This is a genomic window from Streptomyces phaeochromogenes (genome assembly GCF_001418655.1).
GTDB lineage: Bacteria > Actinomycetota > Actinomycetes > Streptomycetales > Streptomycetaceae > Streptomyces > Streptomyces phaeochromogenes.
In genome coordinates this window covers 1-56,326 of record NZ_LIQZ01000126.1, presented here as the reverse complement: position 1 = coordinate 56,326, position 56,326 = coordinate 1, and the positions used below count along the sequence as shown (strand labels likewise).

Sequence of the window (56,326 nt, the reverse complement as noted above, 5' to 3'; positions counted from 1 at the left end):
GTCCCAGCCCCGGCCCCATCCCCAGCCACCCGTGAACATCGAGACGACGATGTACTGCGGGATCGCCAGCAGCCACCACTTCACCAGGACCAGACCACGAGAGAGGCGCGCGGGGTAGGCGACGTCGAAACGCGCCGGGTAGTCCGGCACATCCGCGAGGGTGAACGGCGGGTACCGGTCCGTGCCGAGCGCGGTGTGGGCGTAGTAACTGACCCGCCAGTTCCATCGCAGTACACCGACACTGAAGTCGAAGAGCGGCCGGGGATACCGAGCGGTGAACAGGATGGCGAAGAACGCGATCACCGTGACGAGCACGACCCCGATCCACAGGAAGAACAGCACGATGTAGTGCGGGACGGCGAGGAGCCACTTCACCAGCCACAGCCATCTGGAGAGCCGGGCATCGACGGATGCCTCGATACGCACGGGCGACGCGGTGACAGGAACCATAGGAGGTAACTCCTTTCGCTTGCAGATTCGCAAGCGAGGTGGAGCACCGCGACCTGGGAGGGGCCGTTCGCGCGCCCGGCCACGGCCGACGGCCCGGCCGGCAGGTCACCCTTCGGGCACCGGCTCCTGTGGCGGCTCGCTGAGCTGCTCGCGCACGTAGTTCCACACCACCGCGATCAGCGCGGCGATCGGTACGGCGAGCAGACTGCCCACGATGCCGGCCAGACTGCCGCCCAATGTGACCGCCAGCAGGATCACGGCCGCGTGGAGGCCGAGCCCACGACTCTGGATCATCGGCTGGAACACGTTCCCTTCCAGCTGCTGCACCACGATGATGATGGCCAGCACGATCAGCGCGTCCGTCAGACCGTTGAAGACCAACGCGATGAGGACCGCGACGAAACCGGCGAACAGGGCGCCGATGATCGGCACGAACGCGGAGACGAACGTCAGCACCGCCAACGGGAGCACCAGCGGCACCCCCACGACCCACAGGCCCAGGCCGATCAGAACGGCGTCGAGCAGACCGACGGCCGCCTGGGAACGTACGAAGGAGCCCAGGGTCGCCCAGCCGCGAGCGGCCACGGTGGGGATGTCGGTGGCGAGCCGGCCGGGCAGCTGACGGGCGAGCCACGGCAGGAAGCGCGGGCCGTCCTTGAGGAAGAAGAACATCAGGAAGAGCGCCAGCACGGCGGTGACCACACCGTTGACGATGGTGCTCACGCCCGTGATCACAGTGGTGACCATGCTGCCGAGGCCGTCCTGAGCGCGGGCGACCGCGCTGTCCATGGCCTTGGTGATGTCGTCGTCGCCGATGTTCAACGGCGGCCCGGAGGCCCAGTCACGCAGCTTCTGGATGCCTTCGACCACGCCGTCGGTCAGCTCACCGGACTGGGAGGCCACCGGTACGGCGATCAGCGCCACGACGCCGCCTGCGACGAGGAGGGACAGCACGGTCACGGCCGACGCGGCGAGGGCGGGCTTCCACCCGTGACGGCGCAGAAAACGAGCCAGGGGCCAGGTCAGTGTGGTCAGCAACAGGCCGACGACGAGCGGCCACACCACCGACCACATCCGGCCCAGAAGCCACAGAGTGACTGCGAGCATCGCGAATATCAGCAGCAACTCCGCGGAAAAACGCGCCGATGTGCGTAGCGCGTCGCGGGCTTTCGTGGCACTCATGGTGGCAGTCACGCTGGAACCCTATTGGCACGGCTGCCGGCCGGAGGACCTGGGTGCCGTGGAACCCACCGGTCGGTGAGGCACCGGTACTTCGCTCTCTTGAGTGCTGGTGACGCGTGACACGTGACGCGGGCAGGGACCTGTTCTATTTTCCCGGCGGTATGAGGGAGCCGGGAGAGAGCGACAACGAGACCCTGGTGCGTGAGATCGAGGAGGAGCTCCAGGCGGTCATCGTCGCAGGCACGCTCGTGCACTTCGGCACGTTCGAGACCCGGAGTGATCACGGCGGCGGGAAGCTTCCCTGACCTGATCCGGCGGGGCGAGCGCCGACGATCACGCCGGGAATGCTGTCGCCACCCACACCACGGGAGCTGCCCGCGCCGGGCCGTGACAGGGAGGGATTCACTCCATCGTGTGGGAGATACCGCAGGTCGGCGTAGTGCCGAAATGTCGTGGGCAATTTCCGCAGCGGTGTGGGTTACACGCCATCAGCGGAAGCAAGGGAGGACCTTCATGCAGCACGACGAAGTGTACGAACCGCCGGCCATGGTGGAAGTCGGTGACTTCGCCGAGCTGACCCGCGGCGAGGCCCTGGGCGCGCACTACGAGGGCGGATTCCCGCCCTATGAGTGGTACCTCGGCCCCAACTGATCCCAGACCGACAGCACATGATGGGTGACGTGCCATGAGCGGTGACGTGTGGTTCACGATCCTTCCGGACGGCGAATCCGGTGTGGCCGCGGCGCGGCTCCTGCGTCCCTGGGTCACCGAGACCATCACCCACCACTCCGGTCGGCCGTGGCTGCTCGGCAGTTGGCCGGACGGACTGGTGACGGTGGGCGCGGCAGGGGCGCGGCGAGTCGCGGTGATCGGGCGCTGTCCGGTCACCGCCGAGGCGCTGTCCGCGCGGGCGAGACGGCTGCGGGACATCGGGGACGTGGAGGGGATCGCCCACGGCCTGGCGGGAAGCTTCCATCTCCTTGCCTCCGTGGACGGTTCGGTCCGGGCCCGGGGGAGTGCGTCCGGGGTGCGGCGGCTCTTTCACACGCGGGTGGGCGGAGTGTGCGTGGCCGCCGACAGGGCGGACCGGCTCGCCGCCGTGACCGGAGCGGCCCCTGACGAACGGCTCCTGGCCGCTCACCTGCTCGCCTCGCCGCTTCCGTATCCGCTGGACGACCGCTGTGTGTGGCAGGGCGTGGAAGCAGTGCCGTCCTTCGACTGTCTGCTGATGGACGCGGACGGGCGGACCCGGACCCAGCGGTGGTGGACTCCACCGGAGCCGCAGCGCGCGTGGCGGGAGGGAGTGCCCGCGGTGCGTGCGGCGCTGACCGCCGCAGTGGGCTCCTGCACGGCCGACGGGGGCACCGTGAGCGCGGATCTGTCGGGCGGCCTGGACTCCACCAGCCTGTGTTTCCTGACCGCCCACGAGCAGGAGCGGGCTCGGCCGGCCGGAGCCAAGCTGGTGACGCTGGGCTGGCGAAGTCTCGACCCGGAGAACGACGACGCGGTGTGGGCCGCCCGTGCCGCCGCCAGTCTTCCCGACAGCGAGCACGTCACTCCCACCCGCGACCAATGGCCCCTCTGGTACAGCGACTTGACGGCTCTCACCGGCGACGCCGGCCCCACCGACGAGCCAGGACCATGGGTGCGCGACGGCGCCAGGATGGCTGCGCTCTGCCGCCTGATGACCGGCCGAGGGTCGCGCCTGCACCTGATGGGCGGCGGCGGAGACGAGCTGTTCAGCACGTTTCCCCCACACCTGCACGACTACGTCCGACGACACCCGCTGGCGGCGTATGCCCGTATCCGTACGCAACGCGCCTCCCAGCACTGGCCGTTCGGGCAACTGCTGCGGCAGCTCGCGGACCGCAGGACGTTCGGCCAGTGGCTGGCCGCATGGGCACAGGGCCTCACCGCCGCCGAGCCTCCCTCGGCGGCCCTGGTCCGCGGGGCCCCCTCGACGGCGTGGGGGGTGGAGCTGCGCATGCCGCCGTGGGCGACCCGCGACGCGGCCTCGGCCGTGCAGAGCCTGCTCCGGGAAGCGGCCGAGGCCGCCGAGCCGCTCGCGCCCCAGCGCGGACAGCACACGGCCCTCGTCTGCGTACGGACCGGTGGGCGTGGCCTGCGGCTACTGGATCAGGTGACCTCCCGCAGTGGCCTGGGGCAGGCCGCGCCCTACCTCGACGACCAGGTGATAGAGGCGGCCCTGGCCATCCGCGTGGCCGAGCGGAGCACGCCCGGCCGGTACAAGCCGGTGCTCGCCGAGGCGGTGCGCGGCATCGTGCCCGACGACGTCCTGCGCCGGCAGACCAAGGGCGAGTACAGCACGGACTTCCACGTCAGTCTGCGCCACAACCGCGCCGCCCTGGTCGAGATCTTCGAAGGCTCGCGGCTCGCCCGGGCCGGACTGATCGACGACGCCGCCGTCCGGGCGTCCCTGCTCGGAGTGCACCCCACCCCGGAGGGGCTGCGCTCCCTCAGCTCCAGTCTGGGCAGCGAGATCTGGCTCCGTGCCCGCCCCGAGCGCACCCGCCCGCCGAGCACCGCGATCGCCGAAGGAGCGCCGTGAGCCTGAGCCTGCGACCCGATGTCTGCGCGACGGACACAGCGGACGGCATGGTGCTGCTCGATGAGGTCACCGGCCGGTACTGGCAGCTCAACCACACCGCGGCGCTCGTCCTGCGCGGCCTCATCGACGGCGCCGAACCACCGGACATGGCCCGCGCTTTGTGCGAGGCCTACCCCCGGCTCACCGCCGAGCGCGCCGACGCCGACACGGACTCGATCAGGCGCGCGCTGATCGAAGCCCGGCTGGTGGTGCCCGCATGAGCCAGCCCATGGTGCCCGCCACCCGCAGCCGCCTGCCCCTGCGCCACCGTCCCGCCGCCCTCCTCGCCACGGCCACCGCCCGGCTGATCGTTGCGCTCAAGCCGCGCCGCATCCGCCGCATCCTGTGCGTGGTCCGGCGCGGGGCCGCCCCCGCCACCACCCGGCAGGCGCTCGCCTCCCGCGAGGCCGTCGTCGCGGTCAGCGCGCGTTGCGCAGGGGAGGGCTGCCTCCAGCGTTCCGTGGCCACCGCGCTGCTGTGCCGTATGCGCGGGGTCTGGCCGGACTGGTGCACAGGCGTGCGCACGGCGCCGTTCCGCGCGCACGCCTGGGTGGAGGTCGACGGCCTCCCGGTGGGAGAACCGCACCGGCCGGGGGAGTACCGGCGCATGATGGTGGTGTCGGCCGCCCTGCCGGAGAGGCGGCTGCCGGAAACGCAGCCCTGAGGCCCGGCGGGCCACCGGCTGTAAAGGGATCCCCGGCTGTAAAGGGATCGTCAGCTGTAAAGGTGTAAAGGGCCGGGCGGTCACCGGTTCTGGGCGAGGCGGTAGAGCTCGGCGAAGAGGCCATCGCGGGCCATCAGCGTCCGGAAGTCGCCCTCTTCACGGACGCGACCCCGGTCGAGGACGACGATGTGGTCCGCGATCCGGGCGTTCTCCAGTCCAGCTCCAGGCCACCGCTGTCGGGGAGTCCGATGACGTCACGCTCGTCGGCCGCGTCCAAGTCCAGCAAGGCCTCGCAGAGTGCCGCGCCCTTTGAGGTCCCCAGCGGTAGATGGTCTGCTTGCCGACTCTTCCCCTGGTGGCGATGGCGGAGTGTATCCGGCAGGGGAGACGAGACGGATGGTTCCGCGCGGCGGCCACCTTTCCGCAACACCTCAGAGCGCGCGCAGCACCTCATGCAGGGCCGCGATCACCTTGTCCTGTACGTCGAGGGGAAGCGTCGGGTACATCGGCAGTGAGAAGATTTCGTCCGCCAGTTGCTCCGTCACGGGCAGTGATCCCTTGGTGTAGCCCAGGTGGGCAAAGCCGGTCATGGTGTGCACCGGCCACGGATAGCTGATGTTGAGTGAGATGCCGTACCCCTTCAGGGCCTCGATGATTTCATCGCGGCGGGGATGGCGGACGACATACACGTAATACACATGGTCGTTGCCGTGCGTGGTGGACGGGAGCACGAGCCCGTGTGAAGTCGTCAGGCCGGCCAGCCCTTCGGCGTAGCGCCGGGCGACCGCGCGCCGACCCTCGATGTAGCGGTCGAGCCGGGTGAGTTTGCGGCGCAGGATCTCGGCCTGCACCTCGTCGAGCCGGCTGTTGTGACCGGGTGTCTGGACGACGTAGTAGACGTCCTCCATGCCGTAGTAGCGCAGCCTGCGCAGCTCACCGACGACACTCTCGTCGTCGGTGAGTACGGCTCCGCCGTCGCCGTACGCGCCCAGCACCTTCGTGGGATAGAAGGAGAAGGCGGCGGCGTCGCCGAGAGTGCCGGCCAACTCGCCGTGGTGGCGCGCGCCATGGGCCTGGGCACAGTCCTCCAGTACCACCAGGCCGTGCTCCTCGGCCACTTTCCGCAGCGGGGCCATGTCGACACACTGCCCGTACAGATGCACGGGCAACAGTGCCTTGGTGCGGGGGGTGACGGCGTCCGCGACCTGCGTGGCGTCCATGAGGTAGTCGTCGGCGCGGACGTCGACGAAGACGGGGGTGGCACCGGTGCCGTCGATGGCCACCACTGTCGGCGCGGCCGTGTTGGCGACGGTGATGACCTCGTCACCGGGGCCGACGCCGAGTGCCTGCAGCCCCAGCTTGACGGCGTTGGTGCCGTTGTCGACACCGGCGCAGTGGCGAACACCGTGGTAGTCCGCGAAGTCCTTCTCGAAGCCTTCCACGCTGGGGCCGAGCACCAATTGCCCGGAGCCGAAGACGGTCTCGACGGCGTCGAGGAGGTCCGCGCGTTCGTTCTGGTATTCCGCCAGGTAGTCCCAGACGTAGGTGGTCACGGAGAGCTCAACCTCCAGAGCGATTCGATGGGGTGGTACGGAACCGGTGCGCGCGGGCCATTTCCTGCCAGCAGTCACGGACCGACTCCTTCAGTGAACGGCGCGGCTCCCAGCCCAGCAGGGTGCGCGCCGGGGCGATGTCGACCCGCAACCAGTCCTCCCGGCCACCGAACTCCCGGCCTGGCGCCGGGCGTTCCACCACCCGGGCCGGAATTCCGCTTGCCTCGATGAACAGGTCGACCAACTCGCGGACAGGGACTGCCTCGCCCCGCCCGATGCCGACGGGTTCCGCGGCGACCGGTGCGCCGGCGGCGGCGACGACGGCGGCTGCCACATCCCGCACATCGACGTAGTCCCTGTGCGCCCGCAGCCGGGAGAGCTCCACGACCGCCTCCGTACCGGTTCCGGCCGTCATCAGCAGGCGCTCGGCCACCTGGCCCAGCAGGCTGATCCGGGGTGTTCCGGGCCCCGACACGTTCGAGACCCTGAGCACCACACCCTCCACCAGGCCGTCGGAGGTGCTCCGCAGCACCGCCTCGCTGGCGGCGAGCTTGCTCCTGCCGTAGGCCGTGTCCGGGCGCGGGGTCGCGCCGCCGCCGACCGATGTGCCGGGTGGCACCGGACCGTATTCGAGGACCGAGCCGAGGTGTACGAGCCTCGGTGACGCGGACATCAGCGTCAGAGCGTCCAGCAGCCGCAGGGTGGGCACCGCGGTGGCGGACCACATCTGCGCGTCCGTCCGGCCCCAGATGCTGCCGATGGCGTTGACGACCGTGTCCGGACGCTCGGCGTCCAGCACACCGGCCAGCGTCCCTGTGTCGGTACCGGCCACGTCGAGGGTGACGACGCGGTACGGCGTCGGCTCCTCGGGCGGGCGGCGGCCCACGACCACCACTTCGCGGCCCCGGGCGGCGAAGGCGGCGCACACATGGCGCCCGACGTAGCCGGCGCCGCCGAGCACGAGGACACGGCCGTGCGCGTCGGGCCCCGCACCGGGCCTCGGCTCGCCGGGCCGTGGCCCGCGCATGGGCACCTGGCCGTTCACCATGTGACAGGCAGTCGTTCGGGTACCCGCAGCAACAGGCCCGGTTGCCAGCGGACGTCCGTCGCCGGGACGGCCAGGCGCAGTCCGGGCAGCCGCCGTGTGAGGACGTCCAGCACCACCTGGATCTCCAGCCGGGCAAGGGGGGCGCCCATGCAGTAGTGGATGCCGTGGCCGAAGCCGAGGTGCGGGTTGCGTTCCCTGGCGAAGTCGAGACGGTCGGGGCCGGGGAAGACCTCCGGATCCAGATTGGCGGCGGCCACTGAGGTGAACACGGCATCCCCCGAGCGGATGAGCGTGTCCCCGACCATGACGTCCTCGAGCGCGATCCGCGCGTAGCCGTCCACCGTCGTCAGCGGGGTGAAGCGGAGCAGTTCCTCCACCGCGTTGTGGATCAGACTCGGGTCGGCGACCAGCGACTCGTACAACCGGCGGTCGCGCAGCAGCAGATACGTGAAGTTCCCGATCTGGGCCGCCGTCGTCTCGTACCCGCCGACCAGCAGCCCGGCCCCGAGCATGTACAGCTCGTTCTCGGACAGGCTGTCCTCGTCGTCGCGGGCATGGACCATCGCCCCCAGCAGGTCGTCGGTCGGGGACTGGCGGCGTTCCTCGACCAACTGGGCCAGGTAGGCGACGAATTCCTCGCCCGACCGTCGGATCTCGTCGGGGGCCATCGACGTCGACAGCAGCGCGTCGGAGAACCGCTGGAAGATGTGGCGGTCCTCGTAGTCCACCCCGAGCAGCTCACAGATGACGCCGATCGACACCGGCAGCGCGATCGCTTCCAGCAGGTCGGCGGACGGGGCCCGGGCGGTCATCTCGTCCACGAGCCGGTTCGAGAGCGCGGCGACCGAGGGGCGCATGCCCTCCACCCGGCGATGGGTGAACGCACGGCCCGCCAGCCGGCGCAGCCGGGTGTGCTCGGGCGGGTCCATCGCGACCAGTCCGCCGGGCTCCAGCAACTGTTCGGTGGGGCGGGGGACGTCCTTGCCCGCGCCCGCCGCCATGCTGAACCTCGGGTCGCTGAGCACCAGTTTGGCGTCGGCGTGCCGGGTCACCATCCATGCCTCACCGCCGTACGGCATACGGACCCGCGAGACCGGCTCGCGTTCACGCAGGTACGCGTACAGCGGATCCATGTCCAGCCCTGTGGCGGTGCTGAACGGGTACGGCCGCGTCGCGCCGGCCTCAGGGGGTACCTCGGAGATGGAGCTGTTGGACGTCATGAGCCTTTCCTGCCATCAGCGGTACGGATCGTGCGCGAGTGCCGCGGCCCGGTTCTCATCCCGGTCCAGCTGCGGCGCCCGCGCCGCACAGCCGCGCGTGGTGGTCCCGGTAGGCGCGGTAGGAGGGGAGGAGCCCGAGCCGCTCCGCCTCCATGAGGGTGGGCGCGTCGGCGTCCTGCGCGGAGAGCACCGGTTCGATCCCCTCGGGCCAGTCGATCGCCAGGTCACGGTCCAGCGGACTGATCGCGTGGTCGAGCTGCGGGGCGTACCCCGTCGAGCAGAAGTAGATGAGCGTGGTGCGATCCGTCAGCGCGAAGAACGCCCGTCCCAAGCCCGCCGACACGTAGACGGCGACGCGGTTGTGCTCGTCCACCGGCACCGCCTCCCACCGGCCGAAGGTCGGCGAGCCGGTACGGATGTCGACGACCACCTCGATCCCCGTGCCCTGCACGCAGGCGCTGTACTTCGCCTGGCCGGGCGGCAGTTGGGTGTAGTGGATACCGCGCAGCGCGCCGCGCCGGTTGACCGCGACGTTCGCCTGTACGAGGGGCAGCGTGTACCCGGTCGCACGCCGGAACCGTTCGCCCTGGTACCACTCGTGGAACTCGCCGCGACGGTCGGGATGCACCTCGGGTTCCAGCACCCAGGCTCCTTCGATGCCGAGCGGGCGCATGACGCCCCTCTCCTCAGCCACCGTTGCGCCAGTAGGCACCCTGCCGGTCCACCTGATGGATCTCGTCCTTGATGCCCAGGCGGTCCCGGAAATCGTGCACGGCCTGTCGGCAGGCCGGGATGCAGTAGTCGTCGACGATGACGTAGCCACCGGGCGACAGCTTCCCGTACAGGTGCGTGAGCACGTCCATGGTGGCCCCGTACGAGTCGCCGTCGAGCCGCATGACGGCGATGCGCTCGACCGGCGCGGTGGGCATGGTGTCCTTGAACCAGCCCGGCAGGAACCGGACTTGGTCGTCCAGCAACCCGTAGCGGGCGAAGTTCTCCCGCACCGTCTCCAGGCCGGTGGGCAGGCTCACCGCCTCGTTGTACTGATGGAGGTCCATCTCCACGTCCATCGGATGGTCGTCCGCCCGCGTCGTGGGAAACCCCTCGAAGGAGTCGGCGACCCACACCGTACGGTCCGTCACGCCATGGGCCTTGAGCAGGGCCCGCGCGAAGATGCACGCACCGCCGCGCCACACACCGGTCTCGATGAAGTCACCCGGCACGCCGTCCCGCAGTACGTCCTCGAGACACTCGTGGATGTTGTCCAGCCGCTTCATCCCGATCATCGTGTGGGCGACCACCGGATAGTCCTCACCGCTCGCGCGAGCCTCCCGGTCGAAACGGGGGTCCGTGATGAGGCCCGCCGCATGCGTGGGGTCCTCGTAGATCATGTTGGTGACGACCTTCTTGAGAAGGTCGAGATAGAGATCTCGTCCGGCGGCGGTGGCAACTGTCAAGGGGATCCTCCTCCAGCGAGGTCGGAGCACCGGTGCTCGACGGGTGCCCATGAGGGCTTCGACGCTAAGGACAGCGGACGGCGGAACGCCACTCACCGGCCGATCCGTATGTCAGGTTGACCATCACCCCTGACCAGGCGCTCCGGTTAACCGGCGGCGGCCCAGGGCGGGTTCGGCCGTCCGACGCGACCGTCTTCGGGCGTCCCCGCGCCGACCTGACGAAGATCGCCGGGCGTTTCTTGCCGACCGTCGCGGCACCGTGCTTCGTTGGGCGGGACGCGGCGGGTTGCGCGCCGTGCCGGTTCCGACGACGTAAGGGGAATCCGTTGCCCACAGCACGTGCCGCCGGCGCCGAGGCGCAGCAGGGGGTCTCTTGGCCGATGGCCCGCACCTGCCCCTTCCAGCCACCTGGCCGGTACGCCGAACTGCGCGCCACCACCCCCATCGCGCCGGCTCGCGTCTGGGACGGGTCGCGGACCTGGCTCATCACCAAACGGGAACACATGCGTGCACTGCTCGCGGACAGCCGGGTCCGGATCGACCCCGCCAGGGTGCCGAGGCTGTCGCCGGCCGACGGCGAGGCCGAGGCGACCCGCTCGCTGCTGACCCTCGACGCCCCCGACCACGGGACGCTGCGCCGAGTCTTCATCCCCGAGTTCACCGTACGGAGCGTCCGCGCGATGCGGCCCGGCATCGAGCGGATCGTGGACGGGCTGCTGGACCGGTTCGACGGCCTCGACCGCCCGGCGGACCTGGTGGCCGAACTCGCCCTGCCCATGTCCACCCTGGTCATCTGCGAGCTGCTCGGCGTGCCCTACGAGGACCACGAGTTCTTCCAGAGCCGCAGTGAACGCGCGACCAGGCTCATGGGCGACGAGGACTCGGTGACTGCCCTGCTGGAACTGCGGGACTACCTCGACGGTCTGATCGCCGCCAAGGCCCGGGCCACGACATCCGACGGCGGAGTGATCGGCACCCTCGCCCAGGGGCTGCGCGCCGGTGAACTGACCCACGCGGACGTCCTGGACAACGCCGTGCTGCTGCTGGCCGCCGGACACGAGACAAGCGCCGCCATGACCTCGCTCAGCGTGCTGACCCTCCTCCAGCACCCGCAGGCGTGGCAGGAACTGAGCGCGGATCCGGGCCTGCTGCCCAACGCCGTCGAGGAACTGCTGCGGTATCTCACGGTCGCCGACGGGCTGCGGCGCTCGGCCGCCGCCGACATCGTGCTCGACGACCACACCATCCGGGCCGGCGACGGGCTGATCTTCCTGCTGGCCTCCGGCAACCGGGACGAGGACGTCTTCCCCTCCCCGGACGTCTTCGACATCCACCGCCCGGCCCGCCAGCACGTCGCCTTCGGCTACGGGCCCCACCAGTGCCTCGGCCAGAACCTGGCCCGGCTCGAACTGGAGGTCACCCTCGGCGCGGTGCTCCGCCGGCTGCCGGAGCTGCGGCTCGCCACGGACGTCGAAGCGCTCCAGGTGAAGGAGGACTCCGCCATCTTCGGGCTGCACGGGCTGCCCGTCACATGGTGACCGGGCCACGGAAGCGACAGCGAACGAAGGACGCGTGACATGCGTGTGCGTATCGCCAGGGACCTGTGCGTCGGCGCGGGCCAGTGCGAACGGTCGGCCCCGGCCGTCTTCGCCCAGGACGACAGCGGGCTGAGTCTGGCCCTGACCGAGGAACCGGCGGCCGAGCAGTGGCCCTCGGTCCACGAGGCCGCCGACCTCTGCCCGGTCGGTGCGGTCCTGGTGGCCGTCGGCCGGCTCGCTCCGTACGACGGGCGGGAGACGGCATGACGGACGCCAACTGGGCCGGGCGGACGGTGATGGTCACCGGCGCGCTGGGCTTCATCGGCTCCCACTTCGTCGAGCGGCTCGCCGCCGAGGGCGCGACCGTGATCGGCCTCCACCGCACCGACCGGCCGCTGGTCCGGGCGGAGCTCACTGCCCGCGCCGGAGACCGGCTCCGGCTCGTGCGGGTCGACCTCGCCGACGAACACGAGACCCGGGCCGCCTTCCGCTACCTGGCCCCACGGATCGACGCCGTCTTCCACTGCGCCGCCCTGGACGGCAACGCGCAGTACAAGCGGCAGCACTCGGCCGAGATCCTGGACCTCAACGTGCGCACCACGGCTCATCTGCTCAACTGCGCCCGTGAGTTCGAGGTGGACAACGTGCTCCTGCTCAGCTCCTCCGAGGTGTACTGCGTACCCGGGTCCCTGCCGGCGTCCGAGGAGGAGGACGTCCGCCGGAGCCCGCAGCACACCGAGAACGGCTACGTGCTGTCCAAGATCTTCGGCGAGATCCTCGCCGACCACCACCAGCGGCAGTTCGCCACCCGCGTCTTCCGGATACGGCCCGGCAATGTGTACGGCCCCCGGGACAGCGCCGTCGGCGCCCATACCCGGGTCATCCCGAGCATGATCGCCCGCGCCGCGGCCGGCGAGGAGATCGAGATCTGGGGTGACGGCAGCCAGACCCGGTCCTTCATCCACGCGGCCGACCTGGTGCGATGCGCGCTCAAGGTGGTCGAGACCGGCAAGTACGAGGTGGTGAACGTCGGTTCCGCGGAGGAGGTGCCGATCCTGGAGCTGGCCCGTCTGGTGGCCGCCGCCCTGGACGTGCCGTCTCGTGTCAGGACCGATCCCGGCCGACCCGCCGGCGCCTCGGTGCGCAGGCTGGACCTGTCCCGGATGCGCGAGGTGATCGATTTCCGGCCCCGGTCGCTGCGCGCGGGCCTGGAGGACACCGTGCGCTGGTACCGCGACAACGAACACCCACAACCGTAGTCACCGACCCACGATCTGGAAGGCTCTCCGTGGCCGAGAACACCGACCTCTCCCTCGTGCAGGACATCATCCGGGCAGCGGGCGGACACGCCGCGTCCCTACACGAACTGACGGAACGCCATCAGGCCGCCGACGTCGCCAGGGTGCTCGTCGACGAGATCTCCTCGCGCTGCCCGCCCCCCGTCAACGAGGAGCCGGTGCTCATCGAGGTCGTCCTGCGCACGGCCGACGAGCGCCGGTCCCACTGGCTCAGCGCGGTCAAGGATGCCCCCGTCCGCGACGTCCCTCGCGGAGAGGGCTTCGTGGCCATGCGGATCGAGTACGAACTGGCCGACCTGGTACGGGAGTTGTTCGGACCTTCCCGCGAGCACCACACCGGCGTCCGGGAAACCGGGCTCTTCCCTTACGCCGGCTCCGACGCCGCCGACCAGATCGCCCCCTACTTCCTGGCCGCGCAGCAGGCCACCGCGACCGTACTGGCCGGCTGCACCTCCGCCAAGCCCGACCTGAACGAGCTGACCTCCCGCTACCTGACACCCAAGTGGGGCTCCCTGCACTGGTTCACCCCGCACTACGACCGGCACTTCCGCCCGTACCGCGACGAGGAGGTGCGAGTACTGGAGATCGGCATCGGCGGATACAAGCACCCCGAGTGGGGCGGCGGTTCGCTGCGGATGTGGAAGCACTTCTTCCACCGCGGTCTGATCCACGGTCTCGACATCGTCGACAAGTCGCACGCCGATGAGCAGCGCATCACCACACTGATCGGCGACCAGAACGACCCGGACTGTCTCGCGGAGATCGCCGAGAAGTACGGCCCCTTCGACATCGTCATCGACGACGGCAGTCACATCAACGAGCATGTGCGCACCTCCTTCCAGGCCCTGTTCCCGCACGTGCGCAACGGCGGCCTGTACGTCATCGAGGATCTGTGGACCGCCTACTGGCCCGGCTTCGGCGGGAGCGAGGATCCCGAGCGGAGTGGCGCCACCAGCATCGGACTGGTCAAGTCCCTGATCGACAGCCTCCAGCACGAGGAACTGCCGCCCGAGCAGGGCCGTACCCCCAGCTACGCGGACCGCCACGTGACGGGCCTGCACGTCTACCACAACCTTGCCTTCATCGAGAAGGGCGCCAACGCCGAGGGCGGCATCCCGCCGTGGATCCCCCGCGACTTCGACTCCCTCGTGGCCGCCTCCTCGGGAGGCGCCGCGTGACCCCGCCGCCCGGGTGCCGCCCGGCCCACCGGCACTCCGGTGACCGGAACCGCGTCGGCGCCGAGCCCTGGAGGGCCGTATGCGCATAGCCCTGCTCACCATGGGCTCGCGAGGTGACGTGCAGCCCTTCGTCGCACTCGGCAGTGGGCTGCGCGCCCGAGGACACGAGGTCGTACTCGGCGCACCCGAGGCCCTGCGCCCCCTGGTCGAGGGCGCAGGCCTGGAACATCGCACCACCCCGGGCGACCCGGACGGCTTCTTCACCATGACGGAAGTGGTGGAGGCCCTGCGTCAGGAACCCTCGATGCGGAACCTGATCAAGGCCCTCCCCAAAGCCCCCGAAGGCTACGACCAGCAGGTGCTCGACGAGATCGAGACCGCAGCCAAGGGTGTCGACCTCGTCCTGCACTCACCGTTGACGGTGGCCGCCGCGTACGGCACGTCCGGGACACCCTGGCTCTCCGCCTGCTGGTGGCCCAACACCGAGACCACCGCCTTCCCGGCGATCGAGTCGGGCCAGCGCCGACTGGGACCGCTCACCGGTCTCTACAACCACTTCACCCACGTACGGGCGGCCACCGAGGACTGGGCCTGGCGCGGCCCCGAGATCGACGAGTACCGCGCACGGCGGGGCCTGCCGCCCTTCGGTTCCGACTCACCTCTTCGCCGCCTGGGCCACGACCAACCCCACCTGTACCCCTTCAGCCCGAGCGTCCTTCCCAAACCCGCCGACTGGCCCGCGCGCTGCCATGTCACCGGGTACTGGTTCTGGGACGAGCCCGGGTGGGAGCCGCCCGCCGGGCTGGAGGACTTCCTCGCGGCCGGCGCGCCGCCGGTCGCGCTCACCCTGGGCAGCACCTGGCCGGTGCACCGCCAGGAGGAGACCCTGGAGTACGCCGTCGCCGCCGCGCGCGCCGCCCGCCGACGGCTCGTGGTGGTCGGCGGCCCGGACGGGGCGCTGCCCGAGGACGTCTTCCGGCTCGCCGGTGCGGACTACTCCTGGCTGTTTCCCCGTACCGCCGCCGTGATCCATCACGGCGGATTCGGCACCACGGCCGAGGTCCTGCGGGCGGGCGTGCCCCATGTCATCGTGCCGGTGTTCGCGGACCACCCCTTCTGGGCGGCCCGGCTGCACCGGGCGGGGCTGGCCGGCCCGCCGGTGCCGATGCGCCGGATGAACCGGCAGGCGCTCGCCGCGAGTGTGCTGCGGGCGGCGACCGATCCGGCCCTGGCCGAGCGGGCCCGGCGGCTCGGGCGTGCCGTGGCAGCAGAGGACGGAGTCGACGTGGCCTGTGCCGTCATCGAGGAGTGGGCCACGGCCAAGGGAACCGCGGCCACCACCGGCTGAGGAACAGAACCTGCGCCCGGGGCCCCGATCGGGCCCCGGGCACGAGGGCGGTTCACACCAGCGGGCGGTACGCGGTCAGCGTGACGGAGAGCGTCACGTCGCAGGGCTCGGGCAGCAGCGAGATGCGCTCCTCCAGCCCGCCGCCCTGCTGGTGCCAGGCGTTGGGACCCATCCCCACCAGCTGCGGCAGAGCCTTGTGGTCCAGACTCATGGTGCTCCGCGACCGCACCCGGGCGACCTCGGTGAAGTCCGTGGCGAACCGGCCGGCCAGGCGCTCGTCCTTCTGTTCGTCGACCCGCAGCAGCCCGAGCGCGTCCACCAGCTCAAGCAGATGGTCGGGCTGGGGCGTCACCACCAGGAGAACGCCCTCCGGCCGGAGGATCCGTCGCAGCTCGGCCGGGTTGCGGGGGGCGAAGACGTTGAGGACCACGGACGCGGCCCCGTCGGCGAACGGCAGCGTGTCCCAGGCGTCCGCCACGACCGCGCTGATACGGGGATGCGCCCGGGCGGCCCGACGGGCGGCGAACTTGGAGATGTCCAGGAGGATGCCCTCGGACTGCGGCAACTCCGACATCACACGCGCCTGGTAGTAGCCCGTACCGCCGCCGATGTCGACCACACATCCGGGATCCCCGGACGTCGGCACCGGGGCATTGTCGCGCACCAGCGCCGACAGCGCCTCGGCAACCGGCGCGTAGTGACCGGCGGCGAGGAAGTCCGCGCGGGCCGCCACCATGTCGGCGGTGTCCGCGCTGAACTTGACGGCCCCGCGCAGCAGATTCACGTAACCCTGCTTCGCCATGTCGAAGGTGTGTCCCAGGTTGCACCGCAGCGCGCCGTCGGTCATCACCATCGTGTCCAGGCAGTGGGGACAGCGAAGGTACCGCACCGCGTCTTTCCGCATCGTGTTCCCCGGGCGTCGTTGTCGGCATGGACGAGAGCCCAGCTTAAGCAATGTTCAGGATCGATTCCGCAGCGCGGTCCGGAGGGCGGCGCAGGGGGTACGGGGAGCTGCCGCGGGTCATGGGAGCGTGAGAGCGCAGGCCACCAGTGTGCGCAGCTCTATGTTGAGGTAGTTGCCGTGTGCCAGCAGCGTGGTGAGCTGAGCGAGCGTCAGCCACGCGAAGTCGTCGGGCACATCCTCGGGAAAGCCCGGTGACACCTCCACGATCGCGTAGCGGTTCTGCGCGTGGTAGAAACGCCCGCCTTCCTCGGACTGGACGGCGTCATAGCGGAAGCTGTCAGCGGGCGCGGACAGCACCTGACCCAGATACGGCGGGTACGGCGCCCCGTCCGGACGGGTGTGTTCCGTCGGCCGGCACTGGACCGTGGGGGCCAACTCGGCGACGTTCAGGTGACCGACGTCGACCCGGGCCTGGACGAGGGCGTGCAGGACGCCGTCGATGGGCTTCACCAGCAGAGCCATCAGACCCGGCACCTGCGGCTCGATGAGCGGCTGGGTCCAGGAGGGAACCTCCCGGCTGCTCGCCGTGACCTCCGCGGCGATGACCCGGAAGTGCCGACCGCTCTCGTGCGCGATCTCGTGGCGTGTGCGGTACCAGCCGTCCGCCGTCACCGAGTTGAGCGGCACCCGGTTCTGCACCAGTTCCCGCAGGGCGCGGACACCGGTGAACCAGGTGAGGACCTCAGCCATGGTGTGCCGTGCGTGGGTCGGCGAGCCGAAGAAGGACCGGTGGACGGGACTGGCGCCGGCGCTGTCGTCGGTGCTGTCGGCGTCCGCCGTGGGCAGGCAGGCCAGAATGGACCGGGCGTCCATGTTGACCACATTGTCCTGCAGCAGCAGTCGGCGTATCTGCCCCAGCGTCAGCCAGCGGAAGTCCTCACCGATCGCGATGTCGTCGTCCGGCGCCAGCTCGACGATCATGTTCCGGTTGCGCTTGGCCAGGAACCAGTCGGCCTGCTCCGACTGGACGGAATCCACCAGGACACGGACCCGCCCCGGCTCCAGGAACAGATCCAGGAAGAGGATGTCCCGCCCTTGGTGCACCCCCGTGAAATTGCTGCGCGTGGCCTGGACGGTGGGCGAGACCTGAAGGATGTTGACGTTGCCCGGCTCCATCTTGGCCTGCATCAGAAAGTGCAGTACGCCGTCGATCTCCCGGGCGACGATGCCGAGCAGCCCCACCTCGGGCTGCACGATGATGGGCTGCGTCCAGCCCCGCTCGGGCATCCGGTCCGTACGGACATGCAGCCCCTCGACCGAGAAGAAGCGGCCGGAAGCGTGGTGGAGATTGCCCGTACCGGGGTGGAAACTCCAGCCGCGCAGTTCCTCGAAGGGGATACGGGTCACGTCGAAGCGACCCGCGCGCAGGCGTTGGGCCAGCCAGTCGGTGATGCCCTCGAACGGCGTGACCCGAGTGTCGGGGCTCCGTGCCGAGACGAGAACCCGGCGCGCTGTGTCCACCGGGTCGACGGCGGCCACCACGGACGCACGGCGGGCCGGGGTCCGTGCGGCCGGAGCCCACCCGGCCCCGGTCTGCCCGGCCGCTCCGTCGGTGAGGGCCCGGGCGATGGTCCCGCACACCTCGTCGATCTGGTCGTTGAGATAGAAGTGGCCGCCCGGGAAGGTGTGCAGGGCGAAGGGGCCGACGGTCAGCTCCCGCCAGGCCCTGGCCTCCTCCAGCGGGACGTTCGGGTCCCGGTCGCCGGTGAGCACGGTGACCGGACAGTCCAGAGCACGGCCGGAGACGTACTGGTAGGTGCCCGCTGCACGGTAGTCGTTGCGGATGGCGGGCAGCGCCAGCCGCAACAGCTCCTCGTCCTGGAGGACGGCGGCGTCGGTGCCCTGGAGGCCGGCGATCTCCGCGATCAGCGCTTCGTCGTCGAGGAGATGGGCGACGTCCCGGCGGGGCACCGTCGGTGCACGTCGGCCGGACACCAGCAGATGGACCGGGGCGCCGGGGCCGGTGGCGCGCAGCCGACGCGCGACCTCGTAGGCGACGGTGGCGCCCATGCTGTGCCCGAACAGTGCGAGCGGGCGGTCGTCCCAGCGCCGCAGCTCCGGCAGCACCTGCTCCACCAGACCGGAGACGGAGGGGATGAACGGCTCCTGCCTGCGGTCCTGACGGCCCGGATACTGGACGGCCAGCACCTCGACCGTCTCCTTCAGGCCGCGGGCAAGGGCCAGAAAGGAGGTGGCGGCACCACCGGCGTGCGGAAAGCACACCAGACGCAGCTCTGGGTCCCGCACCGGGCGGTATCGGCGGACCCACAGACCCTCGTCCGGGTGGCCGGCCGCGGACGGGGCTCCGGTGACGGGTGGTGCGGAACGGGTACTCACGGCTGATACAGCTCCTCGCGGTCGGTGAACCGCTGTCCGGGACTGGCACGACGGGTGGCAAAGGCGCCGGACGGGTGCGGCGGGTGACGTCGGCGCATCGGGAGGACGGGCGGCGGTGCGATCGGGGTCAGTCCGCTTCCGGGGCCTCCTGCGAGGCCTTCTTCAGCGGCTCCCACCACGAGCGGTTCTCCGCGTACCAGCGCACCGTGTCGGCCAGGCCCGTCATGAAATCCGTGCGCGGGGCGTACCCCAGCTCGCCCGCGAGTTTGCCGACGTCCAGCGCGTAGCGCAGATCATGCCCCGGCCGGTCGGCGACATGGCGTACGGAGGAACCGTCCGCGCCGCACAGCGCCAGCAGCTGCTCCGTCAACTCCCGGTTGGTCAGCTCCGTACCACCACCGATGTGGTACACCTCGCCGGGGCGGCCCCCGGTCGCCGCCAGCTGGATTCCGTGGCAGTGGTCGTCCACGTGCAGCCAGTCCCGGCTGTTGCCGCCGTCGTTGTACAGCGGCACCGTCATGCCGTCCATCAGATTGGTGGCGAAGAGCGGTACGACCTTCTCGGGGTGCTGGTACGGGCCGTAGTTGTTCGAGCAGCGGGTGACGATCACCGGCAGCCCGTACGTCCGGTGGTAGGCCAGCGCAAGGAGGTCCGACGCCGCCTTGGAGGCGGCGTAGGGGGAGTTCGGAGCCAGCGGCTGGCTCTCGCGCCACGCCCCCTCGGCGATCGATCCGTACACCTCGTCGGTGGAGACATGGACGAACCGGTCCACCTTCGCGTCCACGGCGGCCTGCAGCAGGGTCTGGGTGCCGTGCACATTGGTCTCGACGAACGCCGACGCGTCGGCGATGGAGCGGTCCACATGCGATTCCGCGGCGAAGTGGACGACCATGTCCGTACCGCGCATGACCTGGCCCATCAGCTCCTCGTCACGGATGTCCGCGTGGAGGAACTCGAAGGACGGATGGTCCGCGACCGGATCCAGGTTGGCCAGGTTTCCGGCATAGGTCAGTTTGTCCACCACCACCGTCCGCGCCCCGGCCAGGCCCGGATACGCCCCGGTCAGCAGTTGTCTGACGAAGTGCGAGCCGATGAAGCCCGCACCTCCGGTGACCAGCAGACGCATGGGAGGACGGCCTTTCTTCCATGAACGAGGGGGAGTGACAGGGGAGCAGGGCTACGCGGCCGGGCCGGCCACGTACCCTTCGGCGACATCCATCAGGTACGTCCCGTAGCTGGAGCTCTTCAGCTCGTGGCCGAGTTCATGGCACTGCTCGGGGCTGATGAACCCCATCCGCAGCGCGATCTCCTCGATACAGGAGATACGCACGCCCTGCCGCTGCTCCAGGAGCTGGACGTACTGCCCGGCCTGGAGGAGAGAGCTGTGCGTGCCCATGTCCAGCCACGCGAAGCCCCGTCCGAGTTCGGTCATCCGGGCCCTGCCCTGCTCCAGGTACACCTTGTTGACATCGGTGATCTCCAGCTCGCCCCGCGCGGACGGGGTCAGTCGCCGGGCGATGTCCACGACGCCGTTGTCGTAGAAGTACAGGCCTGTCACCGCGAGATGGGAGCGGGGCTTGACCGGCTTCTCCTCCAGGGACACCAACAGGCCTTCGGCGTCGATCTCGGCGACGCCGTAGCGCCGGGGGTCCTTCACGGGGTAGCCGAACAGCTCGCAGCCGTCCAGCCGTGCCCCGCTGGTGGCCAGCACGGAGGAGAACCCCGGACCGTGGAAGACGTTGTCACCCAGGATGAGCGCCACCGGGCTGTCACCGATGTGCTCCTCACCGATGAGGAACGCCTCGGCGATGCCCCGGGGCTCCTCCTGCTCGGCGTAGTCGACACTGATCCCGATACGGCTGCCGTCGCCCAGCAGCGAACGGAACATCTCCAGATGCGCCTTCGAGGTGATGATCTGAATGTCCCGGATCCCCGCCAGCATGAGCACGGAGAGCGGGTAGTAGATCATGGGCTTGTCATAGACGGGCAGCAGCTGTTTCGACAATGCCCCGGTCAGGGGGCGCAGCCGGGTTCCACTGCCGCCGGCCAGGATGATGCCTTTCATGGGCCGCCGGTTCGCAGGAATCTTCATCATGGAGTCGGTCGCCCGGTCAGGAACGCGTGACCTGAACAGGCAGATGACGGGCCGTGAGTTGATCCGCGTCGTAGAACTCCACCCGATCGTGGTCGATGCGGCAGTCGGTGAACTCGTCCAGGGCGAGGTCCAGGAACACCCTGGCCTCCTGCCGGGCGAGAAACGCTCCGAGACAGTGGTGGATACCGTGTCCGAACGCCATGTGCTTATTGACCGTACGGCGGATGTCGAAGCGGTCCGGGTCGGGGAACTGGACGGAATCACGATTGGCCGAGGCGCTCCAGGCAACCACCATCTGATTCGCCTTCATGGGCTGCCCGAGGATCTCCGTGTCCTCCTTCAGCAGCCGGAAGATGTTGTTGAACGGGCTGCGGTAGCGCAGCGTCTCCTCGATCGCCCCTGGAATCAGGGAACGGTCGGCACGCAATTCGGCCAGAGCCTGCGGATTCTCGTCGAGGACCAGGAACAGGTTTCCGAGAAGAGTCGCACTCGAAATGTGCCCCGCGGTCAGCAGCAGCGCCACGATGTTCACGATCTGCTCGTCCGTCAGCCGCTCTCCCTCGGCCTCCGCCTCGATGAGAGCACTCATCAGATCGTCGGCCGGCGCCGCGCGTTTCTTCGCGATCTGCGCGTAGAGATAGTCCGACCATTCGCTGATGGCCGGGCCCATCGTCTCCGCGAAGTCGTCCGGCAGATTGGGGTATTCCAGCCCCTCGTTGTTGAGGATGACATCCACCCACTCCCGGAACAGGTCCCGGTCCTCGGCGGGAATGCCCAGCAGTTCGGCGATGACGATCACCGGCAGCGGATAGGCGAGGTCCGTCACCACGTCCAACCGGTCCCTGTCCCGCAGATCCGCCAGCAACTGGCGGTTGATCTCCGTGACGCGTGACTCCAGCCGCGCGATTCGGCGCGGTGTGAACGCCTGCGAGACCAGTTTGCGCAGCGGCCCGTGCCGTGGCGGGTCGATGCCACCGAAAGTACCCGGCCCCATGAGGAGAGCCAGCTCAGCAGGTACGGGGAAGACCGGCGAGAAGTCCGAGGAGAACAACTGCGGATTGGTGGAGACGGTGAGGTAGTCCTCGTAACCGAAGACCTGCCACGCCTGCCGGGACTCGTCCCAGAACACCGGCGCCTCTGCCCGGCACCGGGCGAACCAGGCCAGCAGTTGGCGTGCGTCGGCGTCGGACGGCTGAGCGAGCGGATGGAGGGCCGGATCCGTACCCGAATCAGCTGCGGTGTCGCTGGTCTGCGTCGTCATCTCGACTCTCTCGTGGGGGCGGGATCTCTCGGCTGGGTCGGGGGGGCGACAACAATCCGGAAGGCGACGCCGCGGAGCGAAGCGTGGAGGGACCCAGCAGTCGACGTAGGGAATTCGTGAGAGCGGTGCAGCTATGGCTATAGCCATAGCCAGGGCCGTGCCATTGTTGTGGCGAAGGCTCGTCGCACAATTTCGAGCCATGTCAATGGGGCCAATGCCGTACCGGTGTCGTGCAACGCCAAGAAAGCTAGATGGCTGGCTTCTCGGTCCGCAAGACGGGACCTGACATAGTGCCCAAGGACGCTCAACTCCCGTACTGATGACACGTTCGGGGCGGGTGAGCGACCTGACACAGTTCCCGGACAAATATCGAGTCGCCGTCCCAACCGGAGGTTGGCTGGCGGAGTTGACGATCAGCTCGGTGCCCCGGAACTCGGCCCCTCCCGCCCTGTTCGTCCGGACACCGGCCCATCGCGCCACTCGCTATGGCCTCGGCTACGGAGACTTGATGAACGCGGAATTCGGTGTGAATGGCAACGGCGGCATCGGTGGCAGCGGCGACACCGATGAAAACGGTGGCATCGGTGAGAGCCGTGGCATCGGTGAAAACGGTGGCATCGGTCAGCAAGGCGGCTCCGGATCAGGCTCCGGCAGTGACGCCGCCATCGCGGTCATCGGCATGTCCTGCCGCCTCCCCGGCGCCGAGACCGTGGACGAGTTCTGGGAACTTCTGCGGGCCGGCCGCAACCAGGTCACGCGCCGGCCGGACGGCACATGGCGGGCCGCACTCGCGGAACACGGCCGTTTCGACGCCGAGTTCTTCGGCATGTCCCCGCGCGAGGCAGGCGAGACGGATCCTCAGCACCGCCTCATGCTCGAACTCGGATGGGAGGCTCTGGAGAACTCCGGCGTCGCCCCAGACCGGCTTGCCGGCACCGACACCGGTGTCTTCGTCGGTATCGCCTCCGACGACTACGCGACCCTCGTGCACCGCTCCGGCACGGCAGCGGGAGGCCACACGGCCACCGGCCTGCATCGCGCGCTCGCACCCAACCGCCTGTCCTACTTCATGGGCCTGCGAGGCCCCAGCATCGCGGTCGACTCGGCCCAGTCGTCGTCCCTCGTGGCCGTGCACCTCGCCTGCGAGAGCCTGCGACGCGGGGAGAGCACGATCGCTGTCGCCGGCGGGGTACACCTGGTCCTGGCAGATGACAGCACCACCGCCATGGAGATGATGGGCGCCCTCTCCCCGGACGGGCAGTGCCACACCTTCGACGCCCGAGCCAACGGATACGTGAGGGGCGAGGGTGGCGCCGCCCTCGTTCTGAAGCCCCTCCACAAGGCGATCGCGGACGGGGACCGTGTGCACTGCGTCATCAAGGGCGGCGCGGTCAACAACGACGGAGGCGGCGACGGCCTGACCACCCCGCGCCGCGAGGCGCAGGAGGCGCTGCTGCGCGCGGCATACGTACAGGCCGGTATCCGCCCCGAGGCCGTCCGGTACGTCGAACTGCACGGTACGGGCACGAGGGTGGGCGACCCGGTCGAGGCCGCCGCCCTGGGCGCGGTCCTGGGCGCCGCCCGCGCCGGAGCGGGTGCCTCCCCCCTCTCGGTGGGCTCCGCCAAAACCAACGTGGGTCATCTGGAGGGCGCGGCCGGCATCGTCGGCCTGCTGAAGGCCGCGCTGTGCGTACGGGAGGGAGTCCTGCCGCCCAGCCTCAACTACCGGGTACCGAACCCGGACATCCCAATGGAACAGCTGCACATGGGTGTGCAGACCGCCTTGGAGCCGTGGGCCGAGGAAGCGGGCAGGCTGCGCGTCGCGGGGGTGTCGGCGTTCGGTATGGGCGGGACGAATGCGCATGTGGTGGTGGAGGAGGCTCCGAGTCCGGTTCCGGCTGTGGCTGCGGAGTCTGAGTCGCAGCTGTCTGGTGTGCCGGTGCCGGTTCCGGTGGTGGTGTCGGGTGTGTCGGCGGGTGCGTTGGATGCAGGGTTGGGGCGGCTTGCGTCGCGTCTGGTCGGGGACGCCGGGCTGGATGTTGGTGTGGTGGGGTGGTCGGCTGCGCAGCGGTCGGTGTTCGCTCACCGGGCGGTGGTGGTGGCATCCGACCGCGATGGCTTGGTCTCCGGTTTGAGGTCCCCGGTGGTGTCGGGGGTGGCCGGGCCGGTCGGGCGCACGGTGTTGGTGTTTCCGGGTCAGGGGACGCAGTGGGTGGGTATGGGGGCTGCGTTGTTGGAGTCGTCTCCGGTGTTCGCTGCCCGTATGGCTGAGTGTGCTGCGGCGTTGGCTCCGTTTGTGGAGTGGGATCTGCTGGAGGTGGTGCGTTCCGGCGATGGTCTGGAGCGGGTGGATGTGGTGCAGCCCGTGACGTGGGCGGTGATGGTGTCCCTGGCCGCGGTGTGGGCTTCGGCGGGTGTCACGCCGGATGCGGTGGTGGGTCATTCGCAGGGTGAGATTGCTGCTGCGGTCGTGGCTGGTGCGTTGTCGTTGGGTGATGGTGCGCGGGTGGTGGCGTTGCGGTCGCAGGTGATCGGCCGGGTGCTGGCCGGTGCGGGCGGTATGGCCTCGATTGCGCTCCCAGTGGAGGCGGTGGAGGAGCGTCTGGCCGGCTGGGTGGGCCGTTTGGGTGTCGCTGCGGTCAACGGCCCTGCCATCACCGTGGTCTCCGGCGAGGCGGACGCGGTCGGCGAGTTCGTCTCAGCGTGTGAGGGGCAGGGGGTGCGGGCGCGTCGTATCCCGGTGGACTACGCCTCCCACTCCGCCCAAGTGGAAGCTATCGAGGCGGAGTTGGCGGGTCTGTTGGCGCCGGTGGTGGCCCGGGAGCCGTCGGTTCCGTTCTATTCCACTGTCGAGCCGGGCCGGCCGGTGGTCACGGACGGGGACTACTGGTACCGGAATCTGCGCCGGCCGGTCCGGTTCGCCGACACCATCGAGGCACTTCTGCATGACGGGTTCGGTATGTTCATCGAGTCCAGTGCCCACCCCGTACTGACCATCGGTATCCAGGAGTTGGCCGACCGGGCGGGCCGCGAGGACACGGTCGTGGTGGGCAGCCTGCGCCGGGACGAAGGCGGCCTGCACCGCTGGTGGACCTCGGCGGCCGAAGCATTCGTACGCGGAGTCGCGGTCGACTGGAAAGCCGCCTACACCGCGCACGACCTCACCGCGCCCCGCATCGACCTGCCCACCTACCCCTTCCAACGCCAGCACTACTGGTTCGATATCGCGGAGGACACAGCGAGCGCGGTTCCGGAGGGGACTCGCGCGTCGGACACCTCTTTGGGCCGCGAGCTCCACGGGCTGAGCGAGAGGGAGCGCGAAAGGCTCGTGCTCGCTGCCATTCGGACGCACGCGGTTGCGGCTCTCGGCAGGGGGACAGCGGACGACATCGTTGCCGAACGCACCTTCAAGGAGCAGGGCTTCGAGTCGCTCACAAGTGTTGAACTGCGCAATCGGCTGAACGCGGCCACGGGCCTTCGCCTGCCCAGCTCCGTGGCCTACGACCACCCGACCCCGCTGTCCCTGGCCCGCCATATCCAGACCCAGCTCAACGGCGGGAGCGGAACGACCCTCACACAGCAGCCCGTTCGTCCCGTCGCGGCAGCCACCGACGCCGAGCCGATCGCGATTGTGGGTATGGGGTGTCGTTTCCCGGGTGGCGTGGCTTCTGCGGAGGACCTGTGGGATTTGGTGGTGGCGGGGACGGACGCGGTGTTGCCGTTCCCGGTGGATCGTGGGTGGGATGTCGCGGGTTTGTATGACCCTGATCCGGGTGCGGCTGGGAAGTCGTATGTGCGTGAGGGTGGGTTTTTGCATGGGGCGGGGGAGTTCGACGCGGGGTTTTTCGGTATTTCGCCGCGTGAGGCGGTGGCGATGGATCCGCAGCAGCGGTTGTTGTTGGAGACGTCGTGGGAGGCGTTGGAGGGGGCGGGGATTGATCCTCACAGCCTGCGCGGATCACAGACCGGCGTCTACGTCGGAGCCATGTCGCAGGAGTACGGGCCCCGTCTCTATGAGCAGGCCACTGGCCACGAGGGCTATCTACTGACGGGCAATACGGCGAGTGTGGCGTCGGGTCGGATCTCGTATGTGTTGGGGCTTGAGGGTCCTGCGGTGTCGGTGGATACGGCGTGTTCGTCGTCGTTGGTGGCGTTGCATCTGGCGGTGCAGGCGCTGCGGCGCGGCGAGTGCGACCTCGCCTTGGCCGGTGGCGTCACAGTGATGGCGTCGCCGGGGATGTTTGTTGAGTTTTCGCGGCAGCGTGGGTTGGCGGTGGATGGGCGGTGCAAGGCGTTCTCGGATGCGGCGGATGGGACGGGTTGGGCCGAGGGTGTGGGGTTGTTGGTGGTGGAGCGGTTGTCGGATGCGCTCCGTGGTGGGCATCGGGTGTTGGGGGTGGTGCGGGGTTCGGCGGTGAATCAGGACGGTGCGTCCAATGGCTTGACGGCGCCGCATGGTCCGTCGCAGGAGCGGGTGATTCGTGGGGCGTTGGCGGATGCACGGATCTCGGCTCCTGAGGTGGACGTCGTGGAGGCGCATGGGACGGGGACCCGGTTGGGGGATCCGATCGAGGCCCAGGCGTTGCTGGCGGTGTATGGGCAGGGGCGGCCGGTGGAGCGGCCGTTGTGGCTGGGGTCGTTGAAGTCGAACATCGGTCATGCGCAGGCTGCGGCGGGTGTCGCGGGTGTGATCAAGATGGTGATGGCGATGCGGCACGGGGTGCTGCCCAAGTCCCTGCATGCGGAGGTGCCGTCGTCGCAGGTGGACTGGTCGTCCGGTGGGGTGGAGGTGCTGTCGCAGGCTCGGGCGTGGCCGGTGGTGGACCGTGCCCGGCGGGCTGGGGTGTCCGCCTTTGGTGTGAGCGGGACCAATGCACATGTGGTGCTGGAGGAAGCCCCGGCTCTCGCCGTGGAGGTGGAGGTGGAGGCGGAGCGGGTGTCAGTTTCGGCACTGTCTCCGGTGCCGGTGCCGGTGCCGGTGGTGGTGTCGGGTGTGTCGGCTGGGGCCTTGGACGCGGGGTTGGGGCGCCTGTCTTCGCGTCTGGTCGGGGACGCGGGGCTGGGTGTTGGTGAGGTGGGGTGGTCGGCGGCGCAGCGGTCGGTGTTCGCTCACCGGGCTGTGGTGGTGGCATCCGACCGTGAGGGCCTGCTGGAGGGTTTGAAGTCCCCGGTGGTTTCGGGGGTGGCCGGGCCGGTCGGGCGCACGGTGCTGGTGTTCCCGGGTCAGGGGACGCAGTGGGCGGGCATGGGCGCTGCTTTGCTGGAGTCGTCGCCCGTGTTTGCTGCCCGGATGGCGGAGTGTGCTGCGGCTTTGGCGCCATTTGTGGAGTGGGACCTGCTGGACGTCGTGCGCTCCGGCGATGGTCTGGAGCGGGTGGATGTGGTCCAGCCGGTCACATGGGCGGTGATGGTGTCACTGGCGCAAGTGTGGGCCTCGGCGGGCGTGGTGCCTGATGCGGTGGTCGGCCATTCGCAGGGTGAGATTGCCGCTGCGGTCGTCGCGGGCGCGCTGTCGTTGCAGGATGGTGCGCGGGTGGTGGCGTTGCGGTCGCAGGTGATCGGCCGGGTACTGGCCGGCGCGGGCGGTATGGCCTCGATCCCGCTCCCCGTGGAGGCGGTGGAAGAGCGTCTGTCCGGCTGGGCGGGCCGGTTGGGTGTGGCGGCGGTCAACGGGCCAGCGATCACGGTGGTGTCGGGTGAGGCGGAGGCGGTCGGCGAGTTCGTCGCACAGTGCGAGAGGGAGGGTGTGCGGGCGCGCCGTATCCCGGTCGACTACGCCTCTCACTCCGCCCAAGTAGAAGCCATCAAGACAGAGTTGACGGATCTGCTGGCCCCGGTAGTCGCCCGGGAACCCCACACGCCGTTCTACTCCACTGTCGAGCCGGGCCGTGAGGCGCGCACGGACGGGGCCTACTGGTATCGCAATCTGCGTCAGCCGGTCCGGTTCGCCGACACCATCGAGGCGCTCTTGTCGGACGGGTTCGGTGTGTTCGTCGAGTCCAGCGCCCACCCGGTCCTGACGATCGGTATCCAGGAGCTGGCCGACCGGTCGGGCCGCGAGGACACCGTCGTGGTCGGCAGCCTGCGCCGCGACGAAGGCGGTCTGTACCGCTGGTGGACCTCAGCAGCGGAGGCATTCGTACGAGGGGTGGCCGTCGACTGGAAGGCCGCCTACACCGCGCACAACATCACCGCGGCCCGCGTCGACCTGCCCACCTACCCCTTCCAACGCCGGCATTACTGGCTGGAGTCCAGCCCTCGGAGCCTGCACCACGGCCTGCGTGACGCCGAGTCTGCTGGTGGTGAGGCGTGGCGTTACCGGGTGGTCTGGAAGGGGCTCTCGGCTGACGGGAACCCCCGGTTGTCAGGGCGTTGGCTGCTGGTCGTTCCGGAAGGTGTCGACCCGGACTTGGTCGGCGACATCAGCGACGCACTCACCCACCAGGGCGCCACCGTCGAAGGCATAGCCGTGCCGCTGAGTGCCGACCGTGCCCACTTCGCGGAGCTGTTCACGGGACGGCGTACGGACGGCGAGGCACCGCCTGTCGAGGGCGTGCTGTCACTGCTCGGGCTATCGCACTCGCCTTCCTCCGTGGCGGCGTCCGTCTCCCTTGTCCAGGCGGTGAAGGACGTGGGTCTGGGCGGCCGGGTATGGGCCCTGACCCAGGGGGCTGTAGCTGCCTTGCCGGGTGAAGTTCCCGACGACGCGGGCGCCCGGGTCTGGGGGCTCGGCCGAGTCGCGGCCCTTGAACTCCCCGAGATCTGGGGCGGCTTGATCGATCTGCCCTCGACTTCGACGGACCGGCGCGTCCTGGGCCGTATGGCAGCCGTTCTCGGAGGGGCCGGGAACGCCGACGGCACCGAGGACGAGCTGGCGATCCGGAACGCTGGAGCGTACGGGCGTCGGGTCGTACGCGCACAGGGCTCGACCCGCACGCATTGGCGGCCGCGTGGGACGGTGTTGGTGACAGGTGGCACGGGTGCGCTCGGTGGTCATGTGGCGCGGTGGCTGGCCGCGAGCGGTGCGGAGCATGTGGTGCTCACCAGCCGTCGTGGGGAACAGGCTCCGGGTGTGGCCGAGTTGGTGGCGGAGTTGGGCGGACTCGGTGCCCGGGCCACTGTCGCGGCGTGCGACGTGGCCGACCGTGAGGCACTGGCCGATCTGCTGGACGAGCATCCGCCCACGGCCGTCTTCCACACCGCGGGCGTACTCGACGATGGAGTGATCGACGGCCTGTCGGCCGAGAGCCTCGCTGCCGCCAGCCGTCCCAAGGCGGATGCCGCCGAGTTGCTGCACGAGCTGACCGCTGACCGGGACCTGAACGCGTTCGTACTGTTCTCCTCGATCGCGGGCGTGTGGGGCAACGGAGGTCAGGCCGCCTACGCCGCCGCCAACGCCGCCCTCGACGCGCTGGCCGAGCGCCGGCGCGCCGACGGACGGTACGGCACGTCGATCGCCTGGGGCCTGTGGGCCGGCGGTGGAATGGCGGAAGGAGCCGGCGAGGAGGGCCTCGTCCGACGCGGTATCGACGCCATGGACCCCGTACACGCCATCGAAGCGCTGCAGCAGGCGCTGGACAGGGACGACACCTGTGTGACCGTCGCCGCCGTCGACTGGGAGCGGTTCGCGCCGAACACCGACGCGGTACGGCCGACACCCCTTTTCTCGACAGTGCCGGAGGCGCGCGAGGCGCTGGATGCGGCCCTCCGGCAGCGCGTGGCCGAACCCGGCGCCGCCGGACTGGCTGAGCTCCTGGACGGCCGCACCGAGGCCGAGCGTCTCCACCGGCTCGTCGAGTTGATCCGGGGCGAGGCCGCGGCGGTACTGCGGCACAGCACCACGGACGCCATCGGTCCGGGTCGGGCCTTCAAGGAGGTCGGCTTCGACTCGCTCACCGCGCTGGAGCTGCGAAATCGCGTCAACGCCACCACCGGGTTGTCCCTTCCCACGACCATCGCCTTCGACTACCCGAGCCCCTCGGCCCTCGCCGGGTTCATCCTCTCCAGGTTTGCGGGCGACGGGGAATCCAAGTCGGCCGGGCACCTCCCCGAGGTGTTCGAGGCCGCCAAGGACGACGAACTGATCGCGATCGTCGGCATGGCCTGCCGGTTCCCGGGCGACGTCGACAGCCCCGAAGCGCTGTGGGAACTGGTGCTGGGGGAAAGGGACGTCATCGGAGCACCTCCCACGGACCGTGGCTGGGACTTCGACGCGATCTACTCCCCGGAGCCCGGCACACCTGGCAAGACGTACGCGCGTGAGGGTGGGTTCTTGCATGGGGCGGGGGAGTTTGATGCGGGGTTTTTTGGTATTTCGCCGCGTGAGGCGGTGGCGATGGATCCGCAGCAGCGGTTGTTGTTGGAGACGTCGTGGGAGGCGTTGGAGGGGGCGGGGATCGACCCCCACAGCCTGCGTGGCAGCCGCACCGGCGTCTACGCGGGGCTCACCCACCAGGAGTACGCAGCCCGCCTGCACGAGGCTTCCGAGGAACACGAGGGCTACCTGCTGACCGGCAAGTCGGCGAGTGTGGCGTCGGGTCGGATTTCGTATGTGTTGGGGCTTGAGGGTCCTGCGGTGTCGGTGGATACGGCGTGTTCGTCGTCGTTGGTGGCGTTGCATCTGGCCGTGCAGGCGTTGCGGCGCGGCGAGTGCGACCTCGCCCTGGCCGGCGGCGTCACCGTGATGGCGACTCCAACGGTCTTCGTGCAGTTCTCGCGCCAACGAGGTGTCGCCCCGGACGGCCGGTGCAAGGCGTTCTCGGACGCGGCGGACGGATTCGGCCCCGCTGAAGGTGTGGGGTTGTTGGTGGTGGAGCGGTTGTCGGATGCGCGGCGTCGTGGGCATCGGGTGTTGGGGGTGGTGCGGGGTTCGGCGGTGAATCAGGACGGTGCGTCCAATGGTTTGACGGCGCCGCATGGTCCGTCGCAGGAGCGGGTGATTCGTGGGGCGTTGGGGGATGCGCGTGTGTCTGCTGCTGAGGTGGATGTGGTGGAGGCGCATGGGACGGGGACCCGGTTGGGGGATCCGATCGAGGCCCAGGCGTTGCTTGCGGTCTACGGGCAGGACCGGCCGGTGGAGCGGCCTTTGTGGCTGGGGTCGTTGAAGTCGAACATCGGTCATGCGCAGGCTGCGGCGGGTGTTGCGGGTGTGATCAAGATGGTGATGGCGATGCGGCACGGTGTGCTGCCGAAGTCCCTGCATGCGGAGGTTGCGTCGTCGCAGGTGGACTGGTCGGCCGGTGGGGTGGAGGTGTTGTCGGAGGCGCGGGCGTGGCCGGTGGTGGAGCGGGCGCGCCGGGCGGGGGTATCTGCGTTCGGTGTGAGTGGGACCAATGCTCATGTGGTGCTGGAACAGGCGCCGTTGGACGATCCGGAGACGTTGACTGACTCCGCCGCGAACCCAGTCCCGGCACGGTCTGATGTTCCGGTTCCGGTGGTGGTGTCGGGTGCGTCGGCGGGTGCGTTGGATGCAGGGCTGGGGCGGCTTGCGTCGCGTCTGGTCGGGGACGCCGGGCTGGGTGTTGGTGAGGTGGGGTGGTCGGCTGCGCAGCGGTCGGTGTTCGCTCACCGGGCGGTGGTGGTGGCATCTGACCGCGACGGCCTGTTGGAGGGTTTGAGGTCGCCGGTTGTCTCCGGTGTGGCCGGGCCGGTGGGGCGCACGGTGTTGGTGTTTCCGGGTCAGGGAACGCAGTGGGCAGGTATGGGCGCGGCCTTGTTGGAGGACTCGCCGGTGTTCGCTGCGCGTATGGCCGAGTGTGCAGCGGCTCTGGCTCCGTTTGTGGAGTGGGATCTGCTGGAGGTGGTGCGTTCCGGTGATGGTCTGGAGCGGGTGGATGTGGTCCAGCCGGTGACGTGGGCGGTGATGGTGTCACTGGCTGCGGTGTGGGCTTCGGCGGGTGTCACGCCTGACGCGGTGGTGGGTCATTCGCAGGGTGAGATTGCTGCTGCGGTCGTGGCCGGCGCGTTGTCGTTGGGTGATGGTGCGCGGGTGGTGGCGTTGCGGTCGCAGGTGATCGGCCGGATGCTGGCGGGCGCGGGCGGCATGGCGTCGATTGCGCTCCCAGTGGAGGCTGTGGAGGAGCGTCTGTCCGGCTGGGCTGGCCGTTTGGGTGTCGCTGCGGTCAACGGCCCAGCCATCACCGTGGTCTCCGGCGAGGCGGAAGCGGTCGGCGAGTTCGTCACACTGTGCGAGGAGGAGGGGGTGCGGGCACGCCGTATCCCGGTGGACTACGCCTCCCACTCCGCCCAAGTGGAGGCCATCGAGGACGAGTTGGCGGGTCTGTTGGCGCCGGTGGTGGCCCGGGAGCCGTCGGTTCCGTTCTATTCCACTGTCGAGCCGGGCCGTGAGGCGCGCACGGACGCGGACTACTGGTACCGGAATCTGCGCCAGCCGGTCCGGTTCGCCGACACCATCGAGGCACTTCTGCATGACGGGTTCGGTGTGTTCATCGAGTCCAGCGCCCACCCCGTACTGACCATCGGCATCCAGGAGCTGGCCGATGCGGCGGGCCGTGAGGACACGGTCGTGGTGGGGAGTCTGCGCCGTGACGAGGGCGGCCTGCACCGCTGGTGGACCTCGGCGGCCGATGCATTCGTACGTGGTGTGGCGGTCGACTGGAAAGCCGCCTACACCGCGCACAACCTCACCACAGCCCACGTCGACCTGCCCACCTACCCCTTCCAACGCCACCACTACTGGGCCGAGACCTCTCCCGCCGGTGTCGGTGACGTCGCGGCCGCACGGTTCGGCATGACTTGGCAGGAGCATCCGCTTGTCGGCGGTGCCCTTCAACTGGCCGACTCCGGTGAGTTGCTGCTCGCGGGGCGGCTCTCGCTCGCGGCGCACGCGTGGATGACCGACCACGCGGTTCTGGGCACCGCACTGCTGCCGGGCACCGCCTTTGTCGAACTCGCCCTGCACGCCGCCTCGGTAGCCGGATGCGCTGCGGTCGAGGAGCTGGAGGTGCGGGCTCCGCTGGTCCTGCCTGAGCGCGGTGGGGTGCACGTCCAGGTGCGCGTCGGGGATGCCGACGACTCGGGTCGGCGTCACCTCTCCGTATACGCGCGGCCGGACGACCGTCTGGCTGCCGCCGGTATCGGCGGCCTCGGAGTGGAAACGGACGAGGTTCCCTGGACGCGGCACGCGGTCGGCGTGCTCAACCCGGTGTGCCCGCCGAAGCCGCAATCCGCTCACGTGGCATGGGACAGCGCGGAATGGCCGCCCACGGACGCCGTGGAGGTGGAGCCGGCGGTGCTGTACGACCGGTTCTCGGCACTCGGGTACGAGTACGGCGACGTGTTCGCCGGTATGGAGGCAGTCTGGTACCGCGAGGGGGAGGTCTTCGCGGAGGTGCGGCTCCCCGCTCGCGTGGCTGCCGACGCTGCCCACTACGCAGTGCATCCCGCGCTTCTGGACGCCGCGCTTCAGCCGTGGATCGCGGGCGGCCTGTTCGACGTACCTGCGGACAGCATGCTGTTGCCGTTCGCCTGGCGTGGCATCGCCGTGCACACGTCGGGTGCTGACACCGTGCGCGTCCGGCTGGCTCTGGACGACGACGGAGCGCTGTCGTGCCAGGCGGTGGATCTCGCGGGCAATCCGGTCTTCTCCCTCGAAGCGCTGGCCATGCGTCCCATCGAACGTGTCCGGCTGGCCGCCCTCCTGGGAAGCTCCACGGCTGCGGCTCCCCTCTATGAGGTCGCCTGGCGCGCCAGTGAGCCGTCGTCTGGCGGCGCGCCGGGCCGCTGGGCGCTGATCGGGAGCGACGACCGTTTCGGTCCGGCCGAGGTCTCCGGGCAGGTGGCGGGCGCTGGTGGCGGTGCGGAGTGCACCGTGTATCCGAACCTGGACGACCTCCGTCAGGCGCTCGACGCAGGCGGCCCCGCACCGGAGACGGTTGTGGTCTCCTTCGGGCAGGCGCCCGGGGCGCGGGCGCGGCAGCCTCTTGCCGAAGGGCTTCGGGAGGCGCTGTACGAGGGGCTGGCGTTCGTCCAGGAGTGGCTCGCCGACGCGCGGTTCGCGGACGTACGACTCGTCGTACTGACCGGGCGCGCGGTTGCGGTCGGTGCGGACGAGGATGTGACGGATCTGCCCGGCTCGGGCCTGTGGGGGCTGCTGCGGTCGGCACAGTCCGAGCATCCCGGGCGCTTCGGACTCGTCGACATGGACGTGGACGTGGCCTCGGTGGCGGCGCTCCCGGCCGCCCTGAGCATGATCTCCGAGGAGACGCCCCAGCTGGCGGTCCGTGGCGGCGCGATGTACGTGCCGTCGCTCGCGCGCGTGCACACGCCCGACGGCGAGCCCGGCGGAGCGGTCGGCAGTCCTCGCCTCGGTGACGGCACCGTGCTGGTCACCGGGGCGACGGGCACGCTGGGCAGGCTGCTCGCACGGCATCTGGTGGAGCATCACGGCGTACGTCATCTGCTCCTGCTGAGCCGCAGCGGTCCTGACGCACCGGGAGCACGCGAGTTGTTGGCGGAGTTGCGTGAGCGGGGCGCCGAGCCGGAAATCGTCGCCTGCGACGCGGGTGACCGCGGCGCGCTGCTCTCGGCGCTCTCGGGCATACCGGCCACGCGTCCGCTCACCGGCGTGGTGCACGCGGCCGGCGTTCTCGACGACGGCGCGGTCACGGCGCTCGACCCGGGGCGAATCGATGCAGTACTGCGTTCCAAGGCCGACGCCGCGATTTATTTGCACGAACTCACCGCGGACCGGCAGTTGGCGGTGTTCGCGCTGTTCTCCGGGGCGGCGGGTCTCCTAGGCAGGCCGGGACAGGGAAACTATGCCGCCGCGAACACGTTCGTCGACGCGTTGGCGCACCATCGTCGTGCCGCTGGACTGCCGGCGTTGTCCCTCGCGTGGGGCCTGTGGGGTGAGGCCAGCGGGATGACGGAGCACCTCGCCGAGCGGGATCTGCGGCGCATGAGGCGCTCGGGCATCGCACCGATGACGAACGAACAGGGGCTCGCCCTCTTCGACCGCGCCCTCGCTCTGGCACCGGACCACGCCCTCCTCGTACCGATGAGGCTGGATTCGGCCGCGCTGGGCAGGGAGCGGGCCGCGAGCGGTCCTGACGCCGTTCCCGTACTGCTGCGGGCACTGGTACCGGCGGCCGTGGTGCGGCGAACGGACAGGCATGGGCCGACGGCGCGGAACGAGGTGTCGGCCACCGAAGCCGCTGGTGCCTCGTCGGCCCTGCCGCCTCGGGAACTCGCCGAGCGGCTGGCGGCCCTGGCCGAACCGGCTCGCGGTCGTGAACTGCTCACTCTGGTCAGGACCCAGGTGGCGAAGGTCCTCGGCTCCTCCGGTCCCGACGCGGTGGAACCCGGGCGCCCCTTCCGGGAGAGCGGGTTCGACTCGCTCATGTCCGTGGAACTGCGGAACCGGCTGAACGCCGCCACCGGACTGCGGTTCCCCGCGACCGTCGTGTTCGACCACCCGACGCCCCAGGCCGTCGCGGAGCACATCGGCGCGGAACTGGGCCTCGACGCGGGACCCGAGGACGCGGGTGCCGCCGCCCTGATGAGCCTGGAGGCCCTGCTGACCGCCGTGGCCGGAATGGACGCGGACGACAGCAGGCGAGACGTGGTCCGTATGCATCTGCAGGAGGCGCTCACGGCGGTCGGTGCCACCGGCGCGGAACCGGCGGGGCCGGCCGGTGGGTCCGCCGGAGACCCTGCTGGTTCCCGGGCCGCGGTCGAGGAGCGGCTCAACTCCGCCAGCGATGACGACCTCTTCGCCTTCATCGAGGAGCAACTGTGAGCAGCGACGACCGACGCGAAGAGACCCGGAAGACCGACGCCACGAAAACCGACGCCAGGAAGACCGATGCCCGGAATCCTGGCAGCCGGAGCGTCGGCTCTCGTGACGCCGACGCCCGTGTCGACGCCCACTCCGACGCCGCGACTCGGGATTCCAAGGCGCGGGAGTACCTCAAGCGGCTCACCACCGAGCTGCTCGCCACCCGCGAGCGGCTCCAGGCGCTGGAGGACGGCGCCCGTGAACCCATCGCCATCGTGTCGATGAGCTGCCGGCTCCCCGGTGGCGTGACCAGCCCCGAGGATCTGTGGCGTCTGCTTGAAGCAGGCACGGATGCCGTGTCCGGCCTGCCCGAGGACCGCGGTTGGGACCTGGACGCGCTCTACGGCCCCGACCCGGACTCCCCGGGTACGAGCTACGCCCGTGAAGGGGGATTCCTCGACAACTTTGCCGATTTCGACCCCGAGTTCTTCGGCATCTCGCCGCGCGAGGCCCTCGCCATGGACCCGCAGCAACGCCTGCTGCTGGAGACTTCGTGGGAGGCCCTCGAACGTGCCGGGATCGACCCGACGACCGTACGGGGCAGCCGCACCGGCGTGTACGCGGGCGTGATGTACGACGACTACGGCGCACGCCTGATCCACCAGCCACGCTCCGGTGCTCCCGCCGACCTGGAGGGCTATCTGGTCAACGGCAGTGCGGGAAGCGTCGCTTCGGGCCGTGTCTCGTACACCCTCGGACTGCGCGGACCGGCCGTGACCATCGACACGGCGTGCTCGTCGTCGCTGGTCGCGCTGCATCTTGCCGCGCAGGCGCTTCGGCTGGGGGAGTGCGACCTCGCGCTGGCGGGCGGGGCGACCGTGCTGTCGACGCCGACGATGTTCATCGACTTCTCCCGGCAGCGCGGGCTGGCCGAGGACGGGCGCTGCAAGGCCTTCGCCGACGCCGCCGACGGCACGGGATTCGGTGAGGGCGCCGGGATGGTGCTGCTGCAGCGGCTCTCCGACGCCCGGCGCGAGGGCCGGCCCGTACTGGCCGTCATCCGTGGCTCGGCGGTCAACCAGGACGGTGCCGGAAACGGTCTGACCGCGCCGAACGGCCTGGCACAACAGCGGGTCGTCCGTGACGCGCTCAGCAACGCCGGCTTGCGCCCCGACCAGGTCGACGCGGTCGAGGCGCACGGTACGGGAACCCGGCTGGGCGACCCGATCGAGGCACAGGCCCTGCTGTCCACCTACGGCCGGGGGAGGCCTGCCGATCGGCCGCTGTGGCTCGGTTCGCTGAAGTCCAACATCGGACACACGCAGGCGGCGGCCGGTGTGGCGGGCGTCATCAAAACGGTGCTCGCCATGGGGCAGGGTGTGCTGCCGAAGACGCTGCATGTGGATGCGCCCTCATCGCATGTGGACTGGTCGGCGGGTGCGGTTCGCCTGCTGACCGGCGGCAGGCCCTGGCCCCGGCGAGCCGACGGCGAGCCGCTGCGGGCCGGTGTCTCGTCGTTCGGGGCGAGCGGCACCAACGCGCACGTGATCCTGGAGAGTTCTCCGGAGCCGGCGGCGGTGCCGGTGCCGGAACAGCCGACCGACTCCGGCACGACGCCCGTGCTCTGGACGCTCTCGGGCCGGGACAGCGATGCGCTGCGGGACCAGGCCGGCCGACTGCACACCCACCTCAGCGGTCTGTCAGCGGCTCCGGCCGCTCTGGCGAGTGTCCTTGCCCACCGCAGGACCGCCTTCCGTCACCGTGCTGTTGTCCTCGGCGACGATCGCGAGACCCTTCTGGGCGGGCTGCGGAAGCTCTCCGAGGGCGAGGAGGAGCCCGGCGCGCGCCTCGTCACCGGCGTGGCAACCGGGGACCGCCGGGTGGCGTTCCTCTTCTCCGGCCAGGGCAGCCAGCGTTCCGGCGCGGGACGGGAGCTCTACGCCCGTTTCCCGGTCTTCGCCAGGGCGATGGACGAGATCTGGGCCGAGATGGACCGCCACCTCGAACGACCTCTGCGAACCGTGATGTTCGGCGAAACGGAGTCGGAGACGGAGCGGGGGGCGGCTTTCAATCCGGCCGGAGCCGGAGCCGTGATCGAGACCGGAGCCGAAATCGGGTCTGGGACCGCGATCGGGTCCGGGTCCGGGATCGGGGATGCCGGTTTGCTCGACCGCACGGATTACACCCAACCCGCGCTCTTCGCCCTGGAGGTCGCCCTCTACCGGCTGCTGACCGAGGAATGGGGCATACGGCCGGACGCCGTCATGGGGCACTCCGTCGGCGAGATCACCGCCGCCCATGTTGCCGGAGTGCTCGACCTCGCCGACGCGTGCGCCCTGGTCACCGCACGCGGCCGGCTGATGCAGGGGTTGCCCCACGGCGGCGCGATGGCCGCAATCGCGGCGAGCGAGGCGGAGATGGCACCCTGCCTGGCGGGCCGGGAGACGGAGGTCGCGCTCGCGGCTGTCAACGGCCCGGCCTCAGTCGTCGTCGCGGGCGACGAACAGGCCGTACTGGAACTCGTGGAGCTCTGGCGATCACGGGGCCGGGACACCAAGCGGCTCACTGTCAGTCATGCGTTCCACTCGCCGCACATGGACGGCATGCTGACACAGTTCGAACGAGTTGCTCGCGCATTGCACTACCGGCGACCGACGCTTCCTGTCATGTCGAACCTGACCATGGAGAACGGCACCGCCGCTGATCCGCGTACCCCGGACCACTGGGTCCGCCATGTGCGTCAGCCGGTACGGTTCCTCGACGGCGTGCGCGCCCTGCGCGCCGACGGTATCGACACGTTCCTGGAACTGGGCCCCGACGCGGTGCTCACGGCCATGGCGCGCTCATGCCTGGACGAGGACGCACCAGAGGCCACCTCCCGCACTCCGCTCACGATTCCGGTGCTGCGGCGGGGCCACGGCGAGCGGGACACCGTGACCCGCGCGGTGGCCGAGGCGTACGTCCACGGGGTGCCCGTCACCCTCGCCGACCGCCCCGTCGGTGCCGTCGACCGGCTGGCGGCGGACCTGCCCACCTATCCCTTCCAGCGGCGGCGTTACTGGCTGGACGCTCCGACCGCCTTCGACCCGACCGCCATGGGGTTCGACGAGAGTCCGCATCCGCTGCTGTCGGCCTCCGTGGTCCTGCCCGAGGAGCAGGGCGTTGTCTGGACGGGCCGGCTGTCCACCTCCAGCCTCCCGTGGCTCGCCGAGCACACGGTGGGGGGTCAGGTGGTCGTACCCGGAACCGCCCTCCTGGAGCTGGCTCAGTACGCCGCCGACTCTGTTGCTCCTGCGGACAACACCGTCACTGAACTGACCTTCGAGACCCCGCTGGTGCTTCCGCCGGGCGCAGAAGTACGCCTGCGGGTCGTGCTCGGAGCCCCGGACGAGCACGGCAGCCGCACCCTTCGGATCCACTCGGAACAAGGCCACTCGGACGCGCCGGGAGGAAGCCGGTGGGTCCGCCATGCCTCCGGCACCCTGGGCCCGGGTGAACCGCATTCCGAGGACCCCGGACTCGACGGGGCCTGGCCGCCGGAAGACGCCGCACCGCTCGACATCACGACCGAGTACGAGCGTTTCGCCGACGCCGGGATCGGTTACGGTCCTGCCTTCCGCGGTCTGTCCGCCGCCTGGCGGCGCGGCATCGAGGTGTTCGCCGAAGTGCGGTTGCCCGGCGCGTACGCCGACGAAGCCGGTCGCTACGCCGTCCACCCTGCGCTCCTGGACGCCGCACTCCACGCCATCGCTTCCGGCCTCGGCCTGGAACACGGACTCCTGCCCTTCTCCTGGAGCGGCGCCAGGCTGCACGGCCGGGGCGCCGACATCCTGCGCGTACGCATCGCACCCACCGCCGCAGGACCCGAGACCGTCACGATCACGGCCGTCGACCCCCAGGGACGCCCGGTCCTCACCGTGGACGCGCTCGCCCTGCGCCGTACCGACGCCGACCGGCTCGCCGCCGCCGGAGCCGCCCACCTGCCACTCCACCGGCTGCAGTGGTCCGCCTCGCCCGCCTCGCCCGGCACGGAACCGGCCCAGGCTCGCCACGAGGACACCCGCGTCCGCTGGGCCGACCCCACCGACGAGAACCTCTTCGCCAAGGCGGCCGAGGAGAGCGGCCGGGACGGATTCCACCTCCTCGTCGACCTCGGTCCGGTCCCGGGCTCGCACCCCGGGCCGCCGGACGCGGCACGCCACATGGCCCTGCGCGCGCTCACCCTCGTCCAGGGATGGGTCACCGACGAGCGTCACGGCGATGCACGGCTCACCTTCGTCACCCGCCGAGCCGTGGACACGGGGGACGGCCGCATCGATCCCGCCGCCGCGACGGCATGGGGGCTGCTGCGCTCCGCGCAAGCCGAACACCCGGGCCGTATCGCCTTGGTGGACATCGACGAAGCACCCGCCTCACGGCGTGCCTTGACCGGCGCCGCCGCGCTCGGCGGCCAACTGGCGGTCCGCGAAGGTGTCTTGCTCCACCCCGCTCTCGTGCGCACCGACCCGGCCGCGAGCGCGCCGGCCTGGCCCGAAGAAGGCACCGTCCTCATCACCGGCGGCACCGGAAGCCTGGGCGCCATGGCGGCGAAGCACCTTGCGGCAACCCATGGTGTACGGAACCTGCTCCTGCTCAGCAGGCGTGGAGCCGAGACGCCAGGCGCCGGGCAGCTCGTGACCGAGCTGGCCGAACTGGGAGCCCATGCCGATGTCGTGGCGTGCGACGCGGCCGACCGTGATGCCTTGCTCGCCGTACTCGACAGCATCCCCGCCGACCGGCCGCTGACCGCCGTCGTCCACACCGCCGGAGTCCTGGATGACGGCATCGTCACCGCGCAGAACGCCGAGCGCCTGGACAGGGTGCTGCGCCCCAAGGCCGACGCGGCCTGGAACCTCCACGAACTGACCCTGGAGATGCCCCTCTCCGCCTTCGTGCTCTACTCCTCCGCCGCCGCGACCCTCGGCAGCGCGGGCCAGTCCGGATACGCGGCGGCCAACGCGTACCTCGACGCGCTCGCCGTATGGCGCAGGGCCGAGGGGCTGGCGGCGGTGTCACTGGCCTGGGGGCCGTGGGAAAGCGGCATGACCGAGACGCTCAACTCCGTGGACAGCGCCCGGCTACGGCGTATCGGGATCGCCCCACTGCGCCGTGTCGAGGGCCTCGCCGCCCTCGACGCCGCGGTCGGCGGCGACGCGGCGATGATCCTGCCCATGCGCGTCGACCCGACAGCCCTGGGGGACCACAACGCCGGAGACCGGATACCAGAAGTGCTGCGCTCCCTCGCCGCACCTGCCCGTGCCACGGTCCTGACGAGCGGGTTGAACGCGGCGAACGGCGTGAACGAGCCCGACCCGCGCCTCCAGGCCACCGCCACGCTCGCCGAACGCCTGGCCGGGACATCACGCTCCGAACGGACGGCCGTACTGGAAGACGTCGTACGGACCGACATCGCCGCCGTACTGGGACACGGGGACACAGCTGCGATCGTCTTCGACCGCAGCTTCAGGGAACTCGGCTTCGACTCACTGTCGGCGGTCGAACTGCGCAACCGCCTCACCGCCGCGACAGGGCTGCGCCTGCCGGCCACCGTGGTGTTCGACCATCCGACCCCACAGGCGCTCGCAGCCCACCTGGGCCGGGAAATGCCCGGTTCGGAAACCGCCGTACTCGACACCCTCGACCGGCTCCACGGCCAACTGGACGACGTGCTCGGGGCATCCACCGCCGACGATGACGAGCTGCGGACCCGAGTCGCCCGGCGACTCGAATCGCTGCTCGCGACGCTCACCGGAAACGAGCAGCCGGGTCTCGCAGATTCCGGTGCTGCCGCCGACGCCGTCGGCGATCGCCTACGGACGGCGTCCGACGACGAGTTGTTCGCCCTGCTCGACAACGGCTTTCGCCAGGACCCACCTCGGCAGTGACCACCCGGCCGATGTTCTCGGCCTGAGGCGACGACGACCGCACTCGACACCTTCTCAGGAGAGCTGTGTCCACGAACGACTCCGACTCCGCGAACGGTCCCACCGACCCCGAGGCGAAGCTGCGCGAATACCTGCGCCGCGCCATGGCGGAACTCCACGAAACCCAGGAGAGGCTGCGAGAGGCCGAGGAGCGGGTCACCGAGCCGATCGCGATTGTGGGTATGGGGTGTCGTTTCCCGGGTGGGGTGGCTTCCCCGGAGGACCTGTGGGACCTGGTGGTGGCGGGGACGGACGCGGTGTCGCCGTTCCCGGTGGACCGTGGGTGGGATGTCGCGGGTTTGTATGACCCTGATCCGGGTGCGGCTGGGAAGTCGTATGTCCGTGAGGGTGGGTTTCTGCATGGCGCGGCGGAGTTTGATGCGGGGTTTTTCGGTATTTCGCCGCGTGAGGCGGTGGCGATGGATCCGCAGCAGCGGTTGTTGTTGGAGACGTCGTGGGAGGCGTTGGAGGGGGCGGGGATTGACCCCCACAGCCTGCGTGGCAGCCGTACCGGCGTCTACGCGGGAGTGATGTACCACGACTACGGCAGCGGTCACGTCACCGCCGCCGACGACATGGGCGGGTACTTCGGCACCGGCACCTCGGGAAGTGTGGCGTCGGGTCGGATCTCGTATGTGTTGGGGCTTGAGGGTCCTGCGGTGTCGGTGGATACGGCGTGTTCGTCGTCGTTGGTGGCGTTGCATCTGGCCGTGCAGGCGTTGCGGCGCGGCGAGTGCGACCTCGCCCTGGCCGGCGGTGTGACGGTGATGGCGTCGCCCGGAACGTTTGTGGAGTTTTCGCGTCAGCGTGGGTTGGCGGTGGATGGGCGGTGCAAGGCGTTCTCGGATGCGGCGGATGGGACGGGTTGGGCCGAGGGTGTGGGGTTGTTGGTGGTGGAGCGGTTGTCGGATGCGCGGCGTCGTGGGCATCGGGTGTTGGGGGTGGTGCGGGGTTCGGCGGTGAATCAGGACGGTGCGTCGAATGGTTTGACGGCGCCGCATGGTCCGTCGCAGGAGCGGGTGATTCGTGGGGCGTTGGCGGATGCGCGGATCTCGGCTCCTGAGGTGGACGTCGTGGAGGCGCACGGCACGGGGACCCGGTTGGGAGATCCGATCGAGGCCCAGGCGTTGCTGGCGGTCTACGGGCAGGGCCGGCCGGTGGAGCGGCCGTTGTGGTTGGGGTCGTTGAAGTCGAACATCGGTCATGCGCAGGCTGCGGCGGGTGTCGCGGGTGTGATCAAGATGGTGATGGCGATGCGGCACGGTGTGCTGCCGAAGTCTTTGCATGCGGAGGTTGCGTCGTCGCAGGTGGACTGGTCGTCCGGTGGGGTGGAGGTGTTGTCGGAGGCGCGGGCGTGGCCGGTGGTGGAGCGGGCGCGTCGGGCGGGGGTGTCGGCGTTCGGTGTGAGTGGGACGAACGCGCATGTGGTGCTGGAACAGGCACCCGATGAGGCTGGTGCTGAGCCGCTGTCGGAAGCGAGGCCGGTGCCGGTGGTGGTGTCGGGTGTGTCGGCGGGTGCGTTGGATGCGGGGTTGGGGCGTCTGGCGTCGCGTCTGGTCGGGGACGGCGAGCTGGATGTTGCGGAGGTGGGGTGGTCGGCTGCGCAGCGGTCGGTGTTCGCTCACCGTGCGGTGGTGGTGGCGTCCGACCGCGATGGATTGCTGGAGGGCTTGAGGTCGCCGGTCGTCTCCGGTGTGTCCGGTCCGGTCGGGCGCACGGTGCTGGTGTTTCCGGGTCAGGGGACGCAGTGGTCGGGTATGGGCGCGGCGTTGTTGGAGTCGTCGCCGGTGTTCGCTGCCCGTATGGCCGAGTGTGCCGCGGCGTTGGCTCCGTTTGTGGAGTGGGACCTGCTGGAAGTCGTGCGCTCCGGTGATGGTCTCGAGCGGGTGGATGTGGTCCAGCCCGTGACGTGGGCGGTGATGGTGTCACTGGCTGCGGTGTGGGCTTCGGCGGGTGTCACCCCGGATGCGGTGGTGGGTCATTCGCAGGGTGAGATTGCTGCTGCTGTCGTGGCCGGCGCGTTGTCGCTGGAGGATGGTGCGCGGGTGGTGGCGTTGCGGTCTCAGGTGATCGGCCGGGTACTGGCCGGCGCGGGCGGTATGGCCTCGATTGCGCTCCCCGTGGAGGCGGTGGAGGAGCGTCTGTCCGGCTGGGCTGGCCGGTTGGGTGTCGCTGCGGTCAACGGCCCTGCCATCACCGTGGTCTCCGGCGAGGCGGACGCGGTCGGCGAGTTCGTCGCGCTGTGCGAGGAGGAGGGGGTGCGGGCGCGCCGTATCCCGGTCGACTACGCCTCCCACTCCGCCCAAGTGGAGGCCATCGAGGATGAGTTGGCGGGTCTGCTGGCGCCGGTGGTGGCCCGGGAGCCGTCGGTTCCGTTCCATTCCACCGTCGAGCCGGGCCGGCCGGTGGTGACCGACGGGGCTTACTGGTATCGGAATCTGCGCCAGCCGGTCCGGTTCGCCGACACCATCGAGGCACTTCTGCGTGACGGGTTCGGTGTGTTCATCGAGTCCAGTGCCCACCCCGTACTGACCATCGGCATCCAGGAGCTGGCCGATGCGGCGGGCCGTGAGGACACGGTCGTGGTGGGGAGTCTGCGCCGTGACGAAGGCGGCCTGCACCGCTGGTGGACCTCCGCGGCCGAAGCATTCGCACGCGGAGTCGCGGTCGACTGGAAAGCCGCCTACACCGCGCACAACCTCACCGCAGCCCACGTCAACCTGCCCACCTACCCCTTCCAACGCCGCCACTACTGGCTGGAGTCCAGTCCCCGGAGCCTGGACAGTGGCGTGCGTGATGCCGAGCCCGTTGGTGGTGAGGCGTGGCGTTACCGGGTGGTGTGGAAGGGGCTCTCGGCAGGCGGGAACCCCCAGTTGTCCGGGCGTTGGCTGCTGGTTGTCCCGGAAGGTATCGACCCGGGCCCGGCCGGTGACATCGCCGACGCACTCACCCACCACGGCGCCACCGTCGAGCGAATGGTGGCCGACCCGGTGGTCCTGGGGCGTAAGGGGCTTGCCGCACGGCTCGACGGGCAGTGGGACGGCGTCCTCTCCCTCCTCGCGACGGACGAGCGACCGCACCCGGACCACCCCGCTCTGGACCGTGCCACCGTCGGCACGATGCTGCTGGCACAGGCAATGTCCGACGCGGGTACCCGTGCGCGGCTGTGGGCCGTCACGCGTCGGGCTGTCGCCGTCTCGGCAGGAGAACGGCCGAGCCTGGCCGGCGCGCAGGCGTGGGGCGTAGGCCGGGGGATCGCGCTGGAACTGCCCGCCCTGTGGGGAGGCCTGGTGGACCTTCCCGACGCGCCGGACGCCAGGTGCCTGCGACTGCTGGCCTGGGTGTTGTCCGAGGCGGGTGCCGAGGACCAGGTGGCCGTACGCGCTTCCGGTGTCTACGGGCGCAGGCTCGCACCCGCCGGGGGAGCGCCCGGCGGCGGCTCGGCCTACACCCCGCGTGGGACGGTGTTGGTGACCGGTGGCACGGGTGCGCTCGGTGGTCATGTGGCGCGGTGGCTGGCCGCGAGCGGTGCGGAGCATGTGGTGCTCACCAGCCGTCGTGGGGAACAGGCGCCCGGGGCAGCCGAGTTGGTGGCGGAGCTGGGCGGACTCGGTGCCCGGGTCACAGTCGCAGCGTGTGATGTGGCCGACCGTGAGGCGCTGGCCGGGCTGTTGGACGAGCACCCGCCCACCGCCGTCTTCCACACCGCGGGAGTTCCGCATTCGGGTGAGTTCCTGGCCCTGCGGGTCGACGGTATGGCCGACGTGTACGGCGGCAAGGTCGCCGGGGCACACCACCTGGATCAGCTCACCCGTGACCGCGATCTGGATGCCTTCGTGCTGTTCACGTCGGGCGCCGGCGTGTGGGGCAGCGGCGGGCAGAGCGCGTACGGCGCGGCGAACGCGGCGCTCGACGCGCTGGCCGAACGTCGGCGTGCCGACGGCCGGCCGGCCACCGCGATCGCCTGGGGCCTGTGGGCCGGAGGAGGCATGGGCGAGGGCGAGGGCGAGGAGTTCCTCCGGGAACGCGGCCTGCGGGTCATGTCCCCCGAACGCGCTGTGGAAGCTCTTGGCGTCGCCCTGGACCGTGGCGACACCTGTGTGGCCGTGGCGGACCTCGACCTGCCCCGGTTCGCCCGGTCCTTCACCGTGTTCCGGCCGAGCCCTCTGATCGGCGACCTGCGGGGCGTGGGCGCGGTGGGTGAGCGGCATGAGGACACGAGGGCCGGCGAACGTGAGCTCTTGGCACGGTTCACCGCCGCGGGCCCGGCCGAGCGTCAGGAACTGCTGCTGGACCTCGTCCGCCGTCAGGTGGCCATCGTGCTGGGCCACTCGGGCCCCGAGTCCGTACCGGCCGACCAGGCATTCAGGGACCTCGGCTTCAGCTCCCTCACAGCCGTCGAAGTGGCGACTCGGCTGACCCGGGCGTTGGGAGCGAAGGTGCCGCCGACCCTGGTGTTCGATCATCCGACGGCGGAGGCGGTGGGCGTTCACCTGGCTCAGTTGCTGGAAGCCCGAGGCGAAGCGGCACGGTCGTCGAGCGAGGAACGGATCAGGGCGGCGCTCACATCGTTGCCCCTGGACACCCTGAGGGAAGCGGGCCTGCTCGACGAACTGCTCGCCCTCACCGAGGCCCACGAAGCGGCGGCCTCCCCGTTGGTACCCGTACCGGCACCGTCCCCTGCGGCGGTATCGGGATCGGTGGCGGTACCGGGACAGTCGGCGGGCTCCGCGATGCGTCTCGGGGGAAGCGACGCCACCGACCTGGACGCCATCGATGACCTGGACGCCATCGACGAGTTGGACAGCGACGCGCTGATCGCGCTCGCGCTCGGCGAATCCGGTTCCTGACCGCGTCGCCCCCTGAATTCCGCCCCTGCCGTCCGCCCCTGCCTTCCGCTCTCTTCCGCACCGGCCCCCCACGTCGCCCCACCGCACCGCCGCTCCGAGAGGAGAACCGCTCATGCCCATGTCCCCGTCCCAGACCTCCCCCGAGAAGTTGGTGGAGGCCCTGCGTACCTCCGTCAAGGAGGCGGAGAAGCTCAGACGGCGCAACCGTGAACTCGAGGCGGCCCAGCACGAGCCGATCGCCATCGTGGGAATGGCCTGCCGTTACCCCGGAGGCGTCGACTCGCCCGAGGCGCTGTGGGAACTGGTCGCCACGGGTACGGACGCGGTCGGGCCGTTTCCCACCGACCGGGGCTGGGACACCGACGGTGTGTACGACCCCGATCCGGACGCCCAGGGGACCACGTACTGCCGCGAGGGCGGGTTCCTGACCGCTGCCGCGGAGTTCGACGCGCCCTTCTTCGGCATATCGCCGAGGGAGGCCGTGGTGATGGACCCGCAGCAGCGCCAGCTCCTCGAAGTGTGCTGGGAGGCCCTCGAACGGGCCGAACTGGACCCCCACACGCTGCGTGGCAGCCGGACCGGGGTGTACGTCGGCGCGGCGCACGCCGACTACGTCTCCGAACCCGGCCGGGTGCCGGAGGGTTCGGAGGGCCACCTCCTGGCAGGCAGCGCGGACGCGGTGCTGTCGGGACGGGTGTCGTACGCCCTCGGGCTGGAAGGCCCCTCGATGACCATCGAGACGGCCTGCTCGTCGTCGCTGGTCGCCGTGCACGTGGCGGTCACGGCCCTGCGGCGCGGAGAGTGCGGGCTGGCATTGGGCGCGGGTGTGGCGGTCATGCCGGACCCGGCGGCGTTCGTCGAGTTCTCACGGCAGAAGGGACTGGCGGCCGACGGTCGGTGCAAGGCGTTCTCGGCGGACGCGGACGGCACCGGCTGGGCGGAGGGAGTCGGTGTGCTGGTGCTCCAGCGGCTGAGCGACGCACAGCGCGAGGGCCGCCCGGTGCTCGGCCTCGTACGAGGGTCGGCCGTCAACCAGGACGGCGCCAGCAACGGCCTGACCGCCCCCAACGGCCCCTCCCAGCAACGGGTCATCCGGCAGGCGCTCGCCGACGCCCGCCTGACACCGGACCAGGTCGACGCGGTGGAGGCGCACGGCACCGGCACGCGACTCGGTGACCCCATCGAGGCGAGTGCCCTCATCAGCACGTACGGCCAGGAACGGCCCTCCGGCCGCCCGTTGTGGCTGGGGTCGCTGAAATCCAATATCGGGCACGCCCAAGCTGCCGCAGGCGTCGGCGGTGTCATCAAGATGGTGCAGGCCATGCGCCAGGGGCTGCTGCCGCGCACGCTGCACGTCGAGACACCCACCCCGCACGTGGACTGGTCGGCCGGTGCCGTACGGCTGCTGACCGAGCCCGTCCCGTGGGAACACGCGAGCAGCCGCAGGCGAGCCGGCGTCTCGGCCTTCGGCGTCGGCGGGACCAACGCACACCTCATCCTGGAGGAGGCGCCGCCCGCCGAGCCGAAGCCGCCGACAGCCTCGCCGGCCAGCGGGGAGCCCGCGACAGGGCTGTCGGCCGACGGGGAGCCCGCGACAGCCCCCGTCGGCGACGCGGTGGGGCGTGTACCCGCCCCGGCCGCAGGTCTCCGTTCCGTCCCCGTGCCCCGGGACGGTTCCGTCCCCGTGCCATGGGTCGTTTCGGGGCGCGGTGAGGCCGCTCTGCGCGATCAGGCCGACCGTCTGCACCGTCACCTGGGCGGGGCACCGGACTCCGCTCCGCTCGACATCGGCTACTCACTGGCGACGACCCGCAGCGCCTTCGAACACCGTGCCGTGTTCCTCGGTTCCTCCCGCACCGAACTGATGGACACCCTGCGCGGGTTCGCGGACGGCCGCCGTTCTCCGGCAGTGGTCAGCGGTGTACGCCAACGCGACCGCAAGCTCGCCTTCATGTTCGCCGGGCAGGGCAGCCAGCGCACCGGGATGTCCGGCGATCTGCGCGCCGCCTTCCCGGTGTTCGCCGACGCGCTGGACGCCGTCACCGAACGGCTCGACCCGCAGCTGGACCGGCCGTTGTCGGCTGTGCTGGAGGCCGGGCCCGGTACCCCGGACGCGGAGCTGCTGCACCGTACGCGGTACACGCAGGCTGCGATCTTCGCCGTCGAGGTGGCACTGTTCCGACTGCTGGAGAACTGGGGCCTGCGCCCCGACCGGCTTCTCGGGCACTCCGTCGGCGAGATCACCGCCGCCCACGCCGCCGGGATCCTCGACCTCGACGACGCTTGCACCCTGGTCGCCGCGCGCGGTCGACTCATGGACCAACTGCCGGACGGCGGAACCATGGTGTCCCTCCGTGCGTCGGAGGCGGAGGTCCTTGACCTGCTGGCCGACAGCACCGGCCCGGTGGGTGTCGCGGCCGTCAACGGACCGGAATCCGTGGTGATATCCGGCGCGGACGAGGCGGTGACGGCGCTCGCGACACGGTTCGCCGCTCTGGGGCGTGCGACGAAACGGCTTCGGGTCAGCCACGCCTTCCACTCACCCCTCATGGACGCGATGCTGGACGACTTCCGTCGGGTCGCACAAGGGCTGCGCTACCACGCTCCGCGTATCCCGGTCATCTCCCACGCGACCGGCGGCACCGACGCGCGGGCCGCCACGGCCGACGAACTGCGCCGCCCCGACTACTGGGTGGACCATGCCCGGCGGACCGTCCGCTTCCACGACGGTGTGCTTACGGCACGCGCCCAAGGGGTCACCACGTTCGTGGAGATCGGCCCGGACGGAGCGCTGAGCGCGATGGCCGAGGAGTGCCTCGCGGGTGAGCCCGATGTGACGTTGGTGCCCCTGCTGCGCCGGCCCCCGGCAGGCGCTCGCGGCCTGGCAGCAGCGCCGAACTCCGGGGCCACGACCCTGCTCCGGGCGGTCGCCACGGCCTTCACCAGGGGCGCCACCGTGGACTGGGCCTCGCTCTTCGCGGGTTCCGGCGCCCGGCGTGTCCCCTTGCCGGTGTACGCATTCCAGCACCGCCGCTACTGGATCGAACCCGCCACCCCCGCCGGGCGTGCGCTCCCCGACTGGCGCTACCGCACCGCTTGGCAGCCGCTGCCCGCCGCCCGGACGGGCCGTCACCCGGCCGGCGCGGCGACGGCTCCGTCGGCCGCCCCTCGCCACTGGCTTCTCGTCCACCCCGACGAGAGCCGGGGCACTGCGCTCACCCAGGCTGCCGAGCGGGCCCTGAAGGGCATGGGCGCCGTCGTCACCAGGCTGCCCGTCGACGTGCCGTCCGCCGACCGTTCCTCGCTCGCCGCCGCCCTCGCCGGGTCCCTGCACCCGGCCGGAGGTGACATGGAGAGTGACACAGACGCTCCCGTGTCTGGGGTGCTTTCGCTGCTCGGCGCCGATGATCGGGAACATCCCCAGCACGGGCCGGTGGCCGCCGGAGTGCTGGCAACCGTGTTCCTGGCCCAGGCGATGGAGGATGAGGCGGTGCCCGCTCGCCTGTGGTGCCTGACTCAGGACGCGGTGGGCGTGGAGCGCGGGGAGCGGCCCACCCCGGCCGGCGCCCAGCTTTGGGGGCTCGGCCGCACGGCCGCACTGGAGATGCCCGCGCGCTGGGGCGGTTTGATCGACCTGCCCGGTTCCGCACAGGACGTCCACTGGGCCTCGGCGGCACGGCTGCTCGACGGCCCCGAGGACCAGATCGCGGTACGCGACTCCGGCGCCCACGGCCGCCGACTGGTCCGTGCCGCTACAGCCCCGGGCGCTCGCCGGTATCGGCCTCGCGGCACGGTCCTGGTCACCGGCGGCACCGGTGCCCTCGGCGCGCATCTCGCCCGTTGGCTGGCCCGTAACGGCGCCGAGCACCTGGTGCTCGTGGGCCGCCGTGGCGGGCGTGGGCCGGCGGGCGCCGCGCTCGAAGCCGAACTCCTCGAACTGGGGGTCAAGGTCACCATGGTCGCGTGCGACGTCGCGGACCGGGACGGGCTGGCAGGCGTGCTGGCCGCCGTACCGGCGGACACCCCGCTCACCGCGGTCTTCCACGCCGCGGGTGTCCCGCAGGTGAGCGCCCTCACCGACACCCGTGCCGGCCTCTTCGCCGAGGTGTATTCCGGCAAGGTCGCCGGCGCCCGGAACCTCGACGAGCTGACACGCTCCCACGACCTGGACGCGTTCGTGCTGTACGCGTCCGGCGCCGGAGTGTGGGGGAGTGCCGGACAGGGCGCGTACGCCGCGGCCAACGCCGAACTGGACGCTCTCGCCCAGCGCCGCCGCGCCGACGGCCTGCCCGCCACGTCAGTCGCCTGGGGAGTGTGGGAGGGCGAGGGCATGGGAGGTGGCGAAGGCGCCGAGTACCTGCGCCGCCGCGGAGTACGGCCCATGGCGGCCCGGACAGCGCTCGAACACCTCGTCCGCGCCATCGACGACGAAGAGCCCTGCCTGACCGTCACGGACATGGACTGGCCCCGCTTCGCCGACGGGTTCACCGCCTTCCGGCCCAGCCCGCTGATCTCCGGACTGCCGGAGGCGCGCCCCGCCCCCCAACCCCCGGATGGGCTCCTGGAGTCGGCGGTGACTGCGGCCCCGGGCCACCATGCGGCCACTCCCGGCCGGAACGCGACCGCTGTCACCCGGGCGCGTATCGAGGGGCTGAGTCCGGGCGACCGGCCGGCCGCCCTGCTCGCGCTGATCCGGGACGAGGCGGCCGACCTCCTCGGGTTCTCCGGTCCCGAGGAGGTCGCGGCCGACGAGCGGTTCCTGCTGCTCGGGTTCGACTCCCTTTCCATGGTCCAGCTGCGCCGGCGTCTCGGCGCGGCGCTGGACGTCGAACTCCCCGCGACCGTGGTCCTCGACCACGGCACCTCCCGTGCGCTCGCCGACCATCTGGCCGGCCTGTTCGCCGGCGACGGGCCGGGTGACACTCCGGCCGGCGTCATGGACCGGGCCCCGGCCGGTACCGGCACTGGCCCCGGCTCTCGTATCCCCGCCGCACGGCCGGTGGCGCGGACGGGCTTCACCGGCCTGTACGAGGAAGCCGTCCGCACCCGCCGGGTCGGCGAGGCCGTCGACGTGCTCGCCGCGGCGGCGTCCTTCCGCCCCTCCTTCGGGACCGCCGACGAGCAGCCACTGACTCCGGTCGTCATGAGTGGTGCCGGGGCCACCACCGGCCCGGGCCGCCCGCTGCTCGTCGGTTGCGCCGGCACGTCCGTCGCGTCGGGCCCGCACGAGTTCCTGGCCCTCGCCCGGGCGTTCGAGGGCCGGTGCGACTTCGCCGCACTGCCCCAACCCGGCTTCGAGCCGGGCGAGAAGCTGCCGGTATCGCTCGACGTGCTCCTCGAAGCACAGGCCGCCGCGCTCGCCCACCACACCGCCGGCCGGCCCTTCGTCCTCCTGGGACACTCCGCGGGCGCCAACCTTGCCCATGCCCTGACCCGTCATCTCGAAGCCCGTGGCGACGGCCCGGCAGCCCTCGTCCTCCTGGATGTCTACACACCCCGGGACCCCGGCGCGATGGGCGTGTGGCGCCACGAAATGCTGGACTGGGTGGCGCGTCGCGCGGCCGTCCCGCCCGACGACACCCGTCTGACCGCCATGGGCGCCTATCACCGCATGCTCCTGGACTGGTCGCCGCGAGCCACCTGTGCACCCGTACTGCACATCAGGGCCGCCGAGCCCCTGGGCGAGTGGACAGGAGAGCCGGGCGCCTGGCAGTCGCGCTGGGAGCACGCCCATACGGCCGCCGAACTGCCCGGCACCCACTTCACGTTGATGAGCGAGCACGCACCGCACACCGCACGAGCAGTGCTCGGCTGGCTCGACGGCCTGAGCCTCATGGGCGCGCACGGTCCTGCGGCCGACACCGCCGAGAACGAGGGGAACAAGTGAGCCTCGCACCGACCGTGATCGACCCGGCCGTCGTCGGCCGTCGACTGCAACTGACGCGCGCCGCCCAGTGGTTCGCGGGCGCCCAGGACGACCCCTACGCACTCGTCCTGCGGGCCGAGACCGCCGATCCCGCCCCCTACGAGGAGCGTGTACGGGCCCGGGGCCCGCTTTTCCACAGCGAACTCCTGGACACCTGGGTGACCGCGAGCCGGGCCGTCGCCGACGAGGTGATCGCCGCACCGGCGTTCGACGGGCTGACCACCGACGGCCGACGCCCCGGAGAGCGGCAACTGCCCCTCTCCGGCACCGCACTCGACGCGGACCGTGCGACATGGGAAAGGCTCGGCGCCCTCACTGTCCAGGACGGACCGCTGCTGTCGGGGCAGCACCGGACGGCGCTGCGCGAGTCGGCCGGGGCACACGCCCGCACCCTCCTCGACGGCCTGGCGGACTCCCTCTACGCCGACGGCGCGGTCGACCTCGTCGACACGTACGCCCGCAGGCTGGTGGCGCGGGTGATCCGCGAACAGCTCGGTGTGCCGCAGCCGCTGGCGAACGTCTTCGACGACGCGCTGACCGGGTGCCGCGGCACCTTCGACAGCGTGCTGTGCCCACAGCTCCTCCCCGACGCCGTCGCCGGGGCACGGGCGGAGGCCGAACTGACCGCTGTACTGAGCAAGTTGCCGACCGGGCGGGATCCCGAGGCGGTCACTGCCGCGCGTGCCCTGGCCGTGGGCACCGCCGAGCCCACCGCCACCCTCGTCGGCAACGCCGTACAGGCGCTGCTGGAGCGGCCCGGGCAATGGGCCGCCCTCGCCCAGGATCCAGGTCTGGCGGCAGCCGCGGTGACAGAGACACTGCGTGCCGCCCCGCCCGTGCGCCTGGAGTGGCGGGTCGCCCGTAAGGACACCGAGGTCGCGGGCGAGCCCGTCCCGGCAGGCGGCCGGCTCGTGATTCTCGTCGCCGCCGTGAACCGCGATGCCGCCGACGCCACCCCGTTCGACCTTTCACGGCCCGAGTCCGCGCCGTTCGGGCTTCCCGGCGATCTGTACTTCCGCTTCTGCGGTCCCCTCGTCACAGCGGTCGCCGAGGCCGCCCTCGGGGCGCTCGGCGAACGGTTCCCCGGCCTGTACACCGCGGGCCCGGCCGTCCGACGCCGTCGCTCGCCGGTACTGCACGGCTACGCCCGTCTCCCCGTCGCCGCCACCCGAGGGGCCCGTGCCCTGCCGACCGCTGCCGTATAGCACCCGAGGAGGGGAGTGCCCGCATGCGTATCCTGCTGACCTCGTTCGCGCACAACACGCACTACTACAACCTGGTCGCCCTGGGCTGGGCGCTGCGTTGCGCCGGGCACGACGTCCGGGTCGCCAGCCAGCCGTCGCTGACCGACACCATCACCGCTTCCGGGCTGACCGCCGTACCCGTGGGTGACGACGGGGCCATCATCGAGCTGATCACCGAGATCGGCGGGGACCTCGTCCTCTACCAGCAGGGCATGGACTTCGCCGACACCCGGGACGCGCCGCAGTCCTGGGAACATGCCCTGGGGCAGCAGACGATCATGTCCGCCATGTGCTTCGCGCCGCTCAACGGTGACAGCACCATCGACGACATGGTCGCCCTGGCCCGCTCCTGGCAGCCGGACCTTGTGCTGTGGGAGCCGTTCACCTATGCGGGCCCCATCGCCGCGCACGCCTGCGGCGCCGCCCACGCCCGGTTGTTGTGGGGACCCGACGTCGTACTCAACGCGCGGCAGCAGTTCAGGCGGCTGCTCGACGAGCGCCCCGCCGGGCAACGCGAGGACCCGGTCGGCGAATGGCTGACGTGGACGTTGGAGCGGCACGGCCTGGCGGCCGACGAGGACACCGTCGAGGAACTGTTCGCCGGCCAGTGGACGATCGACCCGAGCGCGCAGAGCCTTCGGCTGCCCGTTCGGGGCGAGGTCGTGCCGATGCGGTTCGTGCCGTACAACGGCGCGTCGGTCATTCCGGACTGGCTGTCCGAGCGGCCGGACCGGCCCAGGGTCTGCATCACGCTCGGGGTGTCCACGAGGGAGACGTACGGCGGAGACGACGTGCACTTCCACGAACTGCTCGCGGGACTGGCGGACGTGGACGCCGAGATCATCGCAACCCTGGACGCCGGACAGCTCCCGGACGCCGGGGATCTCCCCGCCAACGTGCGGGTCGTCGACTTCGTCCCGCTGGACGCCCTGCTGCCCAGCTGTGCCGCGATCGTGCACCACGGAGGCGCGGGCACCTGCTTCACGGCCACCCTGCACGGCGTCCCGCAGATCGTCGTCGCTTCGCTGTGGGACGCGCCGCTGAAGGCGCTGCAGCTCGCCGAGGCGGGCGCCGGTATCGCCCTGGCCCCCGAGAAGCTCGACGTGCACACGCTCCGGGACGCCGTCGTGCACGCCCTGGAGAGCCACGAGATGGCCGAGCGTGCGCGGTGCCTCAGCGAGGAGATGCTCGCCGCGCCCACCCCGGCCGCGCTCGTACCCCGACTCGAACGTCTCACCGCCGCGCACCGCCGCGTTTGACCCCGTTCAAGGAGCCAACACATGAACCTCGAATACACCGGCGACATCGCCCGGCTGTACGACCTGGCACACCAGGGCAAGGGCAAGGACTACCAGGCGGAGGCCAAGGAGCTGGCCGCGCTCGTCAACTCCCGGCTGCCGGAGGCTCGTTCGCTCCTGGACGTGGCCTGCGGCACAGGCATGCACCTGCGGTACCTCGGCGAGATCTTCGACGAGGTCGAGGGTGTCGACATGTCACCCGACATGCTGGCCATCGCCGAGCAGCGCAACCCGGACGTCCGTATCCACCGGGGAGACATGCGGGACTTCGCCCTCGATCGCCGCTTCGACGCCGTGATCTGCATGTTCAGCTCCATCGGCCACATGCGGGACCAGGAGGAACTGGACGCGGCGATCGGCCGGTTCGCCGCGCACCTCCCACCCGGCGGGGTCGTGATCGTCGATCCCTGGTGGTTCCCGGAGAACTTCACGCCGGGCTACGTCGGCACAAGTCTCGTCGAGGCGGAGGGCCGCTCGATCGCCCGCTTCTCCCACTCCGTCATCGAGGACGGAGCGACCCGGATCGACGTGAACTACCTCGTGGGCGTGCCGGGAGAGGGCGTGGCGCATCTGCAGGAGAGCCACCGGATCACGCTCTTCGAACGGGCGCAGTACGAAGCGGCCTTCGCGCGAGCGGAACTGTCCGTCGAGTACCTCGCGCACGCCGCCACCGAGCGCGGGCTCTTCATCGGCGTCCGGGTCTGAGGGGGAAGACGGTATGCGGCACATTCTTGAGGCGATCCACTCGCTCACCTCGTCGGGCGGCTCGGCGAAAGCTGTCTCGGCCGACTTCGCGGCCCTCGCGCTGCCCAAGTCCTACCGGGCCGTGACCCTCCAGAAGGAGGAGACGGACATGTTCGCGGGGCTCGACACCCGTGACAAGGACCCGCGCAAGTCGCTGCACATCCAGGACGTTCCGGTGCCGGAACTCGGCCCGGGCGAGGCCCTGGTGGCCGTGATGGCGTCCTCGGTCAACTACAACACGGTGTGGTCCTCGATCTTCGAGCCGCTCCCGACGTTCCACTTCCTGGAGCGGTACGGAAGGCTCTCGCCACTGGCCGAACGCCATGACCTGCCGTACCACGTCATCGGCTCGGACCTGGCGG

At 70.6% G+C, this 56,326-nt stretch carries 28 protein-coding genes and 2 pseudogenes; 18 read left to right on the top strand and 12 right to left on the bottom strand.

The features are described 5' to 3' along the window. Both AOK17_RS18025 and AOK17_RS18020 read right to left on the bottom strand, forming a co-directional pair. On the bottom strand, positions 1-450 hold a 450-nt coding region (locus AOK17_RS18025; protein ID WP_055613516.1), incomplete at its 3' end, for a DUF4389 domain-containing protein. A gap of 105 nt (positions 451-555) precedes the next feature. Then, on the bottom strand, positions 556-1,632 hold the full coding sequence (locus tag AOK17_RS18020; protein ID WP_206190783.1) for an AI-2E family transporter: 1,077 nt from the start codon (positions 1,630-1,632) through the stop codon (positions 556-558). A 116-nt stretch (positions 1,633-1,748) separates the two neighbouring features. Between AOK17_RS18020 and AOK17_RS18015 the strand changes: the two genes are divergently transcribed. The 5 genes from AOK17_RS18015 (at position 1,749) to AOK17_RS18000 (ending at position 4,904) form a co-directional block, all read left to right on the top strand. Next, positions 1,749-1,937 (top strand): NUDIX domain-containing protein, encoded by a 189-nt coding sequence (locus AOK17_RS18015; protein WP_342671509.1) that lies wholly within the window; start codon positions 1,749-1,751, stop codon positions 1,935-1,937. A 208-nt stretch (positions 1,938-2,145) separates the two neighbouring features. Then, the gene (locus AOK17_RS50050; RefSeq protein WP_107102424.1) at positions 2,146-2,283 is read left to right on the top strand and encodes a lasso RiPP family leader peptide-containing protein; all 138 of its coding nucleotides are present in this window, start codon (positions 2,146-2,148) and stop codon (positions 2,281-2,283) included. 34 nt (positions 2,284-2,317) lie between these two features. Next, positions 2,318-4,201 (top strand): asparagine synthase-related protein, encoded by a 1,884-nt coding sequence (locus AOK17_RS18010; protein ID WP_055613514.1) that lies wholly within the window; start codon positions 2,318-2,320, stop codon positions 4,199-4,201. Continuing rightward, on the top strand, positions 4,198-4,461 hold the full coding sequence (locus AOK17_RS18005; protein WP_055613513.1) for a lasso peptide biosynthesis PqqD family chaperone: 264 nt from the start codon (positions 4,198-4,200) through the stop codon (positions 4,459-4,461). Before AOK17_RS18010 ends, AOK17_RS18005 begins: the two co-directional genes overlap by 4 nt. After that, positions 4,458-4,904 (top strand): lasso peptide biosynthesis B2 protein, encoded by a 447-nt coding sequence (locus tag AOK17_RS18000; RefSeq protein WP_055613512.1) that lies wholly within the window; start codon positions 4,458-4,460, stop codon positions 4,902-4,904. Before AOK17_RS18005 ends, AOK17_RS18000 begins: the two co-directional genes overlap by 4 nt. Before the next feature lie 431 nt (positions 4,905-5,335). Here AOK17_RS18000 and AOK17_RS17995 read toward each other — a convergent pair whose 3' ends face one another. The 5 genes from AOK17_RS17995 to AOK17_RS17975 are packed head-to-tail and all read right to left on the bottom strand — an operon-like array spanning position 5,336 to position 10,182. Next, complete coding sequence (locus AOK17_RS17995) at positions 5,336-6,457, bottom strand: DegT/DnrJ/EryC1/StrS family aminotransferase (protein WP_055613511.1); 1,122 nt, start codon at positions 6,455-6,457, stop codon at positions 5,336-5,338. A 7-nt stretch (positions 6,458-6,464) separates the two neighbouring features. Further along, positions 6,465-7,484 carry an NAD-dependent epimerase/dehydratase family protein gene (locus tag AOK17_RS17990; RefSeq protein ID WP_055613520.1) on the bottom strand — a complete coding sequence of 340 codons (1,020 nt, stop codon included), beginning with the start codon at positions 7,482-7,484 and terminating at the stop codon, positions 6,465-6,467. Positions 7,485-7,498: 14 nt separating this feature from the next. After that, positions 7,499-8,725, bottom strand: coding sequence for a cytochrome P450 (locus tag AOK17_RS17985; RefSeq protein ID WP_055613510.1), 1,227 nt, complete (start codon positions 8,723-8,725; stop codon positions 7,499-7,501). 55 nt (positions 8,726-8,780) lie between these two features. Further along, positions 8,781-9,398, bottom strand: a complete 618-nt coding sequence (locus AOK17_RS17980) for a dTDP-4-dehydrorhamnose 3,5-epimerase family protein (RefSeq protein ID WP_055613509.1) — start codon at positions 9,396-9,398, stop codon at positions 8,781-8,783. 13 nt (positions 9,399-9,411) lie between these two features. Further along, a complete protein-coding gene (locus AOK17_RS17975; protein WP_245697209.1) occupies positions 9,412-10,182 on the bottom strand; it encodes a TylF/MycF family methyltransferase in 771 nt (256 codons plus the stop codon). Positions 10,183-10,508: 326 nt separating this feature from the next. On the opposite strand from AOK17_RS17975, the gene AOK17_RS17970 reads away from it, so the two are divergent. From AOK17_RS17970 to AOK17_RS17950, 5 genes are all read left to right on the top strand, one after another. Next, positions 10,509-11,720 carry a cytochrome P450 gene (locus tag AOK17_RS17970; RefSeq protein WP_157881350.1) on the top strand — a complete coding sequence of 404 codons (1,212 nt, stop codon included), beginning with the start codon at positions 10,509-10,511 and terminating at the stop codon, positions 11,718-11,720. 39 nt (positions 11,721-11,759) lie between these two features. Continuing rightward, positions 11,760-11,987, top strand: coding sequence for a ferredoxin (locus AOK17_RS17965; RefSeq protein ID WP_055613507.1), 228 nt, complete (start codon positions 11,760-11,762; stop codon positions 11,985-11,987). Continuing rightward, a complete protein-coding gene (locus tag AOK17_RS17960) occupies positions 11,984-12,979 on the top strand; it encodes an NAD-dependent epimerase/dehydratase family protein (RefSeq protein ID WP_055613506.1) in 996 nt (331 codons plus the stop codon). Before AOK17_RS17965 ends, AOK17_RS17960 begins: the two co-directional genes overlap by 4 nt. Before the next feature lie 29 nt (positions 12,980-13,008). Further along, positions 13,009-14,196 (top strand): hypothetical protein, encoded by a 1,188-nt coding sequence (locus AOK17_RS17955; RefSeq protein ID WP_055613505.1) that lies wholly within the window; start codon positions 13,009-13,011, stop codon positions 14,194-14,196. A 79-nt stretch (positions 14,197-14,275) separates the two neighbouring features. Beyond that, positions 14,276-15,544 carry a glycosyltransferase gene (locus tag AOK17_RS17950; protein ID WP_055613504.1) on the top strand — a complete coding sequence of 423 codons (1,269 nt, stop codon included), beginning with the start codon at positions 14,276-14,278 and terminating at the stop codon, positions 15,542-15,544. 52 nt (positions 15,545-15,596) lie between these two features. Here the strand turns inward: AOK17_RS17950 and AOK17_RS17945 are convergent, their stop codons facing one another. The 5 genes from AOK17_RS17945 to AOK17_RS17925 form a co-directional block, all read right to left on the bottom strand. Continuing rightward, positions 15,597-16,448 carry a putative RNA methyltransferase gene (locus tag AOK17_RS17945; RefSeq protein ID WP_055613503.1) on the bottom strand — a complete coding sequence of 284 codons (852 nt, stop codon included), beginning with the start codon at positions 16,446-16,448 and terminating at the stop codon, positions 15,597-15,599. 117 nt (positions 16,449-16,565) lie between these two features. Then, positions 16,566-18,845 (bottom strand): alpha/beta fold hydrolase, encoded by a 2,280-nt coding sequence (locus AOK17_RS53580; protein WP_079053101.1) that lies wholly within the window; start codon positions 18,843-18,845, stop codon positions 16,566-16,568. Between the two features lie 127 nt (positions 18,846-18,972). Next, positions 18,973-19,971, bottom strand: coding sequence for a dTDP-glucose 4,6-dehydratase (gene rfbB, locus AOK17_RS17935; protein ID WP_055613502.1), 999 nt, complete (start codon positions 19,969-19,971; stop codon positions 18,973-18,975). A 51-nt stretch (positions 19,972-20,022) separates the two neighbouring features. Next, complete coding sequence (gene rfbA / locus AOK17_RS17930; RefSeq protein WP_055613501.1) at positions 20,023-20,910, bottom strand: glucose-1-phosphate thymidylyltransferase RfbA; 888 nt, start codon at positions 20,908-20,910, stop codon at positions 20,023-20,025. 46 nt (positions 20,911-20,956) lie between these two features. Beyond that, positions 20,957-22,201 (bottom strand): cytochrome P450, encoded by a 1,245-nt coding sequence (locus AOK17_RS17925; RefSeq protein ID WP_055613500.1) that lies wholly within the window; start codon positions 22,199-22,201, stop codon positions 20,957-20,959. A gap of 508 nt (positions 22,202-22,709) precedes the next feature. Between AOK17_RS17925 and AOK17_RS53575 the strand changes: the two genes are divergently transcribed. The 8 genes and pseudogenes from AOK17_RS53575 to AOK17_RS17885 form a co-directional block, all read left to right on the top strand. After that, the gene (locus AOK17_RS53575) at positions 22,710-35,960 is read left to right on the top strand and encodes an SDR family NAD(P)-dependent oxidoreductase (RefSeq protein ID WP_055613499.1); all 13,251 of its coding nucleotides are present in this window, start codon (positions 22,710-22,712) and stop codon (positions 35,958-35,960) included. Next, entirely contained in the window at positions 35,957-41,863 is a 5,907-nt protein-coding gene (locus AOK17_RS17915; protein WP_055613498.1) for a type I polyketide synthase, read from the top strand. The genes AOK17_RS53575 and AOK17_RS17915 overlap by 4 nt, the downstream gene beginning before the upstream one ends. A gap of 65 nt (positions 41,864-41,928) precedes the next feature. Then, the gene (locus AOK17_RS17910; RefSeq protein WP_063997243.1) at positions 41,929-46,752 is read left to right on the top strand and encodes a type I polyketide synthase; all 4,824 of its coding nucleotides are present in this window, start codon (positions 41,929-41,931) and stop codon (positions 46,750-46,752) included. A gap of 160 nt (positions 46,753-46,912) precedes the next feature. Then, a pseudogene (locus AOK17_RS17905) lies at positions 46,913-52,639 on the top strand (SDR family NAD(P)-dependent oxidoreductase); the annotation flags it as partial. Continuing rightward, complete coding sequence (locus tag AOK17_RS17900; protein ID WP_055613497.1) at positions 52,636-53,883, top strand: cytochrome P450 family protein; 1,248 nt, start codon at positions 52,636-52,638, stop codon at positions 53,881-53,883. The pseudogene AOK17_RS17905 and the gene AOK17_RS17900, both read left to right, overlap by 4 nt. Positions 53,884-53,906: 23 nt before the next feature. Continuing rightward, a complete protein-coding gene (locus tag AOK17_RS17895; protein WP_055613496.1) occupies positions 53,907-55,181 on the top strand; it encodes an activator-dependent family glycosyltransferase in 1,275 nt (424 codons plus the stop codon). Positions 55,182-55,202: 21 nt separating this feature from the next. Further along, positions 55,203-55,925 (top strand): class I SAM-dependent methyltransferase, encoded by a 723-nt coding sequence (locus tag AOK17_RS17890; RefSeq protein ID WP_055613495.1) that lies wholly within the window; start codon positions 55,203-55,205, stop codon positions 55,923-55,925. A gap of 13 nt (positions 55,926-55,938) precedes the next feature. After that, positions 55,939-56,326: pseudogene (locus AOK17_RS17885) on the top strand (crotonyl-CoA carboxylase/reductase); the annotation flags it as partial.

What these genes read in the sequence shown, in the direction of transcription:
- AOK17_RS18020 (WP_206190783.1), bottom strand. Translation starts at nt 1,632, where the DNA reads ATGAGTGCCACGAAAGCCCGCGACGCGCTACGCACATCGGCGCGTTTT.
- AOK17_RS50050 (WP_107102424.1), top strand. Translation starts at nt 2,146, where the DNA reads ATGCAGCACGACGAAGTGTACGAACCGCCGGCCATGGTGGAAGTCGGT.
- AOK17_RS18010 (WP_055613514.1), top strand. Translation starts at nt 2,318, where the DNA reads ATGAGCGGTGACGTGTGGTTCACGATCCTTCCGGACGGCGAATCCGGT.
- AOK17_RS18000 (WP_055613512.1), top strand. Translation starts at nt 4,458, where the DNA reads ATGAGCCAGCCCATGGTGCCCGCCACCCGCAGCCGCCTGCCCCTGCGC.
- AOK17_RS17990 (WP_055613520.1), bottom strand. Translation starts at nt 7,484, where the DNA reads ATGCGCGGGCCACGGCCCGGCGAGCCGAGGCCCGGTGCGGGGCCCGAC.
- AOK17_RS17985 (WP_055613510.1), bottom strand. Translation starts at nt 8,725, where the DNA reads ATGACGTCCAACAGCTCCATCTCCGAGGTACCCCCTGAGGCCGGCGCG.
- AOK17_RS17980 (WP_055613509.1), bottom strand. Translation starts at nt 9,398, where the DNA reads ATGCGCCCGCTCGGCATCGAAGGAGCCTGGGTGCTGGAACCCGAGGTG.
- AOK17_RS17965 (WP_055613507.1), top strand. Translation starts at nt 11,760, where the DNA reads ATGCGTGTGCGTATCGCCAGGGACCTGTGCGTCGGCGCGGGCCAGTGC.
- AOK17_RS17960 (WP_055613506.1), top strand. Translation starts at nt 11,984, where the DNA reads ATGACGGACGCCAACTGGGCCGGGCGGACGGTGATGGTCACCGGCGCG.
- AOK17_RS17950 (WP_055613504.1), top strand. Translation starts at nt 14,276, where the DNA reads ATGCGCATAGCCCTGCTCACCATGGGCTCGCGAGGTGACGTGCAGCCC.
- AOK17_RS17945 (WP_055613503.1), bottom strand. Translation starts at nt 16,448, where the DNA reads ATGCGGAAAGACGCGGTGCGGTACCTTCGCTGTCCCCACTGCCTGGAC.
- rfbB (WP_055613502.1), bottom strand. Translation starts at nt 19,971, where the DNA reads ATGCGTCTGCTGGTCACCGGAGGTGCGGGCTTCATCGGCTCGCACTTC.
- rfbA (WP_055613501.1), bottom strand. Translation starts at nt 20,910, where the DNA reads ATGAAAGGCATCATCCTGGCCGGCGGCAGTGGAACCCGGCTGCGCCCC.
- AOK17_RS17925 (WP_055613500.1), bottom strand. Translation starts at nt 22,201, where the DNA reads ATGACGACGCAGACCAGCGACACCGCAGCTGATTCGGGTACGGATCCG.
- AOK17_RS53575 (WP_055613499.1), top strand. Translation starts at nt 22,710, where the DNA reads ATGAACGCGGAATTCGGTGTGAATGGCAACGGCGGCATCGGTGGCAGC.
- AOK17_RS17895 (WP_055613496.1), top strand. Translation starts at nt 53,907, where the DNA reads ATGCGTATCCTGCTGACCTCGTTCGCGCACAACACGCACTACTACAAC.
- AOK17_RS17890 (WP_055613495.1), top strand. Translation starts at nt 55,203, where the DNA reads ATGAACCTCGAATACACCGGCGACATCGCCCGGCTGTACGACCTGGCA.